Origin of the sequence: Cupriavidus basilensis (assembly GCF_029335485.1) — a bacterium.
Taxonomy (GTDB): Bacteria; Pseudomonadota; Gammaproteobacteria; order Burkholderiales; family Burkholderiaceae; genus Cupriavidus; species Cupriavidus basilensis_E.
The window spans coordinates 1-46,667 of sequence record NZ_JARJLM010000639.1 but is presented as its reverse complement, the minus strand read 5'-3'; the positions used below and the strand labels follow the sequence as shown (position 1 = coordinate 46,667).

The following is a 46,667-nucleotide window of genomic DNA, read 5'->3' as shown; positions in this document are numbered from 1 at the left end:
TCCGCGGCGGCGGCTGGCTTGGCCGGCACCATCTTGCGCGTGCCGGGCGGCTTGCCCGGCACGCGAACTACTGGCGGCTTCGTACTTGCGTACTCGGCATCCTCGGCGTACTCAGTTCTTCTCGATGGAAACGTTGTCGAACGACTCGTTCAGGCCGATCGCGGTGGTCACGAGGTTCTTGACGTTCTTGCGGTACAGCGTCGGGAACTCCAGCTCGAACAGGTTGCCCGCGGCCACATCCGTCATCAGGATCTTCTGCACCCCGGTGTAGAGCTTCTGGCGCTCGACCGGGTCCATGGTGATGCTGGCCTTGGCCCACAGCTCGTCCGCCTGCGGATTGCTATAGCCCTGCACATTGGCGAACGGCGTCCCCTTGACGATGTTCTTGGTCACGTAGAGCCGCTCCACGCCCAGCGCCGGGTCGCCGTACTGATAGGTGTAGGTGGCGGTCAGGTCGAAGTCCCAGTTGCTGACGCGGCTGGACCAGGTGCCGGCATCGGCCGACTCGATGCTGGCCTTGAAGCCGAGCTGTTCCAGCATCTGCTTCATGTACTCGTCCAGGCGGTCCCAGTTGGCGCCATAGGAAGAGGACAGGATCTTGACCGGGTACTGGCCCACATTGACGCCGGACTCCTTGATCAGCTCGCGCGCCTTCTTCAGGTTGAAGTCATAAGCCGGTGTGTTCTTGTCGAAGAACAGCGTGGCGGACGCAAACGGGCTGACCGCCGGTTTGCCCATGCCGAAGAAGATGTTGTTGACGATCATCTGGCGGTTGAGCGCGTGCATCACCGCCTGGCGTACCTTCACGTTGTTGAACGGCGGCTTGCGCATGTTCATCAGCAGGTTCGACATGGGCGAGAACAGCTCCCAGCCCTTGGTGGTGTATTCCACGTTGGGCAGCGCGCGCAGGCGCTTGACGTCCACGTTGTCGACGTCGCCGCCGCGCAGCACCTGCACGTCGCCCTTCTCGAACGCCACCGCACGCGAGGCCGAATCCGGGATCACGTAGAAGACCAGCTCGTCCAGGTAGGGCTTGCCCTTCTTCCAGTAGTTGGGGTTCTTCGCCAGCTTGATGTAGGCACCCTTCTTCCATTCCTTGAACATGAAGGGGCCGGTGCCGACGGGCTTCTGGTTGGCCGGGTTGTTGCGGTAGTCGGTGCCGTCGTAGATGTGCTTGGGCATCATCGGCATGGTGCCGGTCTCGAACATCGAGATAAAGGGCGGGAACGCTTCCTTCAGCTTGATCTCGACCGTGCTGTCGTTGACCGCGCGGATCGACTCCATGTATTTGTTGAGCACCGCGCGCGTGCGCACATGCACCTCGCGCAGCATCTTGTCGATGGAGAACACCACGTCGGCCGAGGTGAAGGGCTTGCCGTCGTGCCACTTCACGCCGCTCTGCAGCTCGAAGGTATAGGTCAGGCCATCGGGCGAGATCTTCCACGACCTGGCCAGCTCGGGACGCGGCTTCAGGTCCGGGCCGTAGGTCAGCAGGCCCTGGTAGATCTTGCCGGCCACGTACTGCGTGGGCGCCTGCGAGTTCATCGCGCTGATCAGGACCGGCGGCTCGGGCTGGACGATGGCGGACAGCGTGCCGCCGGCGGTTTGCGCGACGGCGCTGCCGGCGGGCAACAGCACCGGGGCGAGCGCCAGGCCGGCAGTGGCCAGCGCCATCGACACCAGGCTTTTGCCAAAGCTCTTTTTCAGGTGTTGGGTGAGATGTTTCATCGGTCGGTTTCCTATGGTAGTGATCGTGAGCCGCTGATGCGGATGACGACGAGCTTCGATGGCTTGAGTCCATGGCGCCTCATGCGGCCCCGTCAAGCCGCATGAGATGTCGCGCGCCGCCATGGCGGCGCTTTGCTCAGCTGGTGGCCGGTTCGACACCGCACCAGTCGTGCATGAACTGAGCGAGCGTGGTGGCAACGCGCACCATGCTCTCGATGGAGACCGACTCGTCGATGCCATGGATGTTGCGTGCCTGCGGCCCGTAACAGGTCACCGGCGTTTCCAGCATCAGGCGGAAATGCCGCGCATCGGTGGTGGCGGTGGTGGCTTCGCGCCGCACTTCCTCTCCATTGACCTTGCGATGTGCTTCGCCCAGCGCCTGCATGCTGGGCACGTCGAGATCGAACTCGCAGCCCGGCGCGTGGAAGCCCTCATAGCGGATATCGAGCTGCAGATTGCTGGCCAGGCGTGCCAGCGTGGCGCGCACGGTGGTTTCCACGCGCGCCTTGGCATCGGTCACGCTCATGGTGGGGAAGAAGCCGATGCGCACGCCCAGCGTGCAGGTGCAGGGCACCGACGAATTCCATTCGCCGCCCTGGATCTGGCCGAGGTTGAAATTGATCGGGTGGGCGTGCTCGCGATACACGGCGGGACGGTTCTCGGGCAGGTTCCATTCCGCCTCCAGCTTGCGCAGGTCGGCCATCACTTCGATGCCGGCCTCGACCGGGTTCACGCCGCTGGTCATATAGGCGGCGTGCGCGGGCCGGCCGGTCAGCTCCACGAACATCCAGAACACACCCATCTGCGCGCTCATCAGGCTCTCGCCCAGCGGCTCGGGAATCACCACGGTATCGAAGGCAGCCAGCTTGCCGGCGCCCACCGCGCTGCGCAGCGCAGCCACGGTGGCGAGCGCGCCATTGCCGGTGTTCTCTTCCTCCAGCACGGAGTTGAAGCCGACCGCGCCCGCGGGCTGCACGCCGAGCGCCTTCAGCGCCTTGTAGGCGGCCAGCGTGCAGACGATGCCGGCCTTCATGTCGCCCGCGCCGCGGCCGAACAGCCAGCCGTCCTCGACGAAGGGCGCGTACGGCGACTGGCGCCACATCGACTCGGGGCCGGTGGGCACCACATCCAGGTGACCGTTGAACAGCACCGAGCGGCCGCCCTTGCCCGCCGGCCGGTGCGTGGCCAGCAGGTTGTAGCGCCCGCCGTCCGGGCAACACGGCGGCGAATACAGCGGCAGGTCCTTCAGCGTCTCGCTGCGCAGGTAGATGCGCTCGGGCTCGAGGCCAAGCTCGCGCAACGCGCCTTCCATGAACGTCACCGCCGGCTGCTCCTGTCCCGAAGGGCTCGCTGCCGCCACGAACCCGGACAGCGTGCGCACCATGTACGGCTCGAGCGCACGCACCGCCGCGGCGATGTCGCCGGTGGACAGCACGGGATGAGAAGCGACGGCGGTGGCGGACAAATCGGGACTGCCTGCAGGACGTTGCATAAGTGGCTCCACTGGCTGTCCGGCGCACGCATGAGGAACGTGTCCGGAGGGGAATCGAATCGACCGGATCGGCAAAACGTCGTCGAGGAAAACGACGGCCGACACAGGATGTGTGGAAAGTTAGCCGATCGTTGGTACCATACATAGGTCCATATTTTTCCTTTTGCGCGGGGCCACTTTGAAAGAGACGATTCTGTCGGAGCTGCTGCTGCAGCGTCTGGAGCGGCCCGCCGAAGGCGCGATGGATAAAAACGGCGCGCATATGAACCGCCAGCTCTACGAGATCATTCGCCAGGAGATCCTTGCTGGATCACTGGTTGCGGGCAGCAAGCTGCCCGCTTCGCGGATGCTGTCGAAAGAGCTAGGGGTTTCCCGCAATACCGTGCTTTACGCTTATGAGCAGTTGCTCGCGGAAGGGTATGTCACAGCATCGAGCGGAAGTGGCACCTTCGTGTCGCAGAGTTTTCCCGACCATAGTGCATTGCACAACATCAGGGCGAAAAGCGGCACCATCGCTGTGCCCGCGCCGCAGCAAAACCCGACCCGTTTCACGCTGTCGCGGCGCGGCCAGCATCTGGTGTCGCATTCTGGTGCATCGGATCGCCAATGGGGTGCCTTCGTTTCGGGCGTGCCCGATGTCTCGCTGTTTCCGCACGCGGTCTGGGCACGGCTGCTGAACAAGCACTGGCGCGCGCCGCGGCCCGAGCTACTGACGTATGCGCACAACGGTGGCTATCTGCCGCTGCGCCGGGTGCTGGCCGAACACCTGCGGCTGGTGCGCTCGGTACGCTGCGAGCCCGAACAGATCATCCTGACCACCGGCATCCATCAGGCCATCGACCTGATCGCCCGCCTGCTGGGCGACCCCGGCGACAAGGCCTGGATGGAAGACCCGGGCTACTGGGGCACACGCAGCCTGTTGCACAGCGCCGGCATCGAGACCATCCCGGTGCCGGTCGATAGCGAAGGCATCGCACCGGATGCGGCCACGCTGCAGAATCCGCCGCGCTTTATCTTCGCCACGCCCTCGCACCAGTACCCGCTGGGCATGATGATGAGCCTGTCGCGCCGGCGCATGCTGCTGGAGTACGCGCGCCAGCGCGGCGCCTGGATCGTGGAGGACGACTACGACAGCGAATTCCGCTTCGAGGGCCGGCCGCTGGCCTCGCTGCAGGGGCTGGACGAACACGACCGCGTGATCTACATGGGCACATTCTCCAAGACGCTGTTTCCCGGCCTGCGCATGGGCTTCATGGTGCTGCCCAAACCGCTCGCGCCGCATTTCGCCACCGGGCTGTCGGAGCTGTTCCGCGAGGGGCAGCTGGTACAGCAGGCGGTATTGGCGGACTTCATCGAGCAAGGACACTACGCCACCCATATCCGCCGCATGCGGCAGCGCTACGCGCAACGCCAGGGCCTGCTGCGCGAAGCCATCGCGGCGCGCTTTGGCGCGGACTGGCCCACTTCCACGCATGAGGCTGGCCTGCATATGGTGATCCACCTGCCGCCGGGGGCCGACGATCTCGGCATCAGCATGGCCGCGCGCACCCAGGGCCTGTCGACGCGGCCACTGTCGCGCTATTTCGCCAATCCCGCCCAGGCCGCCGGCCAGGGCCTGCTGCTGGGCTATGCCTGCGTGCCGGACGCAGAGATCGCGCCGGCCTTCCTCAAGCTGGCGGAGGTGATCGAACCCGCGCTGGAGCACCTGGCGCGCACGCAGGCGCCGCGCCGCGCACCGGCCGCGGCGATCAACCGGGAGGCGTGGAGCGGCGCCTGAGCGGGGATGTGGCGGCATTGGGCGTCTTGCAGGCGGGAGCGGCAGCGCGGCTACCGTTCCGTACGGGGCCGCCGCTCCCGGATATCTCAGCGCGCGCGCCGCGCGGCCTGCCTCAGCAAGTCGTAGAGCACCCGCGCGGCGCCCGAGACGGGCTTGCCGCGCCGCGCGATCAAGCCAAGCGTGCGGGAGACTTCCGGCGCCACCAACGCAATGCCGCGCAGCGTCGGGTGGCCCTCGACCGGCAGCGCCAGCCGCGGCACCGCCGCTACGCCCAGGCCGGCCTCCACCAGGCCCAGCAGCGACGAGACGTGCGCCACCTCGAAGAAGCCCGACGGCCGGCGCGCCAGTTGCGCCAGCGCCGCATCGATCAGCACGCGGTTGCCGCTTGACTTGTCGACAGTCATGAAACGCTCGTCGGCCAGTTCCTCCCACCGTATCCTGCGCCGCGCCGCCAGCCGGTGATCGCGCCGCACGGCCAGCACGAAGCGCTCGCTGAATATGCTCTCGAACTCCACCTCGGGTTCCTGCGTACCGATGAAGCTGATGCCAAAGTCCGCGCGCCCGCCGATCACGGCGTTCAGCACGGTGTTGGCGCTCTCGTCGAGGATACGCACGCGGATGCGCGGATGGCGCGCGGAGAACGCCGTCAGCACCGAAGGCAGGAAATAGTAGGCGGCGGACGGCACGCACGCCACGGTAACCAGTCCGCTGCGCTGCACGGCGAGATCGGAGATGCCGAGCATCGCGCTTTCGAGTTCCTCCAGCGCGGTGCGCGCGTGATCGAGAAAGAGCCTTCCCACATTGGTCAGCGAGACATGCCGCGTGCTGCGCTCGAACAGCCGCACGCCGAGCAGCAGCTCGAGCTTCTCGATGCGCCGGCTTAAGGCGGGCGCCGACAAATGCAGGTCCTCCGCCGCCGCGCGAAAGGAAGCGCGCTCCGCCACGGCAACAAAGGCCTGCAGTTCCTGCAGATCGAAATTGATGCGTGCCACGCAACTGTCCTTCACAGCATTGCAATTCACAAAGTATGCCACGCCCGCCATCATGGTCGCCATGCACAATGACATTCCCTGCGTACTGATGCGCGGCGGCACTTCGCGCGGTCCGGTCTTCCGCGCGGACTGGCTGCCCGCGGACCCGGCCAGGCGGGATCGCTTACTGCTGGCGGCAATGGGTTCGCCGCATGCGCTTCAGGTAGATGGACTCGGCGGTGGCCACCCGTTGACCAGCAAGGTGGCCATCGTCTCCCGCTCGGCGCGCGCCGGCTGCGACGTGGACTACCTCTTCGCCCAGGTGGCGACCGACCGCGCCGTGGTGGACACCCGCCCCAATTGCGGCAATATGCTCGCAGCGGTGGCGCCCTTTGCGGTGGAGGAAGGGCTGGTCGAGGCCGCCGGAGACCGGACCCGGGTACACATCTTCAATCTCAATACCGCCACCGTGGTGCAGGCACTGATCCATACACCCGGAGGCGTCGTCACCTACGAAGGCCACGCGCGCATCGACGGTGTCGCCGGCACCGGTGCGCCCATCCTGCTGGAGTTCGCGGATACCTGGGGCGGCATGACCGGCGCTCTGTTCCCGAGCGGCAGCCGGCTGGAAATGATCGATGGCGTGCCGGTGACATGCATCGATGCGGCCATGCCGCTGATGATCGTGGCCGCCGAGTCGCTCGGCCTGCGCGGCGACGAGGCGCCAGCCCTGCTCGACGCCGACCTGCCCCTGCTGGCGAGGCTGGAAGCGCTGCGGCGCAAGGCGGGGCAACGCATGGGGATGGGCGACGTAGGCGACAGCGTGGTGCCAAAACCCGCCCTGATCAGCGCGGCCCGCGAACGCGGCGCCGTGGTCTCCCGCTACTTCACGCCGACGCGTTGCCACCAGGCGCACGCGGTCACCGGCGCGATCGGTCTGGCCGCCGCCATGTTCACCCCCGGTACGCTCGTCGCACGCTATGCCGATGCCGGGGGCGGCCCGGGCGGCGGATGCGCGGCGATCCTGCACCCGGCCGGGCGCATCGAGATCGAGGTCCGTGCCGAGCGCATCGGCTCGGACGTACGGGTGCGCGGCGCGAGCCTGCTGCGGACCGCGCGCCGCATCATGAAGGGGTACCTGTCGGTACCGACGGACGCCTGTTTCTAGACTGGCGGCAACCACGCCATTCCGATAAGAGAGGAGACAAGACATGATTCGTGCAACCCGCACCGGCCTCGCGCTGGGCTTGCTGATACTCGCCGGCATCACGCTGCCCGTTGCGGCTGCCACTGTACCGGCCCCGGCATCGAGCTTTCCCGGCAAGTCCATCACCATCGTGGTACCCACCGCGGCTGGCGGCGCCAATGACGCCATGGCCCGTGTGCTGGCGCAGCATATGAGCGTTGGCCTGCGCACGCCGGTGATCGTCGAGAACCGCGCCGGCGCCAATGGCGCGATCGCCTCCGAGTACGTCGCCCGCGCGAAACCGGACGGCCATACCCTGCTGTTCGGCTATATAGCCACGCACGGCATCGGTCCCGCACTGCAAAGACTGCGCTACGACCCGGTCAAGGACTTCGTACCCGTCGGCATGGTGGCAAGCTCGCCGACCTTGCTCGTCGTCAATACCGCCGTCAAGGCAGCTGACGTCATGCAACTCGTCTCCCTGGCCAGAAACAAGGAGGCGCAGTTGAGCTATGCGTCGGCGGGCAACGGGACGGCGCCGCACGTGACTGCGGAACTGTTCCGCCTCGTCACCGGCGCAGAGCTGCTCCATGTCCCGTACAAGGGCTCCGCGCCGGCCTTGCTGGACGTGATCGCCGGCAATACCCAGGTGATGTTTCCCAGCCTGTTTACCGCCTATCCGCAAATCGTGAACGGCAGGATACGCGCGCTGGCGGTGGCCGGCGAGACGCGCACACCCTTGCTCGCCAACGTCCCGACCCTCAAGGAGGCTGGCGTGGACGGCGTTTCTGTCGATCAGTGGTACGCCATGTTCGCGCCTGCCGCGACGCCCGCGCACGTCGTCAGGACACTGAACCGGGCGCTCAACGACGCCTTGGCGGACCCGGCCGTATCGCTCAAGATTGCGGAACAGGGCGCCTACGTGCGCGCCGGCACGCCCGCGCAGCTGGGCGAGCTGGTGCGCGCCGAGCTGCGCAAATGGCAAGGCGTGGTGCAGGCCGCGGGAATTCGGCCGGACTGAGTGATATCGTGGCGCCATGCGGCCAGCCTGAATTGGCCCTTACGGCTACCGCCGGCTTCTCCTAGCATTGCTGCTTTCCATACCCGGATATCGTTGCCATGACCGACACCATCATCGCCGAACTGGCCAAGCTGCTCGACCCCGCCGGCCTGCAGGCGGGCGACGCCATCGAGACCCGCTTCCGCAAGGACTGGTACGCGCCGCTCGGCGCGGTGCCGCCGCTGGCCGTGGTGCGCCCGCGCACCACGCAGGAAGTGGCCGCGGTGCTCGCGCTGTGCCACCGGCTGCGCCAGCCGGTGGTGCCGCAGGGCGGCCTGACGGGGCTGGCCGGCGCGGCGACGCCGGAAGGCGGCGAGGTTGTGTTGTCGCTGGAACGCATGCGCGGCGTGGAAGAAATCGATGCGCAGGCCGGCACCATGACGGTGATGGCGGGCACCACGCTGCAGGCCGCGCAAGAGGCCGCGCGCGCGGCCGGCTGGTTGCTGGCGGTGGACCTGGGCGCGCGCGGCAGTTGCCAGATCGGCGGCAATATCGCCACCAACGCAGGCGGCAGCCGCGTGATCCGCTACGGCATGATGCGTGACCAGGTGCTGGGCCTGGAAGCCGTGCTGGCCGACGGCACGGTGGTGTCGTCGCTCAACAAGATGCAGAAGAACAATGCGGGCTACGACGTGCGCCAGCTCTTCGTCGGCAGCGAAGGCACGCTGGGCGTGATCACCCGCGCCGTGCTGCGGCTCGCGCCGCTGCCCTCGGCCACCCAGACCGCGCTGTGCGCGCTCTCCAGCTACGAGGATGTGGTGTCGCTGCTGCGCCACGCACAGCGCAAGCTCTCGGGCCGGCTCTCCGCCTTCGAGGCCATGTGGGCGGACTTCTACCAGCTGGTGACCACGCGCGTGCCGGGCGTGCGCGCGCCGCTGCCGCAGGGCCACCCGTTCTACGTGCTGCTCGACCTGCAGGGCAATGACGACGCGCAGGACGCCCCCGCCTTCCAGGGCATGCTGGAATCCGCCATGGAAGCCGGCCTGATCCAGGACGCCGCGGTGGCGTCCAGCCACAAGGAAGCGCAGCGCTTCTGGCAACTACGCGACGCGGTGGCCGAATTCCCCGTGATGTGGGCACCCAATGCCGCCTACGACGTCAGCCTGCCGATCGGCCGCATCGGCGAGTTCGCGGCTACGCTGCGCGAGCGCGTGCTGGCGACGTGGCCGCATGCCGAGCTGGTCAACTTCGGCCACGTGGGCGACAGCAACCTGCATGTCAGCGTGTACCTGCCCGGCGCCACCGACGCGGACTTTCCCGAGCACGAAATCTCGGATGTGATGTACGGCGTAGTGCAGGCGTTCAAAGGCAGCGTCTCCGCCGAGCACGGCATCGGCTTTCACAAGAAACCCTACCTGCACTGCTCGCGCACGCCGGAGGAGCTGGGGTTGATGCGGTTGCTCAAGCGGGCGCTGGATCCGCACAATATTCTCAGTCCGGGGCGGGTGTTCGATCCCGCTTGATGAAGGCGCATTGATGCCGCAAGCGAGCGCGCGCAAATCGCAAGTTGCCTGCCCCGGTTCGCGCCGTCATGTGTTCAAGCTGCCGCGAGGTCGCGTGGCGCGATCTGGGCGGCAATCTCTTTGCCGTGTTCGCGCTGCGCGATTTTCAGGTCATAAGCCTGTTGCAGGTTGAGCCAGGACTCGGCATCACCGCCGAAGTAGCGCGCCAGCCGCATGGCGGTGTCCGGCGTAATCCCCCGGCGTTCGCGCACGATGTCGTTGATGCGGGCCGCGGTGACATGCAGTGCCACAGCGAGCGCGTTGGCGCTCATACCCAGAGGAACCAGAAACTCCTCGCGGAGGATTTCGCCGGGATGGATCGGTCGCATACCGTTCTGGAAGCGGGCCATGGTGATCTCCTTTCAGTGATAGTCCACGATCTCGACGGCCTCCGGGCCGTCTGGCGTCCAAACGAAGCACACTCGCCACTGATCGTTGACCCGGATGCTGTGCTGCCCCTTGCGGTTCCCTCCCAGCGCTTCCAGCCGGTTGCCAGGCGGAGATCGCAGGAAGTCTAGCGTGGCGGCGGAGCTTCATGGCAATTTTCTTCTTTGTTTGTTGTGGTGCGATGGCAAAACGGCACGGCTACGCCCGGCCGCCCGCGTGGGCGGCCGGGTCGATCGGTCTCTCAGCCGGTCTTTACGCCAGACGCCGGCAGCGCCGCATGCCCGCTGTCATCCTTCAGGTCCACGCCGCTGCGCCCCAGCGCCAGCGCGCCGCGCAGCAGGAAGGCAAGCTTGTCGGCGGCCTGCGCATAGGACAGTCCTTCCGGGCGCACATTGGAGATGCAGTTGCGCTCGGCGTCGCTGCGGCCGGGACGCGGGTCGTGGGTGAGATAGACCCCCAGGCTGTCGGGCGAGCTGAGCCCCGGCCGCTCGCCGATCAGCATCACCACCTGCCGCGCGCCGAGCAACAGCCCGGCCTCGTCGCCGAGCGCCACGCGCGCCTGTTCGGCCACCACCACGGGCCCGATACGCCAGCCGGGCAGGCGCTCGCGCGCGGCCAGCAGCAGCGGCACGCCATGGCGTTCGGCAGCCAGCGCGGACAGGCCATCGGCAATCACGAAGACCACGTCGGGCGCATCAGCCGGGCGCGCCTGCGCCAGGCTTGCACGGCTGGCGTGGTCGAGCTGCCGGCCCAGGTCCGGGCGCCGCAGATAGTGCTGGCGATCGGCCGCAGCGCTGTGCGCGGCCACGCTGGCAAAGCCTGCATCGCGCAACGCCTGCTCGATGACGGCACGCGCCAACGGCAGGTGCACCGCATCGCGCGCCTGCGCGTGTGCCAGGCCGAAGGCGAGCACCGTGTCCGTGGTCTGGCTGTTGCCGGCGCGGCCCAGCGCGATGCGCGCCACGGTGAACTGGCGCAGGCGTTGCCAGGGGTTGTCGTGGATCAGCTTCTGGCTCATGGCGGCGGCCCCGGACGTGCGCGGTGGAATCAGGCGGCCCTCACAGGCCGTGGGCGAGTTGCAGCAGCGGCTGGCGCTCGGCCAGCTCCAGCAGGCGTCCGTCCGCGTCGAGGATGCCCATGCGCTGCAGCCAGTCCTCGAACTCCGGCGCCGGCCGCAGGCCCAGCGTGTCGCGCAGGTAGAGCGCGTCGTGGAAGGAAGTGCTCTGGTAGTTCAGCATGATGTCGTCGGCACCGGGCACGCCCATGATGAAATTGATGCCAGCCACGCCGAACAGCGTCAGCAGCGTGTCCATATCGTCCTGGTCGGCCTCGGCATGATTGGTGTAGCAGACGTCGCAGCCCATCGGCACGCCGAGCAGCTTGCCGCAGAAGTGGTCCTCCAGCCCGGCGCGGATGATCTGCTTGCCGTCGTACAGGTATTCGGGGCCGATAAAGCCCACCACCGTGTTCACCAGCAGCGGCGAGAACTCGCGCGCCACCGCATAGGCGCGCGCCTCCATGGTCTGCTGGTCCACGCCATGGTGCGCATTGGCCGACAGCGCGCTGCCCTGGCCGGTCTCGAAGTACATCAGGTTGTTGCCCACGGTGCCGCGCGCCAGGCCTTGCGCGGCGTCGTGCGCCTCGCGCAGCAGCGCCAGGCTGATGCCGAAGCCGGCATTGGCGCGCTCGCTGCCGGCCACCGACTGGAACACCAGGTCCACCGGCGCGCCCTGCTCGATGGCGCGCAGGGTATTGGTGACGTGCGTGAGCACGCAGGACTGGGTCGGCACGTCGAAGCGGCAGCGCAGGTCGTCGACCAGGCGCAGCAGCATGACAATGGCGCCGAGGTTGTCGCTGGCCGGGTTGATGCCGATGGTGGCGTCGCCGCAGCCATAGAGCAGGCCGTCGATCATCGAAGCGGCGATGCCGCGGGCGTCGTCGGTGGGATGGTTGGGCTGCAGCCGCACCGAGAGCCGCCCTGGCAGGCCGATGGTATTGCGAAAGCGCGTGACCACGCGGCACTTGCGCGCCACCGCCACCAGGTCCTGGTTGCGCATCAGCTTGCTGACCGCGGCCGCCATCTCGGGCGTAATACCTCGCGCCACGCGCGCCAGCACGGCGGTGTCGGTCTCGTGCAGCAGCAGCCAGTTGCGGAAGTCACCCACGGTGAGGGCGGCGATCTCGCGGAAGGCCTGGCCGTCATGGCGATCGACAATCAGGCGCGTGACCTCGTCCTCCTCGTAGGGCACCAGCGCTTCGCTCAGGAAATGCGCCAGCGGCAGCTCGGCCAGCGCCATGCGCGCGGCCATGCGTTCCTCTTCGCTGGCGGCGGCGAGGCCGGCCAGGCAGTCGCCCGAGCGCGCCGGGCTGGCCTTGGCCAGCAAGGTCTTGAGATCGGCAAAGAAATGGCGCCGCGACGCCACGGTGTGGGCAAAGGTCATGATCGATCCGTCCCGGTCAGCCACGAAAGAGCGCCCCGTTGCAGGCCGTGCGCCGGCAAGGGGCCGGGCCGCAGGCTGGCGGATGCGCGAACGCCAGCCCGATCATAGCAATCGCGGGCGTACGTTGTCGCCCTTGTACGATAGTCCGCGCTTGCCATCGCCACCCGCGCACCGGACAATCAAGCGACGTACAATCCACAGACGCCCGCCCGTCCTCCCGACGTCGCGGCCATCCACGCAGGAGACTTGATGAATCAACCCGATCCGCCGCGCTTGCCCCGCTTGCCGGAAGCAAAGTGGTTCAGTGTCGGCACGGCCGCTTACATCCTGACCGCCCTGGCGCTCTGGGTGGTGATGCAGGCCAACCTGGTGTCAGCCCTGATGGCGGGCCTGCTGCTGTACTCCCTGGTGGATGTGCTGGCACCCAGGCTGGTGCGCCTGCACCAGCGCCATGACGTGCTGGCGGTGGCGATCCTGTCGTCGGTCACATTGCTGGTGCTGACGCTTGGCGTGTGGGGGCTGGTGCGCTTCGTCAGCGGCGACGGCAACACCCTGGACACCCTGCTGATCCGCACCGCCGACATCATCGACAAATCGCGCGCCCAACTGCCGGTATGGGTGAGCAACGCGCTGCCCCGCGGCGTGGACGAACTGGCCACCACGCTGATCGCCTGGCTGCGCGAACACGCGCAGATGGCGCAGAAATTCGGCGCCGAGGTACTGCGCGCCCTGGCGCACATCCTGATCGGTTTCGTGATCGGCGCCATGGTGGCGCTCTACCGCGCCATCGTCAAACCCAACCGCAGGCCGCTGGCCAGCGCGCTGGTGGAGCGGGCGCGCAACCTGCAACTGGCCTTCTCGCAGTTCATCTTCGCCCAGGTGCAGATCTCGCTGATCAACACCGTGCTGACGGCGATCTACCTGCTGGTGGTGCTGCCCCTGTTCGGCGTGCACCTGCCGCTGTCCAAGACGCTGGTGGCACTGACCTTCCTGGTCGGGCTGCTGCCGGTGCTGGGCAACCTGGTATCGAACGCGGGCATCGTGGTGGCCTCGCTGTCGATCTCGCTGCCGATGGCGATCGTCTCGCTGTTCTACCTGGTGGTGATCCACAAGCTCGAATACTTCCTCAACGCGCGCATCATCGGCGCGCGCATCAACGCCGCCGCCTGGGAGCTGCTGACGGTGATGCTGCTGATGGAATCGCTGTACGGCATCCCGGGCGTGATCGCCGGGCCGATCTATTACGCCTACCTGAAGCGCGAACTGGCCAACGCCGGGCTGGTCTGAGCCGGCGAGGGGCAGGCAAGGCGTAGGTATTTACCCGCTATTGCCCATCCCCGGCCGCCGCGGAGCGCTGCCGCCGGCACAGGAAACCCGCGGCGGCAGGCAAGGATGCCGGCAATCCGGACGTGGTTGGACCAATTCCGCCTAAGCCGCGCCCTCTTCCACGCGGCTGCGCACAAAATCGATATGCGTCTGCATGGCCGTGCGCGCCTCCTCCGGGCGGCGCGCGCAGATCGCCTCGCACAGCGTGCGGTGCTGTAGCAGCAGCAGCGCGGAGGCGTCTTCGTCCTGCACCCGCAGGCCGGTGCCGTTGATGGTGATGTGCTCGCGCAGCATGCCGATCACGCTGGTATGCAGATGCAGGAACATGGTGTTGTGCGAGGCCTGGGCAATGGCCTCGTGCAGCCTGGCGTCGGCCTCGGCCTCGGCCGCCTTGTCGTCCTGCTCGCGGGAGGTCTCCAGCGCGCGCAGCAGGCCACGGATGCGCTTGAGGTCGGCGGCGTCGGCACGCAGCGCGGCGAAGTAGGCGGTGGCGCCTTCCAGCACCCGGCGGAACTCCAGGATATCGTCGCGCAGCACCGGGTGGTCGGCCACCAGCTGGCGCCAGGGCGAGGCGATGCCGGTGCGCAGCTGATCGGTCACGAACACCCCGGCGCCCTGCCGGCTCTGCAGCAGCCCGCGCGCCGCCAGCCGCTGGATGGCCTCGCGGATGGTATTGCGCGCGACCCCGTATTGTTCGGCCAGCAGCCGCTCCGCGGGCAGGCGGGCGCCGGCCGGCCAGGTGCCGTCCAGCATGGCCGTTTCCAGTTTCCGCATGACCTGTTCCACGCGCCCGCGCGCCTGCATGCCCGCCGCCATCTTCCGCTCCGAAATCATCCATCGCCCCCGCCTGGTCCAACCAATTTGAACCGGCGCGCGTCTCGCGGAATTATGCGCCAAACATCGGCAGGCCTGACAGCCAGGCGCCGGCCCCACGGAGCGAGACATGAAGCAAAGGCGCTACCCCCCTGCCCCGGCGCAGGCCTACCTGTTCGCCACCTGCCTGGTCGACCTGTTCGTGCCGCAAGCCGGCCTCGATGCGGTGCGCCTGCTGGAGCGCGAAGGCCTGACGGTGCACTTCCCGCGCGGACAGAGCTGCTGCGGCCAGCCGGCCTATAGCAGCGGCAACCCGGAACAGGCGCGCGACGTGGCGCGCGCCCAGCTCGACCTGTTCGCCCAGCCATGGCCGGTGATCGTGCCGTCGGGCTCTTGCGCCGGCATGATGCGGCACCACTGGCCCCAGCTCTTCGTGGACGACCCGGTGGCAGGCCCCAAGGCACGCGAACTCGCCGAACGCGTGTATGAGCTAAGCGAATTCCTGCTGCACGTGCTGAAGGTACGCTTCGACGCCGGCGGTGCCGCCGGGCAGCCGCCCGAGACCGTGGTGCTGCATACCTCCTGCGCGGCGCGCCGGGAAATGGGTACGCGCGAGCATGGCGTGGCCCTGGTCGACGCCCTGCCCGGCGTCACCCGTGCCGAGCACCAGCGCGAATCCGAATGCTGCGGCTTCGGCGGCACCTTCTCCCTCAAGCATCCCGATATCTCCGGCGCCATGGTGCAGGACAAGATCGCCTCGGCCTGCGCCACCGGCTGCGACCGGCTGGTCTCGGCCGATTGCGGCTGCCTGCTCAATATCGGCCACGCGGCAAAACACCAGGGCGCGGCCCTGCCGGTCGAGCACCTCGCCAGCTTCCTGTGGCGGCGTAGCGGGGGCCAGGCATGAGCGAGCTGACCTCCCGCGAACGCATGCTGGGCCGCCTGCGCGCGGCCGCGCCGGCCGCCGGGGCCGATACCAGCCAGCTGGATGCGCGCATCGACGCGCACTATCAAGGCCGCCGCCAAGCCGCATCCACCGGCCCGGCCACCGCGGCCGGCTACGCGCAAGCCATGCAAGCGGCCCTGGGCGCATCGCACGCGCAGGCCTGGTGCGCCAGCGCCGACGAATGGCCCGCGCAACTGGCGGCCAGGCTCGCCGCCGCCGGCGCGACGCGCCTGCTGCTGGACCCGTCCGGCCCGGAGGGCGCGGCGCTGTCCGCCGCGCTGCCGGCCACCGTGACGGCGCTCTCCTACGACCGCCCCATCGAAGCCTGGAAAGCCGAGCTCTTCGATACCGTTGACGCCGGCTTTACCGTGGCCCGGTCCGGCATCGCCGCCACCGGCACGCTGATCCTGGCGCCCGACGCGCAAACGCCGCGCACCGTCTCGCTGGTGCCGCCGCTGCATATCGCGCTGGTCTATGCCGATACGCTGCATCCCGACCTGCATGCCGCCGCCCGCGCCGAGCGCTGGAGCGCGGGCATGCCGACCAACCTGGTGCTGGTGTCGGGTCCGTCCAAGACCTCCGACATCCAGCAGACCCTGGCCTACGGCGCGCACGGCCCGCGCGAGCTGTGGGTGATCATCGTCACGCGCGGCGCGGCCACGGGAGCCAGGCAATGAGTACGCCCAACACCACCGGCGCGGCAGGCGCCGCGCCCCTGCACTTCGTGCCCGCGGCCGATTTCAAGGCACGCACGCGCGCCGCGCTCGACGATCCCAAGCTGCGCAGCAGCTTCCGCGGCGCCATGGATTTCCTGCAGGCCAAGCGCGCCGTGCAGTTCCCCGACGCAGACGAACTCGAACAACTGCGCGACCTCGGCGAGGCGGTGCGCCAGCATGCGTTGTCGCGCCTGCCGGACCTGCTGGTGCAGCTGGAGCAAAAACTCACGGCAGCCGGCGTGCAGGTGCATTGGGCCGAGAACGCCGAACAGGCCAACGCCATCGTGCACGGCATTGCGCAGGCACGCCGGGCGCGCCGCGTGATCAAGGGCAAGTCGATGGCCAGCGAGGAGATGGAGCTCAACCATTACCTGGCCGAGCGCGGCATCGACTGCATCGAGTCCGATATGGGCGAGTACATCGTCCAGCTCGCCGGCGAGAAACCCTCGCATATCGTGATGCCCGCCATCCACAAGACGCGCGGCGACATCGCCGAGCTGTTCGAGCGGCATATCCCCGGCACGCCCTACACCGAGGATGTGGACGAACTGATCCAGACCGGCCGGCGCGCGCTGCGGCAGGCGTTCGTCGACGCCGATATCGGCTTGTCCGGCGTGAACTTCGCCGCGGCCGACACCGGCACGCTGTGGCTGGTGGAGAACGAGGGCAACGGCCGCCTCTCCACCACCGTACCCGATGTGCATATCGCCATCATGGGCATGGAGAAAGTGGTGGCCAGGCTGGAGCACATCGTGCCGCTGGCCAGCCTGCTGACGCGCTCGGCCACCGGGCAGGCCATCACCACCTACTTCAACCTGATCTCCGGGCCGCGCAACGAGGCCCGCGGCGAACGCGACGGCCCGCGCGAGGTGCACCTGGTGCTGCTCGACAACGGCCGCAGCCAGGCCTATGCCGACGAGCAACTGCGCGCCACCCTGCAATGCATCCGCTGCGGCGCGTGCATGAACCATTGCCCGGTGTACACGCGCATCGGCGGCCATGCCTACGGCACCACCTATCCCGGGCCGATCGGCAAGATCATCTCGCCACACCTGCTCGGGCTCGAGGCCACCGCCGACCTGCCCACCGCCTCCAGCCTGTGCGGCGCCTGCGGCGAAGTGTGTCCGGTGCGCATCCCGATCCCGCAACTGCTGATCCGCCTGCGCACCGAAGCCAACCGCGCGCCGGACGAACACGTCGCGCATCCGCTGCGCGGCCAGGGGGCGAAATACAGCCGCGGCGAGCACCTGATCTGGCGCTTCTGGAGCGGGGCCTTCGCGCATCCCTTCACCTATCGGCTGTTCCGCTGGGCGGCGACGCGACTGCGTGCGCTTACGCCTTCGCGCCAGCTCGGCTGGACGCGGCACCGGGCACCGCTCACGCCCGCGCCGCGCAGCCTGTCCGACTTGCTGCGCGAGCGCGGGCAAGCCGAGTAAGCCGGCGCGCTGATTTTTGTGAGGCCCGTGCTCGGGCCACACCCAAGGCGATGCGAAGCGAGCCGTGACGATACGGCTCCCCGCAGGGGTGGTGAAACTGCCTTTGACTTTGAGACTTTGCAGTTAGCCAGTCGCACAAGAAGTTGGCAAAGGGAAGCAATCCCAAACCAGCCAGGAAACAAAGAAACATAGAAACAGACAAGACACGAGCAACGACACGCCCCCAACGCATACCCATCCAAACGCAATCAACGGAGGAGACCCACCGTGCAACCCTGGACCCAGATCTACACGCCGCTAGGCAGCCTGTGGCTGTCCGCACTGGCCGCGGCCGTGCCCATCCTGTTCTTCTTCCTCGCGCTGGCGGTGCTGCGCATGAAGGGCCATGTGGCCGCCGCCATCACGCTGCTGCTGGCGCTCGGCGTTGCCATCTTCGCCTACGGCATGCCCGTGCCGCAGGCGCTGGCAGCCGCCGGATTCGGTTTTGCCTATGGCCTGTGGCCGATCGCCTGGATCATCGTGACCGCGGTGTTCCTCTACAAGATCGTGGTGAAGACCGGGCAGTTCGACATCATCCGCGCGTCGGTGCTGGCCATCACCGATGACCAGCGCCTGCAGATGCTGCTGATCGGCTTCGCCTTCGGCGCCTTCCTGGAAGGCGCGGCGGGCTTTGGCGCGCCGGTGGCGATCACCGCAGCCTTGCTGGTGGGCCTGGGCTTCAACCCGCTCTACGCGGCGGGCCTGTGCCTGATCGCCAACACCGCGCCGGTGGCCTTCGGCGCCATGGGCATTCCCATCATCGTGGCGGGCCAGGTGACCGGCATCGACGCCATGCACATCGGCGCCATGGCCGGCCGGCAACTGCCGCTGCTGTCGCTGGCGGTGCCGTTCTGGCTGGTGTTCATCATGGACGGCAAGCGCGGCGTGAGGGAAACCTGGCCGGCGGCGCTGGTGACCGGCGCCAGCTTTTCGATCACGCAGTACTTCACCTCGAACCACATCGGCCCGGAACTGCCGGATATCACCTCGGCGATGGTCAGCCTGGTATCGCTGACGCTGTTCCTGAAGGTATGGCAGCCGCGCGGCGCAAGCCAGCGCGCCGGCGGCGCGGTAAAGGCGGGCATCGGTGGCGCGGCCGCGCTGGCGCGCGTGGGCGGCGGCCTCGGCAACGCCGGTGGCATCGGCAACGCCGCGGGCGACAGCCGCCGCGCGTCGCCCTATACCGCGGCGCAGACCGTGCGCGCCTGGGCGCCGTTCGGCATCCTCACCGCCATCGTCACGGTATGGAGCCTGCAACCGTTCAAGGCGCTGTTCGCCGGTGACGGCGCGCTGGCCGGCTGGGTGCTGAAATTCCATGTGCCGGCGCTGGACCAGCTGGTCGTCAAGACCGCGCCGATCGTCGCGCAGCCCAAGGCCTACGAGGCCGTGTTCAAGCTCGACCTGATCTCGGCGGTCGGCACCGCCATCCTGCTGACCGCGCTGATCTCGGCCGTGCTGCTGCGCATGAAGCCGCGCGACGCGCTGGCTACCTTCGGCGAGACGCTGGTGGAACTGCGCCGCCCGATCCTGTCGATCGGCCTGGTGCTGGCCTTCGCTTTCGTCGCGAACTACTCCGGCATGTCGTCGACCCTGGCGCTGCTGCTGGCCGGCACCGGCGCGGCCTTCCCCTTCTTCTCGCCCTTCCTGGGCTGGCTGGGGGTGTTCCTGACCGGTTCGGATACGTCGTCGAACGCGCTGTTCTGCTCGCTGCAGAGCACCACCGCCCACCAGATCGGCGTGTCCGACACGCTGCTGGTGGCGGCCAATACCACCGGCGGCGTGACCGGCAAGATGATCTCGCCGCAATCGATCGCGGTGGCCTGCGCGGCAACCGGGCTGGTCGGCAAGGAATCGGAGCTGTTCCGCTTCACCGTCAAGCACAGCCTGCTGTTCGCGGTGATCGTGGGCATCATCACCGTGCTGCAGGCCTACGTCTTCACGGGCATGGTGCCGCACTGAGCGGACACCGGCGATGGCCGCGCGCCAGGCGCGGCCATCGCCATGCCGCAGCCTTCACTCGCTGTCGTTGGCGGCGGCGCGCGGCAGGAACCGGTCTCCCTCGGCCAGCGGCGCATAGCGGTAGGTGGCCGGCGTGCGGCTCAGCTTGACGGGCGAGCCCAGGCCCTTGTAGCCGTCCGCCATCTCCACCACCATCTCGCGGTGCGCCGTGTGCGGGTGCTGCAAGGCATCGGCCACCGACAGCACCGGCGCGCACGGCACGCCGGCGGCCACCAGCGTATCGGCCAGCACCTTGCCGTCCAGCTTGCCCATGCGGGCCTCCAGTTCCACCTTCAGCAAGGCACGGTTGACCGAGCGCGCGCCCGCGGTGGCGTAACGCTCGTCGTCGGCCAGCGCGGGCAGGTCCAGGTGCTCGCACAGGATGCGGAACTGGCGATCGTTGCCAACCGCGAGAAAGATCGGGTCGGTGGCGGTGGCGACGGTGTCGTAAGGATAGATGTTCGGATGCGCGTTGCCGGTGCGGGTGGGCTCCTTGCCGCTCATGAACCAGTTGGCCGCATGCGGGTGCAGCAGCGACAGGCCCGAGTCGTACAGCGCCGCCTCGACGAACTGGCCGCGCCCGCTGCGCTCCCGCTCCTGCAGCGCCAGCAGCACGCCCAGCGCGGCATTGAGGCCGGTCACCATGTCCACCACCGGCAAACCCACGCGCAGCGGATCGCCGCCGGCTTCGCCATTGATGCTCATGATGCCCGCCATGGCCTGGATGGCGGCATCGTAGCCGGGCAGGCCGCCCAGCGGGCCATCGGCGCCGAAGCCCGAAACCCGGCAATGCACCAGGCGCGGATAGCGTGCCGACAGCACGTCATAGCCCAGGCCCCATTTCTCCAGCGTGCCGGTCTTGAAGTTCTCCACCAGCACGTCGGCATCCGCCAGCAGTGCCAGCAGCACCTCGCGGTCGGCGTCGGTGGTGAGGTCCAGGCGCATCACGCGCTTGTTGCGGTTCAGCCCGAAGTAGTACGAGGCCACGCCGTCCTTGAACGGAGGGCCCCAGGTACGCGTGTCGTCGCCCTGGGGCGGCTCGATCTTGAGCACGTCGGCGCCGTGGTCGCCGAGGATCTGGCCGCAGAAGGGGCCACCCAGGATGCGGGAAAGATCGACCACGCGGATGCCGGCGAGCGCGCCGGGGGTGACAGGGAGTTTGCTCATCGAATGGGTTCCGTAGCTGCGGCGATTGCCGATTGACTATTCACGATTGACGGTTGACGTTGCCTGCTCAGGCAGCCGGCGCGCTCGCGCGCTCGAGCAGCTTGAAGGTGCCGGTAGCCAGCGCCAGCAGTTCTCCCTGTTCGTCGCGGATCTCGCCGCGCGCGAAGCACAGGGAACGGCCGCGCCGCTCGCACCAGGCGGTGGCCGTCAGTTCACCGCGTCCGGGCGCGGTGAAATGCAGCGACAGGTCGATCGTCGCCACGCCGAAGCGGCGCGGGTCGTGGCCGCGCGCGGCGCAGGACAGCGCGCAATCCAGCAACGTCGCCAGCGCGCCGCCGTGCACGTCGCCGCGGCTGTTGGTGTGATCGGGGTGATAAGCCATGCGCACGCGCGCCTCCTTGGCGTCAACGTGCACGCCGGTCAGCCCGAAGACACGGGCCATCGGCATCGGCAGGGCGAACAGCACACCCGGCGCTTCACCGGCAAACTCGTTGACGGGCGCGGGCTGGGAGAGATCGTTCATATACGGCGGGGTCGGTTCGGTTGGTGGCGGTCATGGAGGGCCGGGATGATGGGACGACGGGCTGCCATGAAGGCAAAGCGGGCGCCGCTGCGTTGCGGCGCCCACCTCTGCGCTGTCATGCCATCGCGTGCGCCGGGGCGCAGGCCGGTTCGCAAACGTCGATACTACCGCCGAACCGGCATTCGTTCATAGCCTCGCTGCGCGGCCCCGTGCGCTCAGTCCAGCTGGGCGCCCGATTTCTGCACCACGCCGTGCCATTTGCTCACCTCGGCCTTGACGAAGCTGCCAAGCTGCTCGGGCGTGGTCGACGATGCGAACTCCAGGCCCTGCGCCTGCAGGGTCTTGCGCACGTCGGGCTGCTTCAGCGCGTCGGCGAACGCGTGGTTGAGCTTCGCGATCACCGCCGGCGGCGTGCCTGCCGGCGCGACCACGCCGAAGAACACCGAAACGTCGAAGCCGGCCACGCCCTGCTCGGCCACCGTGGGCACTTCGGGCAGCGCCTGCGAGCGGCCCTTGGTGGTCACGCCCAGCACGCGGAACTTTCCGCTCTTGATGAAGGGCAGCGCGGTCAGCACGTCGGTGAAGGCCATGCTGACCTGGCCGCCGAGCAGGTCATTGAGCGCGGGGCCGGTGCCCTTGTAGGGGATGTGGCGGAAGTCGGTGCCGGCCAGGTTGTTGAACAGCACGCCGGCCAGGTGCGAGGAAGCGCCGTTACCCGATGAGGCATAGGTCAGCTTGCCGGGATGCGCCTTGCCATAGGCGATCAGTTCGCTCACGTTCTTGGCCGGCACCGACGGGTTCACCACCAGCACATTGGGCAACTCGCCGATCTGGATCACCGGCGCGAAGCTCTTGACCGGATCGTAGTTGATCTTGCGGTAGAGGCTGACATTGATCGCCAGCGGGGCCGAGGTGCCGAACATCAGCGTGTAGCCGTCGGGCTCGGCACGCGCCACCGCTTCGGCACCGATATTGCCGCCGGCGCCGGCACGGTTCTCCACCACCACGCTCTGCCCGAGGCTGGGCTTGAGCGCCGCGGCCAGGGTGCGCGCCATCACGTCGGTCGGGCCGCCGGGCGGATAGGTCACGATCATCATGATGGGCTTGGACGGGAATGCCTTCTGCGCCAGCGCGGGGGCCACGCCCACGCAGAGGGTGCAGGCGGCGACCGCCGCGATACGTTGCCAGAGGGTCATGCTTGTCTCCTGATATTGGTCTGTCTGGTCTATCTCCACCGGGCGGGTGATGCCGTGGCGGAGTGTGCGGCGCCGGGTCCTGGCGGCGCTGCGGGGGCTGGTTGTTGCTGGTTGCTGCTGTGGTATTGCGTGGCGATTTCCACCTCTTGTCCGCTCCCCTCTCCCCATGAGGAAGGAGCGACAGCCTTCGTCAACTCGAGCGGCTCTGGCGCATCCTGTCGGCTTCGGCCGGCTCCCGCGCGAATTCAGAACAGGTTGACCTGTTCCACCTTGCCGGTGCCGCTCGCGGCATCGGCGGGCGGCGCAATGGTCTCGGCCAGCCAGTCGGGTTCGGCTTCGCCCGCCAGCGGGTCCTGCGGCAACACGCGGTGCAGCAGCACCAGCTGGGCCAGGCGCATGCGCCGGACCGAGCCGATCCGGCCGGCTTCCCAGGCCATGGCGACCGCGCTGGTCACGTGGTACAGCCCGGATGCGGCCTGGCGGGCCAGTACATCGCCGTCGGCTCCGGCTTCGGCGGCGCGGGCGGCCAGCGTGCCGGCACGGGAGATTGCCTTGGTGAACGCGGCGCGCGCCTCGGGATGCAGCGGCGTGGCTTGCAGCAGGCCGGCCAGGTGGGCATCGAGCACCGGCAGTGCACCCTCGCGGCGGATCGCGCGCAGCACGTCGAGGGCGACGATATTGCTGGTGCCTTCCCAGATCGAACCCAGGTGCGCGTCGCGCACCAGGCGCGGGTCGCTCCATTCCTCGATATAGCCGCAGCCGCCGCGCATCTCCATGGCGTCGCCGGTGACCTTGCGGGCATCGCGGCAGGCGCGGAACTTGATCAGCGGCGTGAGCACGCGCATCAGCGGATAGGCATCGGCCTCGCCGGCATCGGCGCGGCGCAGCGCCTCGGCGGTCTGGAACACCATGGTGCGGGCCTGCTCGGTGGGCAGCGCGAGCTTGAGCAGCTGGCGGCGCATCAGCGGCATGTCCAGCAGGCGCTTGCCGAAGGCCCGGCGCTCGCGCGCGATGAACTGGCCCTCGGACAGCGCGCGGCGCATCAGGCCGGCCGCACGCACGCCGTTGGACAGCCGCGAGTTGTTGATCATGTCGGCCATCTGCACGAAGCCCCGGCCCAGCTCGCCCACCAGGTAGGCTTGCGCTCCCTCCAGCCGGATCTCGCCGCTGGCCATCGAGCGCGTGCCGAGCTTGTCCTTCAGGCGGATGATGCGGTACTGGTTGGCGCTGCCGTCGGCCAGCGTGCGCGGCAGCAGGAACAGCGATACGCCCTTGATGCCGGGAGCGGCCTCGCCGTTTTCGTCCTCGACGCGCGCCAGCACCATCGCCAGCGCGGCGTCCGGGTTGGAGCAGAACCATTTGTCGCCCGACAGGCGCCAGCCGCCTTCGGCCTGGGGATCGCGGGCGGCACGCGTGGTGGTGGCGGCCACGTCGGAGCCGGCGCCCTGCTCGGTCATGAACATGGCGCCCTGGTACAGGTCTTCGAAGACCTGGGTGGTGAGATTGGGCAGGAAGCGCTCGACCAGGGCCGGATCGCCGAACTTGCGCAGCGTGCGCGTCAGCGAATCGGTCATCGACAGCGGGCAGCACAGGCCGAACTCGGCCTGCACGAACAGATAGGTCAGTGCGTACTTGGCCGCGGCCGGCATCGGCTTGTCCCAGCCCAGCACGCCGCCGCGATGCGAGGCCGCGGCCAGGCCGAACTCGGAGAAGGCCACTTTTTCGAGTTCCACGTAGGCGGGATGCTTGTCGATGCGCTGCGCATCGATGCCGGTGCGGGTGCGGTGCGACAGGGTGGGCTTGTTCTGGTCGGCGGTATGCGCGAGTTCGTCGAGCACGCCGCCTGCCAGGCCGCCCATGCGCTCGAGATAGGGCAGCAGGTGGGCGAACAGGTCGGGCGGCAGGTACAGCGGCAGCAGCGCGCGCAGGTCCGGGTCACTGGTGAACAGGTTGACGCCCTGCTGGTCGGGCACGGGATGCGCGGGCGTGGCGGCGGATGCGGCGGTGGCCGGGATGACGGTCTGGCGCGCTGCGCTGGTCTGCATGTGGGGTCTCCTGTGGTTGCCGGCACATGACGCCGGGCCAGGGCCTGGCCTGCCCCTGGGCGGAAGTCCGGGCTGCTGGCGGGCCATTCTGGCGATATCTGGTGGTTTTGCTGTCTCTTGCTGCTTTTTGGTGCTTTTTGGTGCTTGCGTCGGCTCTTTATGGTGCGTGGCCCACTTGCGTGAGCCCTGGCCGTGGCATTGCGCGCGGGGTGGCGGGCGGATGCTTTGTCTGCATTATTCAAAGCCCGGCGATTCGTGTCTAATACTGAAATTGGCTTGATCCATATAATTTTTATATCGCCATGGAATTCCGTCACCTGCGCTACTTCCTTGTGCTCGCCGAAGAACTGCATTTCGGCCGCGCCGCGCGCCGCCTGTCGATCTCGCAGCCGCCGCTGTCGCTCAATATCCAGCAACTGGAAGCCTCGGTGGGTGCCCGGCTGTTCGAGCGCGACAGCCGCGGCGTGCGCCTGACCGCCGCCGGCCGGGCTTTCCGCGAATCGGCCAGCGCACTGCTGGCGCAGGCTGAAGACGCCCGCCTGCTGGCCCGCGAAATCGAAGCCGGCGCGGTCGGGCGGCTGCGCGTCGGCTTTGTCGGCTCGATGCTGTACCGCGGCCTGCCGCAGCGCCTGCGCGCGTTCCAGGCCAGCTATCCCGGCATCCAGGTGGCGCTGACCGAACTCAACTCGCAGGAGCAGATCGACGCGCTGCTGCACGACGGGCTGGATGCCGGTTTCATCCACACCAACCGCGTGCCGGATGAACTCGCCACCGCCCTGGTGCACAGCGAGCCGTTCCTGTGCTGCGTGCCGGACGACCACCCGCTGGCCAGCCACGCCACCGTGGCGCTGAGCGAACTGCGTGGCGAGCCATTCGTCCTGTTCTCGCGCAAGGCTTCGCCCGACTACTACAACCGCATCTTCGAGATGTGCGCGGCGCAGGGGTTCTATCCGCAGATCCGGCATGAGGTACGGCACTGGCTATCGGTGGTGTCGCTGGTATCGCAGGGGACCGGCGTGGCGGTGGTGCCGGCGGCGCTGCAGCGCTCGGCGATGGCAGGGGCGGTGTTCCTGCCACTGGCGCAGGATACGGTGCCGTCGGAAGTGTATTGCGTGTGGAAAGCGGGACCGGACGATCCCGCGAGGGACCGGTTTCTGGAGATGGTCAAGAGGATGGGGGAGTGACGCGGCCGGCGGCGGCTCGCCCCTTGCCCCGGGACATCGCCGGGCGATCAGGCGGCAACATCGATGTCGACGGGCCCCGTGCCATCCCCGGCCCCGGCAATCCATCCCCACAAAAGAAGAATGCCACTTGCTTTACCGGCAAGCGGCATTGTCAAAATACGCGTGGAACGGGGTGTTCAGCGTGCGGAGAGCTTACCCGCTCCCCCCCTTCCGACCAATAACGCAAATGCGTTAATCGGCTCCCCCCATCTCACCGGTGAAACAGTCACGGGTGAAACAGCGGGACCGGCTGTCCTCAGAACCCTGCTACCGCGACGCTGACGTGCCCCACATCGGGCGCCGCGGCAAAGTACTCGCCGACCAGCTTGCGCCACTCGGCAAAATCCTCCGACTCGCGAAAATCGACCATGTGGTTCTCGACGGTTTCCCACTTGACTTCGAGCGTGTAGTTCGAAGGATTCTCGATCGACCTGAGCAGCCGCATGCCGTGGCAGCCGCGGGCACGCTGGAACAACGTTGCGGCCTTGGCCACGCCGGCCTCGAAGGCGGCTTCCGTACCCGGTTTGATCTGAAACTGCGCAATTTCGAAAATCATCGTTCGTTCTCCGTGGATTGGCGTGTCGAGAAGCGCGCAACAGCCGCGGCGTGCGCAAGCAGGATGGCTTCATGCAGCCCGCTCTCGTGGGTCTCGATACAGATTGCCATGCTAACACTCGCCTGCCGCGTATCGGCGGCGGCCGGGCAAGCGGCATGGAAGCGGCGAGCACGCCGCCTTTGCGCAAGCCGCGCGCGCAGCGCGGCGTGGCTGCTTGCTTTTCATCTGCACAAGCACCACGCTCAGCCGCGCAAAAACACAACGCCGCCAGGCAAATCGGCTACAATGGGAACGATTTTCATTTACCAACCCTGGCGTGAGTTTGCCGACCGCGTGCCGTGCCTCGCGCCAACGGACTGGAAGCCTCATGCGGTTGTCTGAACTTCCGCGGCGCACTGCCGCAGTCATCGTGACTGTCGATGACACCTCCTCCAACGATCCCGTGGCTCGTCGCCTGCGCGAGCTTGGCTTTGTCCCCGGCGAGGCCGTGCAGGTCATCGCGCTGGGGCCCTTCGGCATGGATCCCCTGGTTGCCCAGGTGGGCTTTACCCGGTTTGCGTTGCGCCGCTCGGAGGCGGCGCGCATTACCGTGGAGGCGGTCAGCGCTTCCGTCTCCAGCATCTCCCCGGCCGCGCAGCCCGACGCGCCCGCCGCCAAACGCTCCGCTGCCTGACCGGGCACCTGCCAAGACCATGTCTGCCGTCTCCCCGACTTCCGCTTCCCAGCGTCCCGCCCTGCGCGTTGCGCTGGTGGGCAACCCCAATTGCGGCAAGACCGCGCTGTTCAACCGCCTGACCGGCAGCCGCCAGAAAGTGGCCAACTACGCCGGCGTCACCGTCGAGCGCAAGGAGGGCCATTTCGTGTCGCCGGCCGGCCGCCAGGTGCGGGTGCTCGACCTGCCGGGCGCCTACAGCCTGCATGCGGCCAGCCTCGACGAGGCCATCACGCGCGACGTATGCCTGGGCCAGCGCCCGGGCGAGCCGCGCCCCGACCTGCTGGTGTCGGTGGTGGATGCCACCAACCTGCGCCTGCACCTGCGCTTTGTGCTGGAGCTGCGTCGCCTGGGCCTGCCGATGGTGCTGGTGCTCAATATGAGCGATGCGGCGGCCAAGCGCGGCATCCACATCGATCGCGACAAGCTCGCCGCCGCGCTCGGGGTGCCGGTGGTGGAGACCGTGGCCGTCAAGCGGAACGGCGCGACCAACCTGCTGGCCGCGCTCGACGCCGCCCTGCCGGCGGTGCCGGCGGCGCCCGCCGAGACCGGTTCCGACCTGGACGTCCACCAGGAGGTCAAGCGCCTGCTGGATGCCGCCGTCACCATGCCGGCGCGCACGGCCGCCATGGACGACCGGCTCGACCGCATCGTGCTGCACCCGGTGTTCGGCCTGATGATCCTGGCCGTGCTGCTGTTCCTGATGTTCCAGGCGGTGTTCTCCTGGGCCGCGCCGGTGATGGACGGCATCGAGGGCGGCGTGCACTGGTTCGGCGAGATCGTCGGCAGCCACCTGCCCGAAGGCATGCTGCGCAGCCTGCTGGTGGATGGCCTGATCGCCGGCCTGGGCAGCGTCATCGTGTTCCTGCCGCAGATCCTGATCCTGTTCCTGTTCATCCTGACGCTGGAAGAATCCGGCTACCTGCCGCGCGCCGCCTTCCTGCTCGACCGCCTGATGATGGGCGCCGGCCTGTCCGGACGCTCCTTTATCCCGCTGCTGTCGAGCTTTGCCTGCGCCATTCCCGGCATCATGGCAACCCGCACCATCCAGGACCCGCGCGACCGCATCACCACCATCCTGGTGGCGCCGCTGATGACGTGCTCCGCGCGGCTGCCGGTGTACGCGCTGCTGATCGGCGCCTTCATCCCGGCGCGCACGGTGATGGGGCTGTTCAACCTGCAGGGGCTGGTGCTGTTCGCGCTCTATGTGGCGGGCATCGTGAGCGCGCTGGTGGTGGCCTACGTGCTGAAGTATTTCCGCCGCGACCGCACCGACCATCCGCTGCTGATGGAGCTGCCCTCCTACCGCATCCCCAATCCGCGCGACGTGGCGCTCGGATTGTGGGAGCGTGCCCGCATCTTCCTGTCCCGCGTGGGCAAGGTGATCCTGACGCTGACGGTGCTGCTGTGGTTCCTGGCCACCTTCCCGTCGCCGCCGGCCGGCGCCACCGGCCCGGCCATCGACTACAGCTTCGCCGGCATGATCGGCCGCGCGCTGGAGCATGTCTTCGCGCCGGTGGGCTTCAACTGGCAGATCTGCATCGCGCTGGTGCCAGGCCTGGCCGCGCGCGAGGTTGCCGTGGGCGCGCTGGCCACCGTCTATGCGCTGTCCGGCAGCGAGGACGCCGTCGCCAGCCAGCTCGCGCCGATGATTGCCGCCCAATGGTCGCTGGCCACCGCGCTGTCGCTGCTGGCCTGGTACGTGTTCGCGCCGCAATGCATCTCCACCTTGGCGGTGATCCGGCGCGAGACCAACTCCTGGAAGGTGATGGCGGCCTCGGCCGCCTACCTGGCAGGGCTGGGCTACCTGGCCGCCTTCGCTACCTACCGCATCGCGCTGATGTTCAGCTAAAGCAAAGGACCGCAGCCATGAGCCTCTACCACGCCTTTGAAGCCCTGCTGGTGCCGCTGATCGTGCTGGCCTGCGCGGTCTCGGTGGCGGCGCGCTACGCGCCGCGTACGCGCGAGCGTCTCAAGGCCGGGCTGGCCGCGCGTCTCGGCGGCGGCGCAGCCACCGGATGGCGCCAGCGCGCCGTGGCATGGCTGGCGCCGCAGGCCGCGGCCGGCTGCGCCAGCGGCTGCGACAGCGGCGGCTGCAATACCTGCGGCTCCAGCACCACGGACGCCGCTCAGCCGGCGCCTGGCGCCCGTGCGGGCGAGCAGGTCATCCGCTTCGTGGCGAAACGCTGAAACACATCGAAAACACGCCGTCGCCGGCGTGTTTTCGACCACGCAGAAACGGGTACGCTTTGGGGTGCGCGGCACGGATTTGCAGCTTCGCCCGCCCCCTTCGCAATAGCGCGCCCCTCGTTCCCGCCGCTCTTTCCCGCTCCGATACCTGCCCAGTGGCACCGGGCATCATTCCGTTGCATTCCAATAAAGCCGGTCAATCATCGGCATGGGTATTCGCGACCGGACCGCCTGATGGCCATGACGCGTCCGATGGCCGGCTACTTGACGCCCGCGTCGCTTCTCGACTATTCTCTTTCGGGTGCATAGCTGCCGCAAAGGCGTTATCGCACCCGGCCAAAACACCCAAGGAATCCACGGAAGCCGTATCATCCGGCCCCGCTTCCCACCCAGCGCGCAATGCACCAGACCACCTGCCTCCACCGCCAAGCCGCCGATGCGTTCCGCATCGCCGCTGCCGCGCGCGTGCTGGCGGCAGGCCGTGCACTGGCCATCGCGCCGGCGCTATCCGCGCGCCTCTCCTCCTCGCTACTGCTAGACCTACCGATCGGTTGCCGGGCCTAGGGCCTCGTGGCAGTTCGGCAGCCTTGCGCCACCCTTTTTCCGCTTTAGCATTCAGCGCCTTTTTTTAGCGCTTCGCGTCCCGCATCTTCCCGCGAGGAAGGAGAACCGTCATGATGTTGCGTAACCCCGCCGCCAAATACCGCCCCGCCGTCGCCGTCGATCTCGCTGATCGCACCTGGCCCGATCAGCGCATCACGCGCGCGCCGATCTGGATGAGCACCGATCTGCGCGATGGCAACCAGGCCCTGATCGAGCCGATGAGTCCGCAGCGCAAACTGCAATTCTTCGAGCAGCTGGTCAAGATCGGCCTGAAACAGATCGAGGTGGCCTTCCCCTCGGCATCGCAGACCGATTTCGATTTCGTGCGCATGCTGATCGAGGAAGACCGCATTCCCGACGACGTCACCATCGTGGTGCTGACACAGGCGCGGGAAGACCTGATCCGCCGCACCGTCGAATCCGTGCGCGGCGCGCCGCGCGCCGTGATCCATCTGTACAACCCCATCGCGCCCTCCTTCCGCCGCATTGTGTTCGGCGCGAGCCGCGACGAGGTCAAGGAGATCGCGCTGGAAGGCACGCGGCTGATCAAGGCGCTGACGGACGCCATGCCCGGGACCGCCTGGTCGTACGAGTACTCGCCGGAAACCTTCAGCATGACCGAGCTGGACTTTTCGCTCGAGGTCTGCGATGCGGTATCGGCCATCTGGCAACCGAGCGCGGCCCGTCCGCTGATCCTGAACCTGCCGACCACGGTGGAATGCAGCACGCCCAATATCTTCGCCGACCAGATCGAATGGATGCACCGGCATCTCGCGAGACGCAGCGACATCGTGCTGTCGGTCCATCCGCACAATGACCGCGGCACCGCGGTAGCCGCCGCCGAACTCGCCGTGATGGCCGGCGCGGACCGCGTGGAAGGCTGCCTGTTCGGCAATGGCGAGCGCACCGGCAATGTCGACCTTGTCACGCTGGCGCTCAATCTCTATACGCAAGGCGTGGACCCCACGCTCGATTTCTCCGATATCGACGAAGTGCGGCAGTGCGTGGAGCATTGCAACCAGTTGCCGGTGCATCCGCGCCATCCCTATGTGGGCGACCTGGTCTTCACCGCCTTCTCCGGTTCGCACCAGGACGCGATTCGCAAGGGCTTCGCGCAGCAGCAGGCCGACGGTATCTGGGAAGTGCCCTACCTGCCGATCGACCCGGCGGACCTTGGCCGCAGCTACGATGCCGTGATCCGCGTCAACAGCCAGTCCGGCAAAGGCGGCATGGCTTACCTGCTGGAGCAGGTGCATGGCATCTATATGCCGCGGCGCCTGCAGATCGAATTCAGCCGCGCGGTGCAGGCCATGACGGACCAGAGCGGGCTCGAAGCCAGCGCCGACGATCTCTACCGCCTGTTCAGGCGCGAGTATCTTGAAGACGAGGTGCCGCTGCGCTACGCTGGCCACCAGCTGGTGTCCGACAGCAAAGGCCAGGTGGAGATCGAAGTGGAACTGGTGCGGGAGGGCAAACCCGTCAGCGTGCGCGGCCGGGGCAACGGCCCGATCGATGCGTTCGTCGGCGCCTTCGCCGGCGCGCTCGATATGCCGGTACGGGTGATGGATTACCACGAGCACGCACTCTCGTCCGGCGCGAACGCCGCCGCGGCCTGCTATGTGGAGGTACGCGTAGGCGATTCCGCTACCGGTTTCGGCGCCGGCATCGACGCCAACATCGTCACGGCTTCGCTGAAGGCCGTGGTCTCGGGTGTAAACCGCCACCTGCGCGCCGCCAGCCAGGCGCAGCGCGAAGAGGCCATCGCGGACTAAAACGGCTGCATCCGCAACCAAGGTCTCGCCGCGGAAAAACCGGTGTGCCCCGCCCCCACGGGGCACACGCGGAAAGACGCCCTTGCGGGACGCCCACGACATGCTCGTTGCTTGACTGTGTGCACAGCGTAAGGCCCGCCGCGGCTCGCTGCCACGAATATTTGCGCATGATCTTAGAAGCCCGCGCCGGCATTGGAAATGCGGAAGGCGGCCATGAACGGACCAATGCAGGGCGCATTCCGCTGCAATCGGCACCGATGAACGGGACGCCGTGGCAACGCCGCGACGCCCAGGGCAGCGTGCGCCACCGATAGGGATCTTCTTGCTTTCGGTCAAGGTTCGACCAGGAACGCTCCGCCACACTGTGCGTGAAGTTTCCCAATAAGCGAGCCAACCATCATGAAGAAGTCTCTACCTACCCGTCTTTCCACCACCGTTCTTGCCACACTTGCCTTGCTCGGTGCCGTTGCCGCGACGCCTGCCGCCGCCGACGACGAAACGCAGGGCAACTGGATGGTGCGCCTGCGCGCCACCTCCCTCAACATGGCCAACAAGTCGGACCCGATCGGCGGGGTCGGCCCGTCGGACCGCATCACGGTGAACGACAAGTGGATTCCCGAACTCGACGTCACCTACTTCTTCACGCCGCACATCGCCGCCGAACTCGTGCTGACCGTGCCGCAGAAGCAGAACGTCTCGCTGGACGGCAACAAGATCGGCTCCTTCACGCATCTGCCGCCTACGCTGCTGGTGCAGTATCACTTCATCCCCAACGGTACCTTCCGTCCCTATGTGGGCGCCGGCCTGAATTTCACCCGCATCTGGGGTGCCGACATCGCTAACAACTCGCTATCGCTCGATAGCTGGAGCGTGGCGCCGGCGCTGCAGATCGGCATGGACTACAAGCTCACCAAGAACTGGTTCCTCAATGCCGACGTCAAGAAGGTGTGGCTGTCGAGCGACGTCAAGGCGGGCGGCGTCAAGGTCTCGAACGTGAGCCTGGATCCGTGGCTGTTCAGCATGGGCGTGGGCTACCGCTTCTAACGCCCGCCCGGGACGCCTGCCCGGGACGCCAGCCCGAAGGACGCTGCGGCAGCTTTCGCGTCAGGCATGGTCCCGGCGAGGGATCTGCCGCAATGCGCCGCGATTCAGGCCGTAGAAGCGCGCGACCACGGCCATCTCGGAGCCGGCGGCGATCAGCGCTTCCGCTGAGCGGCGGCTGTGCAGGATCTGCGGGATGCTGGCGAGAAAGATGCGCGTCACGTCCGGGTCGAAATGCGTGCCGGACCCCGCCGAGACGATGGACAAGGCATCGTCGTCGGTCATCCCGGGGCGATAGCAACGCGCTTCGGTCATGGCATCGAATGCGTCCGCGACCGCCACGATACGCGCCGCCAGCGGGATCTCCCGGCCAGCGAGGCGGCACGGATAGCCGGTGCCATCGAAGCGCTCATGGTGATGGTGAGCGAGTTGCGACGCCAGCCGCAACAGCGCATTCGAACTGCCTGCAAGTATGTTCGCGCCGATTTCGGCGTGACGCTCCATCACCTGGCGCTCCTCGGCAAGCAGCTTGCCGGGCTTGAGCAGCACCGCATCGGGAATGGCAAGCTTGCCGACGTCGTGCACTGGCGTGGCAAGCCGTATGCGCTCGCAGTCCGCCGCGTCCAGGCCAACCAGATCCGCAAGGCAGGCAGCGATGGCCGCGGTACGGACCAGGTGCCCTGACGCATGCGGATAGCGCAAGCAGCCGGCAAGCGTGAGGCTGGCCAGCGTAACGACCGCATGGTGATTCTTGGTCATTGTTCTAAAGTCGCGCGAGGTGCGAAGTGCGAAGGCCGCCGGAACGCAAGCCATGCCGTGCGGTGCCATCAGGCGCTTCGAAGTTTATCGCCGGCGCCGCGGGGTGTCTTGTCCCACCACGGGAGGGGCCGATACCTGCTGGATCCGCCCCATCGACCCTCGGGCGAGCGCGGCGCGGTAACAGACATTGCCGGCAAAGCGCGAGATTCTATGCCTGACCCGGCATATCGCCAAGGGGCCTTGGCTTCACAGACAGAATTCCGCGGCACGTGCCCGCGGCAGGAACACAGCCAGCGCGCCGATGCGGCCGACACGCCGGATGCCATTTCAATTCACCGGCGCAGACGCTACCAGAGGGTCCGGCACGAACGGATGGCGGCGTCGGCGAACTCGCGGTTGCTGTGCGGGACGTGGCGCGCATCGGCTACCCGTGCCGTGCCGGAGGCGGAGCTGGAAGCGCCGGCTTCGATGCGGCGCAGAAATGGCGAGGCCAGCCGTGCGGTGATGGCGGATGCACGAACGGTTGAGGAAAAGATCTTACGCATGCTCGACTCCTGGCCGCCCTTTTTCGCTATTGCACTTTGCACTGTTGGCGGGGCGGCGCAATGCCGGGGAATCCCGGCGGAATTCAACAAAGGAGCGGGCCTGCCGATTGGCCGGGGCGGGTCGTATCCGACCGGCCCCAAGACACCGCCGCCTTACCAGTCAGGCAAGACAGCGGCCGGTGAACGACTGCTGGCGCGCCTGGTTTCGATAAGAAAATCGACTGGGGCAACTGTCCATATGGTTTCCTTATTCCCGGGACGAAAGGCCAAGTCCGGCACACCTGGAGGCGGATTGGCTCCGCGCTCCCCCCTGGCGCTTGCAGCGCCCTCAGCCCCCCGCGTGGCCGCGCCTGGCGGCGAGGCTGTCAGCACCGCCTGGCACGGCAAGAGCGGCCTGGTGCGGCGGGACGTGGCACGATGCAATGAAGCTGTACAGCATGGGTCCTCCACGCTGGCTGACATGGCCAGCGTCTGCGCAGGCGGCGGCATGCGTGGGCATGCACGGACGAAAGCGTGCATGCCGCGGCAAGCGGATCGCCTGGTAAAGCAACGCGTAGAGGGAATGGCTTGCACGGAGAACCCGTGCAAGAAACCACTACCCGCCGGTATCGGCTAGGCAGTGGCGAGGTATCGCCTGGACTTGCCTAGCCGTTCAGGATTTGGCCGAGGGCCAACTAGAACAGCAGTCCATGGAAATAAATCCGTAGTAAAGACGGAGCGAAGGGTAACAAATGCGTTGCAGTCTTCGCAACTGTTTTTTCGGTGCGCCGCAAGGCCGGATTCGTCTCGCCGGGAAAAGCGGCGCGCATTCGTGTGGCTGATGCGAATCACCGCTGTCAAGACGCATGCGTATGCGGCTGCCTCTTGTCCACTGGCAGCGGCAAGAAATCTGCGCCAGATGTTGCGTGCACAAGACACAGCCACCAGCAAAACAACAGAAACCACAGACATGGAACAAAATCTCGCCTCTAACGGTATTTGTTAATTTGTTATTTACCAGGGAGTTGCGAGTGAAGAACCGAATAGTCGATGTGCGTGCGCGTGTTGCGGTATCCGTCCTTGGCCTCGGCCTGGCGGGCTCAGTCCTTGCCGCGTCCTTGCCGGACGAGCCAGGTTCCAAGGACCACCCGATGTTGACCCGGTTTGCCGGCGCCCAGATACGCGCCTACCAGCAGGTCGACTACGACGAGGCGATATTGCCCAACCAGCCCATCGCCACGAACCACTCGCCAAAGACGCTCGCGCTGGAAGGCAAGATCACCCGCATCGCCTATCGGATTCCCGGGCAGAAGTCCGTGCTCGAAATCTCGCGCAACTACGAGGCCGCATTGCAGAACGGCGGCTTCCAGACGCTGTTCTCCTGCAAGGGCAACGATCAGTGTGGCCCCGAATTCCAGTCCTATGTGATCAACGGGGGCAAGGTGCGCCTGGCCGGCCAGGGCGACGCCGCCTTCAACGATGGGTTCCGCGCCATCCTCGCCAAGAAGGCCACGCCGAAGGGCGACGTCTATGTCTTCCTCGACATCATGTCGGACCCGTCCAACAACCTGTCCGCCATCTATCAGCAGGTAGTCGAGACCAAGGCGATGCAGACCGGGCAGGTCAGCGTGATCGACGCCAAGACCATGCAGACCTCGATCGCGTCGACCGGCAAGGTGGCCATCTATGGCGTCTACTTCGACACCGACAAGGCCGAGGTGAAGACGGAGTCCAAGCCCGCGCTGGATGAGATGGCCAAGCTGCTCAAGGCGGATCCCAAGCTCAAGGTCTATATCGTCGGGCATACCGACAACCAGGGCGCGCTGGCGCGCAACCTGGACCTGTCGCAGAAGCGCGCCGACGCGGTGGTGCAGGCATTGACGGCGTCCTACAAGATTCCCGCGGCGCGCCTGACGGCCAAGGGCGTGGGCTCGCTATCGCCGGTTGCCAGCAACGACGACGATGCCGGCCGCGGCAAGAACCGCCGCGTCGAACTCGTCAAGCAGTAAGCGCGGCCACCGCCTGCCGGGTCGTGGACTCCGGTCCCGGCGCCGGCATGCCCGCAAGGGGAAGATGCCGGGCGCAAGCACGTCCGGCGGGAGGCAGCGCTAGCGGAACGCCGGCTCGTCGAAGCTGCGCAGCTTGCGCGAATGCAGCTGCTCGGCACCGCTCTCGCGCAGGATGCGGATGGCTTCCAGGCCGATCGACATATGCTGGCTCACGCGCTGGCGATAGAACGCATTGGCCATGCCGCGCAGCTTGAGCTCGCCGTGCAGCGGCTTGTCGGAGACGCACAGCAGGGTGCCATAGGGCACGCGCAGGCGGAAGCCGTTGGCCGCCACCGTGGCGCTTTCCATGTCGATGGCAATGGCGCGCGACTGGTTGAAGCGCGCGTACAGCGACTTGGACTTGAGCTCCCAGTTGCGGTCGTCGGTGGAAACCACGGTGCCGGTGCGCATGCGGGTCTTCATCTCATTGCCAGAGAGCCCCGTGACGCGCGCCACCGCTTCCTGCAGCGCGACCTGGATCTCGGCAATGGGCGGCACCGGCACCCACGGCGGCAGGTCGTGGTCGAGCACGTGGTCGTCGCGCACATAGGCATGCGCCAGCACGTAGTCGCCGAGCTGCTGCGAGCGGCGCAGGCCACCGCAGTGCCCCACCATCAGCCAGCAATGCGGGCGCAGCACGGCGAGATGGTCGGTCATGGTCTTGGCGTTGGACGGGCCCACGCCGATATTGACCAGCGTGACGCCGAGCTTGTCCTCGCGCACCAGGTGATAGGCAGGCATCTGCGGCAGCGCGCGCGGGCGCAGGGCGTCGTCGGGCTCGGCCTCGCCGCGCTGCTGCACCACATCGCCGGGTTCGACGAAGCGCACGCAGCCGTCGGCGCCCTGCGCGTCTTCGGCCGCCATCAGCGAACGGCCCAGGGCGATGAATTCGTCCACGTAGCGCTGGTAATTGGTAAACAGCACGAAGCGCTGGAAGTGCTGGGGCGCGGTGCCGGTGTAGTGATACAAGCGCTGCAGCGCCAGGTCCACCCGCTCCGCGGGGAACATCGAAAGCGGGCCGGCCTCGCCGGGAACCGGCTCATAAGTGCCGTTGGCGATGGCGTCGTCGATGCGGCTCAGCTCAGGCAGCACGAAGGAGGCTTCGAGTTCGCGCGCCTGCGTGTAGCTGATATCCGTGGTGGAGGCTTCGATGACAAAGGGCAGCGGGATCGGGCGCCGGCTCACGCCGACCACCACCGGCACGCGGTGGTAGCGCATCAGGCGCTCGATCTGGTCGCGGTAGTAGTCGGCCAGCAGGTCGGGGCGGGTGACCGTGGTGCCGTACACGCCGGGGTAGGCTACCGTGCCCCAGGATGGCCGGCTGTCGGTAACCATGGTCTCGAGGTTGACCGAGATGCCGAGGTACGGGTAGCAGGCGTGTGCCGCGGACGGCAGCGGCTGGCGCTGGGCAAAGGCGTCGAAGCGCGCGCGGATGGCGCCGACCGAAGCGTCGTAGATTTCCCGGATGCGAGCCAGCGCGGCATCGGCGTCGGTGAACTCGGCCAGCTGATCGGCCGGATGGGCGGAAGAGAAGATCGAGGCATTCATGGCAAACATGATACCCCGCCACCGGACGGACGCAACACGGGGCCCGCAAATTGACGGGCCTGCGCGCGCTCGCTACACTGCGTGCAGTCTTTTGCGGCCAGGCGCCGCACTCGCCTCGCGATGCGCCCCACGCCAGAAGGGCTGCGCCGAGTTGCCGTATGTGCTTGCATGGGGAGCCCCGATGGAAATCCGCAATCTGCTGCCAGAAGAAACCGAGGCGGCCAGACAACTCCTTGCGGCCAACGGGTGGGCCCACCGGGTCGCCAATGTGGAACGCTTCGCCCGCCTGATCGCCAACTCGCAACGCGTGGTGGTGGCGGTCGACGACGGACAGGTCGTCGGCTTCGCGCGCGCCCTGTGCGACGATATCTCCAACGGTTACCTGTCGATGGTCGCGGTGGCGCCCAGCCATCGCCGGCAAGGCATCGGCCGCGCGCTGGTACGCCACATCGTTGGCAACGATCCCGATATCACCTGGGTGCTGCGCGCCGGCCGTTCGTCCGAGGCGGCCTTCTTCGGCCAGCTCGGCTTCGTGCCTTCGCTGGTCGCCATGGAGCGCCGGCGCTCCTGAGCCGTGCATGGATCGCCCCCCGGGCTCTGCCGGCCACTCAACTTTTCACCGCACTTCACCGACACCATGGCCACTTCCACCGGCTGGTTCCACTGGGCTTTGCTATCGGCCGGGTTCGCCGCGCTGACGGCGATCTTCGCCAAGATCGGGCTGGAAGGGGTCAACTCCGACCTGGCCACGCTGGTGCGCACCGCGGTGATCATCGTGGTGCTGACCTTCTTCGTGGTGCTGACGGGCAAGTGGAGCAATCCGCTCACGCTATCGCCCCGCACCTGGACCTTCCTGGTGCTGTCGGGCCTGGCCACCGGCGCCTCCTGGGTGTGCTACTTCCGCGCGCTCAAGATCGGCGACGCCTCCAAGGTGGCCCCGGTGGACAAGCTGAGCCTGCTGCTGGTGGCCGTGTTCGCCGTGATCTTCCTGGGCGAGCGCCCCAGCCTGCGCGAATGGGCCGGCATCCTGCTGGTGGGCGCCGGCGTGCTGGTGCTGGGATTCAAGCGGTAAGCCGTCAGCGCTCCGTGCGCAACGGCCCGTACTCCACCGGCACCCAGGTATAGCCCTTGCCCTCCGCCCGCACATGGCCGATCCCCGGGAACGGCAGGTGCGCGCCGGCCACCCACAGCTTGCCGCGCGCGGCATCGGCAAAAAGCCGCTTGCGCGTGCGCACCGCCTGCCGGCTATCCGAATCGAACTCGATCGCCACATCCGGGCGGCGGAACTGCACCGCATGGCTGTGCACGATATCGCCCCACACCAGCATGCTTTGCCCGCCCGACTTGAACAGGTAGCCGCTGTGACCGGGCGTATGCCCATACGCCGGCACCGCGCTGACGCCCGCCACCAGCGTGTCGCCGGGGCGATAGGTGCGCAGCTGGCCGCTGGCCCGATACGGCGCCAAGGCGTCGCGCGCCATGGCGAAGGCGGACTGGTCCGCCTGCGGCGCGCGCTGTGCGGCGGCGTCGTCCAGCCAATAGCCGGCTTCGGCCTGGCCGACATAGACCGTGGCGTTGGCGAACACAGGCTTGCCGTCCTCGCTCAGGCCGCAGACGTGGTCGCCATGCAGGTGGGTGAGCAGCACCGTATCGACCTGGGCGGGGTCGTAGCCCGATGCGCGCAGGTTCGCGGCGACGCGGCCAAGCGTGGGGCCGAAGCACGCGGCCGCGCCGGTGTCGACCAGGACCAGGTTGCTGCCGGTATTGACCAGGTAGGCATTGACCGCGGTCTGCATGCCCGGCGTGGCAGCCACGAACATGCGCGCCAGCAGCCTTCGCACCTCGCCCGGGCTGGTGTACTTCAGCAGTCTGGCATCGAGGTCGACATAGCCGTCGTAGAGCGCGGTGACCTCGAACTGGCCGAGCATCATGCGGTAATAGCCGGGAACCTGGTTCTCTTGCCGGGCCGGCGGCGCCTTGGGGGCCGGGCCTTGCGCCAGCGCAGGCAGGCCGGCAAGGGCAAGCGCGGCGCTCAGCGAAAGTGCCACGAGGCGGCGGCCGGCAAGGTTGGGCAGGGTCATGGGATGCTCCTCTGATCTATCCGGTGAACGGGACGGCGGGATACGACGCAACACCGCAACACCGCACCATACATGATCAGCGGTCCCCGGACCCTGCCCCCGCCTGCAGATAGGCCAGCACCGGCGCCAGCTGCGCCAGCGCGGGCGCCTGCCCGCAGGCCTGCCCGGCGGTGCACCAGGGATAGGGCAGCCGGGCCAGCCAGCCGTCCAGCACCGGCTGCGCGGCGTCGGCGGGCAGCACTTCCATGGCCTCGATCACAATGGTTAGCGCCTGCACGCGCCGGATGCCCGCCTGCATGGAGAAAACCCAAGCGTAGCTGCCGCAGCCCACCCGCACGCCGCCGGTGGCCTTGTCGGTCATGCCGACCAGCCAGTCGCAGCCGTAGCGCCCGGCCTCCGCCCCGGGCGGGGCGTCGGTCAGGCAGAACGTGTAGACGTTGTCGTAGGTCTGGCCGAAGCGCCGCACCAGCACGTCGCTGATGGCGGCCAGGCCCTCGCTGCGCCCGGGGAAGGCGATGGTCTCGGACTTGACCGTCATCTCCAGCGTGGCGTCCGGGGCAAACGCATGCGCCATCAGGTGCGGGCGGTTTTCGTCCTTGGCGCGGACATAGGTGCGGATCAGCGCCTGTGGGGCGAGGGCATCCGGGTGCGCCGTTGCGCTGGGAACTGCAGGTGCGTTCATGTTGTGCCTTGTGTATGCCTGCGCATGGCTGCGGGCCTTGCGCGGCGATGGTGGGTGGAATGCGTGGTCTGCCGGCATGGTAGCCCGGCGCGCGGGCCTGCGGCGAAGCAGCCCTGCCGCCAGCAAGGTCGCCGCCGCGCCCGGGTTTGCGTTCGCCGCCGCCGTCCTCAATGTATTGCCCACAATGCCTTGCGTCACAGGCAGGTCATCGAACCGACATAGATTGATGCTCTTTAGCCACCCGGCGCAGCACGGGACGGCAAACGAGAACAACGGAACGGGTGAGGGATATCGATATGATCAAGCGCAAGCATTGGGCGGCTATCGCCTGCGGCGTGGTCACGGCAGCGCTGGCAGCCTGCGGCGGCGACGGTGACACGGCACCGCAAACCGGCGCCGGTGGCAATACGGGCGGCGGCAATGGCGGCACGGTGACGCAGCCCGCCGCCCTCGCGCCGCTGGCGGGCGGCTCGCTCTATGTGGGTGCGGCGAGCTTTGGCGACACGGTATCGGTGCAGCTCGACCAGCCGGCCGCGGGCCAGGTCACGCTGCGCTTTCTCGATTCCCGCTTTGGCCTGGCCGGCGCCCTGGTGGGCAGCTACACGCGCAACGGCGACACCTACAAGGTTGCCAGGCTGGCGGCGGCTACGGCCGACGTCCCCGCCGGCCTGGCTGCCGCCGCGAGCGCGATCGGCTTCGAATTCGTGGTCGATGCCGGCGTGCTGTCCGGCGCGCTGGGCCAGGTGCCCAACCTGGCCGCCGGCGGCGGTGCCCTGCTGCAGGGCTACGTCAGCGCCGCCAACAAGGGCGCCCAACTGAGCGATATCGCGGGGGTCTACAGCTATCTGCGCCAGGCCGGCGGCACGTCCGGCGCGGGGCAGGTCAGGATCTTCGCCGACGGCACCCTGCGCGCCTGCGCCGGTGCCGCCTATGCCGACAACTGCGCCGGCGGCGAGAGCGGCCGGCTGAGCGCGGAAGCCGACCAGCAGCGCTTCCCCGGTGCCTTTGCCGTGACCCTGGGCGGCGCCAGGATCGGCCGCCTGTTCGTGGCGCGCCAGGACGGCCAGGCCACGCTGTTCGTCGACGAGGCGGCCACCAACGCCAACGGCAGCGCACGCAACGGCAATTGGGTGCTCAAGAGCGCGCAGGCGGTCGCCGCGGGCGCCAGCGACGGCGACTGGCTGTGCGCCGAGCCCGAGCTCGATGGCGGCAACGCGCCGACCGGCCGCACCCGCCGCAACTTTGTCTCGATCGCCGGCACCCGCCTCGCCGCCGACCATATCGCCAGCAACGTCACGCTGAGCTACAACACGGCCGGCGGGGCCGGCGGCACGCTCGCCAATGGGGCCAACGGCCTGGTCTACGGAGCCTGGCAGGACGCCGCCGCCGGCCAGCCGCAAGCCGCGCTGGCGCTGCTGCCGGTCAGCGCCAGGCTGGCATACCAGTTGCGCGACGTGCCCGGCACCGCGCGCCGCCTGCAAGGCGTGTGCACGCCGCTGGCGGCCGAATCTCCCACCACCACCTATCTGCAGGCCAAGGCCGGCGATATCGTGCAAGTCACGCTGGCCGACCTGCGCCCCACCCAGCCCGCCATCGGTTTCGACCAGATCTACTACAAGCTGGGCCGCTACGCCGCCGACCCGGCCAAGAAGTTCGACGATGCCTGCGAGGCCAACGGCCAGAACAAGGCCAAGACCACCACCGCCGCCTCGCGCGTGGACGACCTGGCTTCCTTCACCTGCACCAAGACCGTCGGCACCAAGCCGGAGGATATGAAGACCGTGGTGATCGGGCCGGCCGGCAAGCCGTACCTGACCGACGGCCACCATACCTTCACCAGCGTGTGGGAAACGGCGGACGGCGGCCCGCAGGCGAAGATGTGGATCAAGGTGCAGGACAACTTCGCCACGCAGGACCGCGCCACCTTCTTCCGCACGCTGCGCGCGCGCAACCTGACGTGGCTGAAAGACACCGCGAACCGTCCGACCACGCCGGCCGAGCTGCCGCTGTCGCTGGGCCTGCGCAACGGCATGGGCAACGACCGCTACCGCTCGCTGGTGTATTTCACCCGCGATATCGGCTATCAGCAACTGACCGACGCCACCGAGTTCACGGAGTTCTACTGGGGCGACTGGCTGCGCCAGCGCGTCAACCTGGACAATTACCGCCTGGATGACACCGCGAGCTACCTGAGCGCCGTACGCGCGGCGGCCACCGCCATGGTGGCGCTAGCCCCGGCCGATACGGTCAGCAACGGCAAGACCGCGGCGGCACTGGGCGGTCTCGCCGCCGTCAACGAGACCGAGTTCACCGCGCTGTCGCAGCCGGTGGGCAGCGCCAAGCCCGGCAAGCTGCCGTATGCCGTGGGCTACAAGGCGACCTTGCCGCAATAAGCGGAAAAGGCCGTATCACCGTGCGGGTCATCCGCACGGTGATACGGCTGCCATGCCTTATTCAGGCTGGATATTGGCGGCCTTGATGATGCGGCCCCACTTGGCCGATTCCAGCGCCTGGAACCTGGCCAGTTCGGCCGGCGTACTGGTGAACACTTCGGTGCCCGTGGTCTGGTAGAAGCTGGCCGCGGTCTCGCTCCTGGCTGCCTTCACCAGCATGGCGTTGAGCTTGTCCACCACCGGCTGCGGTGTCCTGGCCGGCGCGTAGGCCGCGAACCAGTAACTCATCTCGTAGCCCTTGACGCCGGCCTCGTCGATGGTCGGCACATTGGGCGCCAGCGGCGAACGGGCCTTGCCCGACACGCCCAGCGCCTTGAGCTTGCCGCTCTTGACCTGGGGCAGGCCGGTTGCGGTGTCGGTGATCATCATCTGGATCTGGTTGCCCAGCAGGTCGGTGAGCGCGAGCGGGTTGCTCTTGTAGGGCACGTGCAGCAGCTGCACATGCGCCATCTGCTGGAACAGCTCGCCGGCGATGCGCGAGGACGAGCTGCCGCTGCCGAAGCTGAGCTTGCCCGGCTCCTTCTTCGCCAGCGCGATGAAATCCCCCACGCTGTTGACCGGCAACTGCGGGTTCACCACCATGATCTGCCCGCCACGGCCCAGCGCGGTCAGCGGCGCGTAGTCCTTGACCGGATCATAGGGCAGCTTCTTGAACAGATGCTCGTTGGCCGCATGCGTGGTGTTAGTGCTGATCAGCACGGTATAGCCGTCGGGGCTGGCCTTGGCCACGTCGCCGGCGGCGATGAAGCCGTTGGCGCCGGGCTTGTTGTCGACCACCACCGTCACCTTGGCATCCACCGTGATGGCCTGGCCGATCGCGCGGGCGAGCTGGTCCGTCGCGCTGCCGGCGGCGAACGGCACCACGAAGCGGATCGGCTTGTCCGGGAACTCCGCGTGCGCGGGGCCGGCCAGCAGCGCGAGCGCGGCGGCGGCGATGCCGGTGGCCGCCTTCAGGGCGGAAGCGGGCTTGCTGTATGCGGACATCGTTGGTCTCCTGTTCGAATCTCGATGCGTTGTAGTCTTTGATTCGTCGTGGTTTGGTTTTGATGCGGATATTCAGCCGGCGCCGGACAGGCGTGGCGGCAGGGGAATTTCCAGTTGCAGCAGCAGGAAGGACAGTGCCTTCCCGTGCGTGTCCAGGTTGAGCGCATCGTTGACGCCGCCATCGAGCACGCCGTCGATGACGAAGTTCATGGCCTGCAGCGATGGCACGAGGTAGCGCCTGACCGCTTGCGGCTGACGATGCCGGAACAGCGCCGCAACGGCGTCTTCGGTCACATGGGCGGCAAGGTGATCGAAATCGCGCGGGTCGTAGGCGATCACGCTGATATTGGAGCGATCGCCCTTGTCGCCGGTGCGGCCATGCGCGAGCTGGTAGAGCGCAATGGTTGCGGCCGGGGCGTGCGGGTGGCCCGCATGGGTTTGGGTAGCGTTCATGGCAGCAGGGTGTGGCTTGCGTTGACGGCGCTGCGCGGCACCAGGCAGGACATCGCGTTCAGGCGTGCGCGCAGCGCGGTGCGCACGCCGCCGCCGCCGGCCGGCCCGCAGGTATAGAGCGCATTGATTTCGCGCAGCAGCGCTTCGGCCACGGGCTTGTCCTCATGCGCGAGCGCGGCGCGCAGGCGCACGTCCCGTGCCTGCGCCTCGCCCGCTTGCGGCTGCGCCAGCAGGCGGCCGCCGTCGTCGGCGAACACGCTCAGCACACCGATCAGGTCGAAGCGGATCGCGGCGTCGTGGCCGAGCAGCCGCATGCGCTCGCGCACGATCTGCGCGGCCAGGCGCGCGCGCGCCGCGGCGTTGGGGCCGGCGTAGGAGATCTCGCCCTCGGCGATCCAGCCGCCCTGGTAGAACAGGTTGGCCTTGAGTTGTTCGGGCCGCTCGCGGCCGCGCACATTGCGCACCGCCACGCGATCCGGCCCGGTCTGCTCGACCGTGGCCGCGCTGATGTCTGCGATCACGTCGGGCGTGAGATAAGCAGCGGGGTCGTGCACTTCGTAGAGCAGTTGCTCCTTGACGGTGCGCAGGTCCACGCAGCCGCCGGTATCCGCGGCCTTGCCCACCTCGATATTGCCGTCTTGATCCAGGCGCACGATGGGGTAGCCGACGGCATGCACGGCGGGCACGTCCTTCATGCCGGGATCGGCGAAATAGCCGCCGGTGACCTGCGCCCCGCACTCCAGCAGGTGGCCGGCCATGGTGGCGCGCGCCAGGCGGTCCCAGTCCTGCCACGACCAGCCGAAGTGGGCCATCGCCGGGCCCACCGCCAGCGCGGGATCGGCCACGCGGCCGCATACCACCACCTGGGCGCCTTCGGTCAGCGCATCGGCGATGCCCCGCGCGCCAAGGTAAGCATTGGCGCAGACGAAGCGCGCCTCGGGAAAGCCCGCGCCGACGATGTCCCGCAGCACGGCGCGGCCGGCATCGTGCGACAGGTCGTCGCCCTCCACCACCGCGACGCGCGGCGGCGGCAGGCCTAGCTCCGCAGCCAGCGCGCGCACGCGCCGCGCCGCGGCGCGCGGGTTGGCGGCGCCGAAATTGCCGACGATGGGAATGCCGTTGGCCAGGCACAGCCCAAGCACCGGCGCCAGCAGCGCGTCCAGCAGGGGCTCGTAGCCATGGGCGGGATCGGAGCGGCGCGCGAGCTGGGCCAGCGCCAGCGTACGCTCGGCCAGCGTCTCGAACATCAGCACGGCCGGGCCGCCCGCCGCGATCAGGGTGCGCACCACGGGCAGGGCGGCATCGGTACGGTCGCCGGAGAAGCCGGCGCCGCAGCCGATCAGCAAAGGGGCGGTCATGGGAAATGGCCTGGTGAGGAAAACAAGGCCCGCACGGCGCGGGCGATGGAGGCATTCTAGACGCGCCCGCGTCAGCCAAAAAGCGGATAATTTGGATTAATCTATCGACTTTCCCGATGAAACGCGGCAGGGCCGGAGCCGCTTGCCATCGAAGCCTGCCTGCCGCCGGGTACTTGCCAATGAACCTCTCCGTCAAACACCTGCGCGCCTTCGTGGCCCTGGTCACGCACCGCAACTTCACCCGCGCGGCGCAGGCTTGCCACTTGTCGCAGTCGGCCTTCAGCGCGCTGATCCAGACGCTGGAGGAACAGGCCGGCACGCGGCTGTTCGAGCGCACCACGCGCCATGTGGAGCTGAGCGTGGAGGGGCGGCGCTTCGAGGAAGTGGCGGCGCGCCTGCTGGCGGATTTCGAGACCGCCTTCGAAGAGTTGCGCGACCACGCCGAGCGCCGCAAGGGACGGGTATCGATCGCCGCCCTGCCGTCGCTGGCCGCGGGCGACCTGCCACCGGTCCTGGCCGCCTTCCACCAGCGCTATCCCGGCATCGCGCTGGAACTGTTCGACCTGCTGGCGGACGGCTGCATCGACCTGGTACGGCGCGGCCGTGCCGACTTTGCGCTGGCGCCCGCCCCGGCGCAGGACAGCGACCTGCGCATCGAGCCGCTGGTGGCGGACAGCTTCCACCTGGTATGTCCGGCGGACCACCCGCTGGCGCGCCGCCGGCGCGTCGCACCGCAGGCGCTGGCGGGCCTGCCCTTCATCCAGCTCTCGCGTACCAGCAGCGTGCGCCAGCACCTGGACGCGGCGCTGCATCCGCTCAAGCTCAACGGGGTGATGGAAGTGGAACATCTCGCCACGGTGGCAGCGCTGGTGGCGGCGGGGCTGGGCATCACGGTGGTGCCGGCGCTGGCGCTGTTCCAGTTCCAGCGGGA

41 protein-coding genes and 1 pseudogene are annotated in these 46,667 nt (G+C 67.9%); 21 read left to right on the top strand and 21 right to left on the bottom strand.

The features are described 5' to 3' along the window. Positions 1-111: 111 nt before the first annotated feature. Both P3W85_RS39395 and P3W85_RS39390 read right to left on the bottom strand, forming a co-directional pair. Entirely contained in the window at positions 112-1,728 is a 1,617-nt protein-coding gene (locus P3W85_RS39395; protein WP_276268790.1) for an ABC transporter substrate-binding protein, read from the bottom strand. Positions 1,729-1,864: 136 nt separating this feature from the next. Beyond that, the gene (locus tag P3W85_RS39390) at positions 1,865-3,220 is read right to left on the bottom strand and encodes an ArgE/DapE family deacylase (protein ID WP_276268789.1); all 1,356 of its coding nucleotides are present in this window, start codon (positions 3,218-3,220) and stop codon (positions 1,865-1,867) included. 178 nt (positions 3,221-3,398) lie between these two features. Here P3W85_RS39390 and P3W85_RS39385 point away from each other — a divergent pair, with 178 nt between their 5' ends. Continuing rightward, positions 3,399-4,997: a PLP-dependent aminotransferase family protein gene (locus tag P3W85_RS39385; protein ID WP_276268788.1), complete on the top strand. Its 1,599-nt coding sequence runs from the start codon at positions 3,399-3,401 to the stop codon at positions 4,995-4,997. 86 nt (positions 4,998-5,083) lie between these two features. Here P3W85_RS39385 and P3W85_RS39380 read toward each other — a convergent pair whose 3' ends face one another. Further along, positions 5,084-5,989 (bottom strand): LysR family transcriptional regulator, encoded by a 906-nt coding sequence (locus tag P3W85_RS39380; protein WP_276268786.1) that lies wholly within the window; start codon positions 5,987-5,989, stop codon positions 5,084-5,086. Between P3W85_RS39380 and P3W85_RS39375 the strand changes: the two genes are divergently transcribed. The 3 genes from P3W85_RS39375 to P3W85_RS39365 all read left to right on the top strand — a co-directional run bounded on the left by P3W85_RS39375 (position 5,979) and on the right by P3W85_RS39365 (position 9,677). Beyond that, entirely contained in the window at positions 5,979-7,136 is a 1,158-nt protein-coding gene (locus tag P3W85_RS39375) for a 4-oxalomesaconate tautomerase (RefSeq protein ID WP_346430330.1), read from the top strand. The two genes, P3W85_RS39380 and P3W85_RS39375, sit on opposite strands and share 11 nt — an antisense overlap. A 43-nt stretch (positions 7,137-7,179) precedes the next feature. Beyond that, positions 7,180-8,175 carry a Bug family tripartite tricarboxylate transporter substrate binding protein gene (locus P3W85_RS39370; protein ID WP_276268785.1) on the top strand — a complete coding sequence of 332 codons (996 nt, stop codon included), beginning with the start codon at positions 7,180-7,182 and terminating at the stop codon, positions 8,173-8,175. 98 nt (positions 8,176-8,273) lie between these two features. Next, a complete protein-coding gene (locus P3W85_RS39365) occupies positions 8,274-9,677 on the top strand; it encodes an FAD-binding oxidoreductase (RefSeq protein ID WP_276268784.1) in 1,404 nt (467 codons plus the stop codon). Between the two features lie 74 nt (positions 9,678-9,751). On the opposite strand, the gene P3W85_RS39360 is transcribed toward P3W85_RS39365, so the two are convergent. The 4 genes and pseudogenes from P3W85_RS39360 to P3W85_RS39345 form a co-directional block, all read right to left on the bottom strand. After that, positions 9,752-10,066 (bottom strand): HigA family addiction module antitoxin, encoded by a 315-nt coding sequence (locus P3W85_RS39360; RefSeq protein WP_017231076.1) that lies wholly within the window; start codon positions 10,064-10,066, stop codon positions 9,752-9,754. Between the two features lie 12 nt (positions 10,067-10,078). Further along, positions 10,079-10,246, bottom strand: a pseudogene (locus P3W85_RS39355) (type II toxin-antitoxin system RelE/ParE family toxin); the annotation flags it as partial. Positions 10,247-10,344: 98 nt separating this feature from the next. Continuing rightward, the gene (gene eutC / locus P3W85_RS39350; RefSeq protein WP_276268783.1) at positions 10,345-11,121 is read right to left on the bottom strand and encodes an ethanolamine ammonia-lyase subunit EutC; all 777 of its coding nucleotides are present in this window, start codon (positions 11,119-11,121) and stop codon (positions 10,345-10,347) included. A gap of 40 nt (positions 11,122-11,161) precedes the next feature. After that, complete coding sequence (locus tag P3W85_RS39345; protein WP_276268782.1) at positions 11,162-12,544, bottom strand: ethanolamine ammonia-lyase subunit EutB; 1,383 nt, start codon at positions 12,542-12,544, stop codon at positions 11,162-11,164. Positions 12,545-12,793: 249 nt separating this feature from the next. Between P3W85_RS39345 and P3W85_RS39340 the strand changes: the two genes are divergently transcribed. After that, the gene (locus P3W85_RS39340) at positions 12,794-13,831 is read left to right on the top strand and encodes an AI-2E family transporter (protein ID WP_017230630.1); all 1,038 of its coding nucleotides are present in this window, start codon (positions 12,794-12,796) and stop codon (positions 13,829-13,831) included. A gap of 141 nt (positions 13,832-13,972) precedes the next feature. On the opposite strand, the gene P3W85_RS39335 is transcribed toward P3W85_RS39340, so the two are convergent. After that, positions 13,973-14,686 carry a FadR/GntR family transcriptional regulator gene (locus tag P3W85_RS39335; protein WP_276268794.1) on the bottom strand — a complete coding sequence of 238 codons (714 nt, stop codon included), beginning with the start codon at positions 14,684-14,686 and terminating at the stop codon, positions 13,973-13,975. A 127-nt stretch (positions 14,687-14,813) separates the two neighbouring features. On the opposite strand from P3W85_RS39335, the gene P3W85_RS39330 reads away from it, so the two are divergent. The 4 genes from P3W85_RS39330 (at position 14,814) to P3W85_RS39315 (ending at position 19,779) form a co-directional block, all read left to right on the top strand. Then, positions 14,814-15,590, top strand: coding sequence for a (Fe-S)-binding protein (locus tag P3W85_RS39330; protein WP_276268781.1), 777 nt, complete (start codon positions 14,814-14,816; stop codon positions 15,588-15,590). Next, the gene (locus P3W85_RS39325) at positions 15,587-16,306 is read left to right on the top strand and encodes a LutC/YkgG family protein (RefSeq protein WP_276268779.1); all 720 of its coding nucleotides are present in this window, start codon (positions 15,587-15,589) and stop codon (positions 16,304-16,306) included. The genes P3W85_RS39330 and P3W85_RS39325 overlap by 4 nt, the downstream gene beginning before the upstream one ends. Next, positions 16,303-17,781 (top strand): LutB/LldF family L-lactate oxidation iron-sulfur protein, encoded by a 1,479-nt coding sequence (locus tag P3W85_RS39320; protein ID WP_017223976.1) that lies wholly within the window; start codon positions 16,303-16,305, stop codon positions 17,779-17,781. Before P3W85_RS39325 ends, P3W85_RS39320 begins: the two co-directional genes overlap by 4 nt. Before the next feature lie 267 nt (positions 17,782-18,048). After that, a complete protein-coding gene (locus P3W85_RS39315) occupies positions 18,049-19,779 on the top strand; it encodes a lactate permease LctP family transporter (RefSeq protein ID WP_276268778.1) in 1,731 nt (576 codons plus the stop codon). Positions 19,780-19,833: 54 nt separating this feature from the next. Here P3W85_RS39315 and P3W85_RS39310 read toward each other — a convergent pair whose 3' ends face one another. From P3W85_RS39310 to P3W85_RS39295, 4 genes are all read right to left on the bottom strand, one after another. Beyond that, positions 19,834-20,985, bottom strand: coding sequence for a CaiB/BaiF CoA transferase family protein (locus P3W85_RS39310; RefSeq protein WP_276268777.1), 1,152 nt, complete (start codon positions 20,983-20,985; stop codon positions 19,834-19,836). A gap of 67 nt (positions 20,986-21,052) precedes the next feature. After that, complete coding sequence (locus P3W85_RS39305) at positions 21,053-21,508, bottom strand: PaaI family thioesterase (RefSeq protein WP_276268776.1); 456 nt, start codon at positions 21,506-21,508, stop codon at positions 21,053-21,055. Positions 21,509-21,723: 215 nt separating this feature from the next. Then, positions 21,724-22,704 carry a Bug family tripartite tricarboxylate transporter substrate binding protein gene (locus tag P3W85_RS39300; RefSeq protein WP_017231378.1) on the bottom strand — a complete coding sequence of 327 codons (981 nt, stop codon included), beginning with the start codon at positions 22,702-22,704 and terminating at the stop codon, positions 21,724-21,726. 245 nt (positions 22,705-22,949) lie between these two features. After that, the gene (locus P3W85_RS39295) at positions 22,950-24,749 is read right to left on the bottom strand and encodes an acyl-CoA dehydrogenase family protein (RefSeq protein ID WP_276268775.1); all 1,800 of its coding nucleotides are present in this window, start codon (positions 24,747-24,749) and stop codon (positions 22,950-22,952) included. 302 nt (positions 24,750-25,051) lie between these two features. Between P3W85_RS39295 and P3W85_RS39290 the strand changes: the two genes are divergently transcribed. Next, entirely contained in the window at positions 25,052-25,933 is an 882-nt protein-coding gene (locus tag P3W85_RS39290) for a LysR substrate-binding domain-containing protein (protein WP_276268774.1), read from the top strand. A 295-nt stretch (positions 25,934-26,228) separates the two neighbouring features. Here P3W85_RS39290 and P3W85_RS39285 read toward each other — a convergent pair whose 3' ends face one another. Then, positions 26,229-26,528 carry an antibiotic biosynthesis monooxygenase family protein gene (locus tag P3W85_RS39285; protein ID WP_017229015.1) on the bottom strand — a complete coding sequence of 100 codons (300 nt, stop codon included), beginning with the start codon at positions 26,526-26,528 and terminating at the stop codon, positions 26,229-26,231. Positions 26,529-26,599: 71 nt separating this feature from the next. Between P3W85_RS39285 and P3W85_RS39280 the strand changes: the two genes are divergently transcribed. The 6 genes from P3W85_RS39280 (at position 26,600) to P3W85_RS39255 (ending at position 32,849) form a co-directional block, all read left to right on the top strand. Beyond that, positions 26,600-26,848, top strand: coding sequence for a hypothetical protein (locus P3W85_RS39280; RefSeq protein ID WP_276268773.1), 249 nt, complete (start codon positions 26,600-26,602; stop codon positions 26,846-26,848). A gap of 47 nt (positions 26,849-26,895) precedes the next feature. Next, positions 26,896-27,201 carry a FeoA family protein gene (locus P3W85_RS39275; protein ID WP_017229017.1) on the top strand — a complete coding sequence of 102 codons (306 nt, stop codon included), beginning with the start codon at positions 26,896-26,898 and terminating at the stop codon, positions 27,199-27,201. A 19-nt stretch (positions 27,202-27,220) separates the two neighbouring features. Further along, positions 27,221-29,092 (top strand): ferrous iron transport protein B, encoded by a 1,872-nt coding sequence (gene feoB, locus P3W85_RS39270; RefSeq protein WP_276268772.1) that lies wholly within the window; start codon positions 27,221-27,223, stop codon positions 29,090-29,092. Between the two features lie 17 nt (positions 29,093-29,109). Next, entirely contained in the window at positions 29,110-29,430 is a 321-nt protein-coding gene (locus P3W85_RS39265; RefSeq protein ID WP_276268771.1) for a DUF6587 family protein, read from the top strand. 677 nt (positions 29,431-30,107) lie between these two features. Beyond that, on the top strand, positions 30,108-31,805 hold the full coding sequence (gene leuA, locus P3W85_RS39260) for a 2-isopropylmalate synthase (RefSeq protein ID WP_276268792.1): 1,698 nt from the start codon (positions 30,108-30,110) through the stop codon (positions 31,803-31,805). Positions 31,806-32,204: 399 nt separating this feature from the next. Then, entirely contained in the window at positions 32,205-32,849 is a 645-nt protein-coding gene (locus P3W85_RS39255) for an OmpW/AlkL family protein (protein WP_276268770.1), read from the top strand. A gap of 60 nt (positions 32,850-32,909) precedes the next feature. On the opposite strand, the gene P3W85_RS39250 is transcribed toward P3W85_RS39255, so the two are convergent. Together P3W85_RS39250 and P3W85_RS39245 are read right to left on the bottom strand one after the other, a co-directional pair. Next, entirely contained in the window at positions 32,910-33,605 is a 696-nt protein-coding gene (locus P3W85_RS39250) for an HD-GYP domain-containing protein (protein WP_276268769.1), read from the bottom strand. 347 nt (positions 33,606-33,952) lie between these two features. After that, complete coding sequence (locus P3W85_RS39245) at positions 33,953-34,150, bottom strand: hypothetical protein (RefSeq protein ID WP_276268768.1); 198 nt, start codon at positions 34,148-34,150, stop codon at positions 33,953-33,955. 1,010 nt (positions 34,151-35,160) lie between these two features. Between P3W85_RS39245 and P3W85_RS39240 the strand changes: the two genes are divergently transcribed. Beyond that, complete coding sequence (locus P3W85_RS39240) at positions 35,161-36,138, top strand: OmpA family protein (RefSeq protein ID WP_276268767.1); 978 nt, start codon at positions 35,161-35,163, stop codon at positions 36,136-36,138. Positions 36,139-36,237: 99 nt separating this feature from the next. Here the strand turns inward: P3W85_RS39240 and P3W85_RS39235 are convergent, their stop codons facing one another. Next, positions 36,238-37,734: an AMP nucleosidase gene (locus tag P3W85_RS39235; protein WP_017231040.1), complete on the bottom strand. Its 1,497-nt coding sequence runs from the start codon at positions 37,732-37,734 to the stop codon at positions 36,238-36,240. A 172-nt stretch (positions 37,735-37,906) separates the two neighbouring features. On the opposite strand from P3W85_RS39235, the gene P3W85_RS39230 reads away from it, so the two are divergent. Beyond that, the gene (locus P3W85_RS39230) at positions 37,907-38,296 is read left to right on the top strand and encodes a GNAT family N-acetyltransferase (RefSeq protein ID WP_017231041.1); all 390 of its coding nucleotides are present in this window, start codon (positions 37,907-37,909) and stop codon (positions 38,294-38,296) included. 66 nt (positions 38,297-38,362) lie between these two features. Next, complete coding sequence (locus P3W85_RS39225; RefSeq protein ID WP_017231042.1) at positions 38,363-38,797, top strand: EamA family transporter; 435 nt, start codon at positions 38,363-38,365, stop codon at positions 38,795-38,797. A 4-nt stretch (positions 38,798-38,801) separates the two neighbouring features. Here the strand turns inward: P3W85_RS39225 and P3W85_RS39220 are convergent, their stop codons facing one another. Continuing rightward, positions 38,802-39,806, bottom strand: a complete 1,005-nt coding sequence (locus P3W85_RS39220; protein ID WP_276268766.1) for an MBL fold metallo-hydrolase — start codon at positions 39,804-39,806, stop codon at positions 38,802-38,804. Between the two features lie 76 nt (positions 39,807-39,882). Next, complete coding sequence (locus tag P3W85_RS39215; RefSeq protein ID WP_276268765.1) at positions 39,883-40,488, bottom strand: nuclear transport factor 2 family protein; 606 nt, start codon at positions 40,486-40,488, stop codon at positions 39,883-39,885. Between the two features lie 296 nt (positions 40,489-40,784). Between P3W85_RS39215 and P3W85_RS39210 the strand changes: the two genes are divergently transcribed. Continuing rightward, on the top strand, positions 40,785-42,881 hold the full coding sequence (locus tag P3W85_RS39210) for a ParB/Srx family N-terminal domain-containing protein (RefSeq protein WP_276268764.1): 2,097 nt from the start codon (positions 40,785-40,787) through the stop codon (positions 42,879-42,881). A gap of 57 nt (positions 42,882-42,938) precedes the next feature. Here P3W85_RS39210 and P3W85_RS39205 read toward each other — a convergent pair whose 3' ends face one another. The 3 genes from P3W85_RS39205 to P3W85_RS39195 all read right to left on the bottom strand — a co-directional run bounded on the left by P3W85_RS39205 (position 42,939) and on the right by P3W85_RS39195 (position 45,736). Further along, positions 42,939-43,925: a Bug family tripartite tricarboxylate transporter substrate binding protein gene (locus tag P3W85_RS39205; RefSeq protein WP_017226670.1), complete on the bottom strand. Its 987-nt coding sequence runs from the start codon at positions 43,923-43,925 to the stop codon at positions 42,939-42,941. Positions 43,926-43,997: 72 nt separating this feature from the next. Continuing rightward, entirely contained in the window at positions 43,998-44,378 is a 381-nt protein-coding gene (locus tag P3W85_RS39200; RefSeq protein ID WP_276268763.1) for an AtuA-related protein, read from the bottom strand. Continuing rightward, entirely contained in the window at positions 44,375-45,736 is a 1,362-nt protein-coding gene (locus P3W85_RS39195) for an acyclic terpene utilization AtuA family protein (RefSeq protein ID WP_276268762.1), read from the bottom strand. The genes P3W85_RS39200 and P3W85_RS39195 overlap by 4 nt, the downstream gene beginning before the upstream one ends. A gap of 179 nt (positions 45,737-45,915) precedes the next feature. On the opposite strand from P3W85_RS39195, the gene P3W85_RS39190 reads away from it, so the two are divergent. Then, on the top strand, positions 45,916-46,667 hold a 752-nt coding region (locus P3W85_RS39190; RefSeq protein WP_276268761.1), incomplete at its 3' end, for a LysR family transcriptional regulator.

Bases quoted from the DNA above. Each gene is read 5' to 3' on its own strand.
- P3W85_RS39285 (WP_017229015.1), bottom strand. From the start codon at position 26,528: ATGATTTTCGAAATTGCGCAGTTTCAGATCAAACCGGGTACGGAAGCC.
- P3W85_RS39280 (WP_276268773.1), top strand. From the start codon at position 26,600: ATGCAGCCCGCTCTCGTGGGTCTCGATACAGATTGCCATGCTAACACT.
- P3W85_RS39395 (WP_276268790.1), bottom strand. From the start codon at position 1,728: ATGAAACATCTCACCCAACACCTGAAAAAGAGCTTTGGCAAAAGCCTG.
- P3W85_RS39290 (WP_276268774.1), top strand. From the start codon at position 25,052: ATGGAATTCCGTCACCTGCGCTACTTCCTTGTGCTCGCCGAAGAACTG.
- eutC (WP_276268783.1), bottom strand. From the start codon at position 11,121: ATGAGCCAGAAGCTGATCCACGACAACCCCTGGCAACGCCTGCGCCAG.
- P3W85_RS39300 (WP_017231378.1), bottom strand. From the start codon at position 22,704: ATGACCCTCTGGCAACGTATCGCGGCGGTCGCCGCCTGCACCCTCTGC.
- P3W85_RS39265 (WP_276268771.1), top strand. From the start codon at position 29,110: ATGAGCCTCTACCACGCCTTTGAAGCCCTGCTGGTGCCGCTGATCGTG.
- P3W85_RS39330 (WP_276268781.1), top strand. From the start codon at position 14,814: ATGAAGCAAAGGCGCTACCCCCCTGCCCCGGCGCAGGCCTACCTGTTC.
- P3W85_RS39200 (WP_276268763.1), bottom strand. From the start codon at position 44,378: ATGAACGCTACCCAAACCCATGCGGGCCACCCGCACGCCCCGGCCGCA.
- feoB (WP_276268772.1), top strand. From the start codon at position 27,221: ATGTCTGCCGTCTCCCCGACTTCCGCTTCCCAGCGTCCCGCCCTGCGC.
- P3W85_RS39310 (WP_276268777.1), bottom strand. From the start codon at position 20,985: ATGAGCAAACTCCCTGTCACCCCCGGCGCGCTCGCCGGCATCCGCGTG.
- P3W85_RS39360 (WP_017231076.1), bottom strand. From the start codon at position 10,066: ATGGCCCGCTTCCAGAACGGTATGCGACCGATCCATCCCGGCGAAATC.
- P3W85_RS39215 (WP_276268765.1), bottom strand. From the start codon at position 40,488: ATGAACGCACCTGCAGTTCCCAGCGCAACGGCGCACCCGGATGCCCTC.
- P3W85_RS39245 (WP_276268768.1), bottom strand. From the start codon at position 34,150: ATGCGTAAGATCTTTTCCTCAACCGTTCGTGCATCCGCCATCACCGCA.
- P3W85_RS39370 (WP_276268785.1), top strand. From the start codon at position 7,180: ATGATTCGTGCAACCCGCACCGGCCTCGCGCTGGGCTTGCTGATACTC.
- P3W85_RS39275 (WP_017229017.1), top strand. From the start codon at position 26,896: ATGCGGTTGTCTGAACTTCCGCGGCGCACTGCCGCAGTCATCGTGACT.
- P3W85_RS39295 (WP_276268775.1), bottom strand. From the start codon at position 24,749: ATGCAGACCAGCGCAGCGCGCCAGACCGTCATCCCGGCCACCGCCGCA.
- P3W85_RS39345 (WP_276268782.1), bottom strand. From the start codon at position 12,544: ATGACCTTTGCCCACACCGTGGCGTCGCGGCGCCATTTCTTTGCCGAT.
- P3W85_RS39205 (WP_017226670.1), bottom strand. From the start codon at position 43,925: ATGTCCGCATACAGCAAGCCCGCTTCCGCCCTGAAGGCGGCCACCGGC.
- P3W85_RS39340 (WP_017230630.1), top strand. From the start codon at position 12,794: ATGAATCAACCCGATCCGCCGCGCTTGCCCCGCTTGCCGGAAGCAAAG.
- P3W85_RS39365 (WP_276268784.1), top strand. From the start codon at position 8,274: ATGACCGACACCATCATCGCCGAACTGGCCAAGCTGCTCGACCCCGCC.
- P3W85_RS39305 (WP_276268776.1), bottom strand. From the start codon at position 21,508: ATGAACGATCTCTCCCAGCCCGCGCCCGTCAACGAGTTTGCCGGTGAA.
- P3W85_RS39225 (WP_017231042.1), top strand. From the start codon at position 38,363: ATGGCCACTTCCACCGGCTGGTTCCACTGGGCTTTGCTATCGGCCGGG.
- P3W85_RS39390 (WP_276268789.1), bottom strand. From the start codon at position 3,220: ATGCAACGTCCTGCAGGCAGTCCCGATTTGTCCGCCACCGCCGTCGCT.
- P3W85_RS39210 (WP_276268764.1), top strand. From the start codon at position 40,785: ATGATCAAGCGCAAGCATTGGGCGGCTATCGCCTGCGGCGTGGTCACG.
- P3W85_RS39250 (WP_276268769.1), bottom strand. From the start codon at position 33,605: ATGACCAAGAATCACCATGCGGTCGTTACGCTGGCCAGCCTCACGCTT.
- leuA (WP_276268792.1), top strand. From the start codon at position 30,108: ATGTTGCGTAACCCCGCCGCCAAATACCGCCCCGCCGTCGCCGTCGAT.
- P3W85_RS39195 (WP_276268762.1), bottom strand. From the start codon at position 45,736: ATGACCGCCCCTTTGCTGATCGGCTGCGGCGCCGGCTTCTCCGGCGAC.
- P3W85_RS39255 (WP_276268770.1), top strand. From the start codon at position 32,205: ATGAAGAAGTCTCTACCTACCCGTCTTTCCACCACCGTTCTTGCCACA.
- P3W85_RS39320 (WP_017223976.1), top strand. From the start codon at position 16,303: ATGAGTACGCCCAACACCACCGGCGCGGCAGGCGCCGCGCCCCTGCAC.
- P3W85_RS39375 (WP_346430330.1), top strand. From the start codon at position 5,979: ATGCGTGCCACGCAACTGTCCTTCACAGCATTGCAATTCACAAAGTAT.
- P3W85_RS39230 (WP_017231041.1), top strand. From the start codon at position 37,907: ATGGAAATCCGCAATCTGCTGCCAGAAGAAACCGAGGCGGCCAGACAA.
- P3W85_RS39325 (WP_276268779.1), top strand. From the start codon at position 15,587: ATGAGCGAGCTGACCTCCCGCGAACGCATGCTGGGCCGCCTGCGCGCG.
- P3W85_RS39235 (WP_017231040.1), bottom strand. From the start codon at position 37,734: ATGTTTGCCATGAATGCCTCGATCTTCTCTTCCGCCCATCCGGCCGAT.
- P3W85_RS39335 (WP_276268794.1), bottom strand. From the start codon at position 14,686: ATGGCGGCGGGCATGCAGGCGCGCGGGCGCGTGGAACAGGTCATGCGG.
- P3W85_RS39220 (WP_276268766.1), bottom strand. From the start codon at position 39,806: ATGACCCTGCCCAACCTTGCCGGCCGCCGCCTCGTGGCACTTTCGCTG.